53 protein-coding genes (1 of these 53 running past the window's edge) are annotated in these 56,675 nt (G+C 63.2%); 35 read left to right on the plus strand and 18 right to left on the minus strand.

Features of this window, described 5'->3' with window-relative positions:
- Positions 1-100: 100 nt before the first annotated feature.
- The 6 genes from dnaA (at position 101) to USDA257_RS00030 (ending at position 5,588) form a co-directional block, all read left to right on the plus strand.
- Positions 101-1,543 carry a chromosomal replication initiator protein DnaA gene (dnaA, locus tag USDA257_RS00005; protein ID WP_014760807.1) on the plus strand — a complete coding sequence of 481 codons (1,443 nt, stop codon included), beginning with the start codon at positions 101-103 and terminating at the stop codon, positions 1,541-1,543.
- Positions 1,544-1,760: 217 nt separating this feature from the next.
- Positions 1,761-2,135 carry a YciI family protein gene (locus USDA257_RS00010; protein ID WP_014760809.1) on the plus strand — a complete coding sequence of 125 codons (375 nt, stop codon included), beginning with the start codon at positions 1,761-1,763 and terminating at the stop codon, positions 2,133-2,135.
- On the plus strand, positions 2,132-3,409 hold the full coding sequence (locus USDA257_RS00015; protein ID WP_014760810.1) for an RNA polymerase sigma factor: 1,278 nt from the start codon (positions 2,132-2,134) through the stop codon (positions 3,407-3,409). Before USDA257_RS00010 ends, USDA257_RS00015 begins: the two co-directional genes overlap by 4 nt.
- Before the next feature lie 74 nt (positions 3,410-3,483).
- Complete coding sequence (locus USDA257_RS00020; RefSeq protein WP_014760811.1) at positions 3,484-3,966, plus strand: SRPBCC family protein; 483 nt, start codon at positions 3,484-3,486, stop codon at positions 3,964-3,966.
- Positions 3,967-3,980: 14 nt separating this feature from the next.
- On the plus strand, positions 3,981-4,841 hold the full coding sequence (locus USDA257_RS00025; RefSeq protein ID WP_014760812.1) for a nuclear transport factor 2 family protein: 861 nt from the start codon (positions 3,981-3,983) through the stop codon (positions 4,839-4,841).
- Between the two features lie 132 nt (positions 4,842-4,973).
- Positions 4,974-5,588: a glutathione S-transferase family protein gene (locus USDA257_RS00030; protein WP_014760813.1), complete on the plus strand. Its 615-nt coding sequence runs from the start codon at positions 4,974-4,976 to the stop codon at positions 5,586-5,588.
- Between the two features lie 59 nt (positions 5,589-5,647).
- Here the strand turns inward: USDA257_RS00030 and hemW are convergent, their stop codons facing one another.
- The 4 genes from hemW to rph are packed head-to-tail and all read right to left on the minus strand — an operon-like array spanning position 5,648 to position 8,705.
- Positions 5,648-6,832, minus strand: coding sequence for a radical SAM family heme chaperone HemW (hemW, locus tag USDA257_RS00035; RefSeq protein ID WP_014760814.1), 1,185 nt, complete (start codon positions 6,830-6,832; stop codon positions 5,648-5,650).
- Positions 6,833-6,839: 7 nt separating this feature from the next.
- Complete coding sequence (gene rdgB / locus USDA257_RS00040; protein WP_014760815.1) at positions 6,840-7,484, minus strand: RdgB/HAM1 family non-canonical purine NTP pyrophosphatase; 645 nt, start codon at positions 7,482-7,484, stop codon at positions 6,840-6,842.
- A 33-nt stretch (positions 7,485-7,517) separates the two neighbouring features.
- Positions 7,518-7,934, minus strand: coding sequence for a VOC family protein (locus tag USDA257_RS00045; protein WP_014760816.1), 417 nt, complete (start codon positions 7,932-7,934; stop codon positions 7,518-7,520).
- Positions 7,935-7,985: 51 nt separating this feature from the next.
- Entirely contained in the window at positions 7,986-8,705 is a 720-nt protein-coding gene (gene rph, locus USDA257_RS00050; RefSeq protein ID WP_014760817.1) for a ribonuclease PH, read from the minus strand.
- Between the two features lie 157 nt (positions 8,706-8,862).
- On the opposite strand from rph, the gene hrcA reads away from it, so the two are divergent.
- Both hrcA and grpE read left to right on the plus strand, forming a co-directional pair.
- Entirely contained in the window at positions 8,863-9,942 is a 1,080-nt protein-coding gene (hrcA, locus tag USDA257_RS00055; RefSeq protein ID WP_014760818.1) for a heat-inducible transcriptional repressor HrcA, read from the plus strand.
- Positions 9,943-10,100: 158 nt separating this feature from the next.
- A complete protein-coding gene (gene grpE / locus USDA257_RS00060; RefSeq protein WP_014760819.1) occupies positions 10,101-10,724 on the plus strand; it encodes a nucleotide exchange factor GrpE in 624 nt (207 codons plus the stop codon).
- A 262-nt stretch (positions 10,725-10,986) separates the two neighbouring features.
- Here grpE and USDA257_RS00065 read toward each other — a convergent pair whose 3' ends face one another.
- From USDA257_RS00065 to lptC, 8 genes are all read right to left on the minus strand, one after another.
- Positions 10,987-12,222, minus strand: a complete 1,236-nt coding sequence (locus tag USDA257_RS00065; protein WP_014760820.1) for a D-arabinono-1,4-lactone oxidase — start codon at positions 12,220-12,222, stop codon at positions 10,987-10,989.
- Positions 12,223-12,232: 10 nt separating this feature from the next.
- Positions 12,233-13,000, minus strand: coding sequence for an SDR family NAD(P)-dependent oxidoreductase (locus USDA257_RS00070; RefSeq protein ID WP_014760821.1), 768 nt, complete (start codon positions 12,998-13,000; stop codon positions 12,233-12,235).
- Between the two features lie 263 nt (positions 13,001-13,263).
- Positions 13,264-13,728, minus strand: coding sequence for a PTS IIA-like nitrogen regulatory protein PtsN (gene ptsN / locus USDA257_RS00075; RefSeq protein ID WP_014760822.1), 465 nt, complete (start codon positions 13,726-13,728; stop codon positions 13,264-13,266).
- 174 nt (positions 13,729-13,902) lie between these two features.
- Positions 13,903-14,475, minus strand: a complete 573-nt coding sequence (hpf, locus tag USDA257_RS00080; RefSeq protein WP_014760823.1) for a ribosome hibernation-promoting factor, HPF/YfiA family — start codon at positions 14,473-14,475, stop codon at positions 13,903-13,905.
- A 190-nt stretch (positions 14,476-14,665) separates the two neighbouring features.
- Entirely contained in the window at positions 14,666-16,228 is a 1,563-nt protein-coding gene (gene rpoN, locus USDA257_RS00085; RefSeq protein ID WP_014760824.1) for an RNA polymerase factor sigma-54, read from the minus strand.
- A 140-nt stretch (positions 16,229-16,368) separates the two neighbouring features.
- Entirely contained in the window at positions 16,369-17,196 is an 828-nt protein-coding gene (gene lptB / locus USDA257_RS00090) for an LPS export ABC transporter ATP-binding protein (protein WP_014760825.1), read from the minus strand.
- Positions 17,196-17,756 (minus strand): LptA/OstA family protein, encoded by a 561-nt coding sequence (locus USDA257_RS00095; protein ID WP_014760826.1) that lies wholly within the window; start codon positions 17,754-17,756, stop codon positions 17,196-17,198. Before USDA257_RS00095 ends, lptB begins: the two co-directional genes overlap by 1 nt.
- A 14-nt stretch (positions 17,757-17,770) precedes the next feature.
- A complete protein-coding gene (lptC, locus tag USDA257_RS00100; protein WP_041413686.1) occupies positions 17,771-18,439 on the minus strand; it encodes an LPS export ABC transporter periplasmic protein LptC in 669 nt (222 codons plus the stop codon).
- A gap of 259 nt (positions 18,440-18,698) precedes the next feature.
- Between lptC and sppA the strand changes: the two genes are divergently transcribed.
- The 3 genes from sppA (at position 18,699) to USDA257_RS00115 (ending at position 20,545) form a co-directional block, all read left to right on the plus strand.
- Positions 18,699-19,658: a signal peptide peptidase SppA gene (gene sppA, locus USDA257_RS00105; RefSeq protein ID WP_014760828.1), complete on the plus strand. Its 960-nt coding sequence runs from the start codon at positions 18,699-18,701 to the stop codon at positions 19,656-19,658.
- A 121-nt stretch (positions 19,659-19,779) separates the two neighbouring features.
- Positions 19,780-20,082 (plus strand): integration host factor subunit beta, encoded by a 303-nt coding sequence (locus USDA257_RS00110; RefSeq protein ID WP_014760829.1) that lies wholly within the window; start codon positions 19,780-19,782, stop codon positions 20,080-20,082.
- Between the two features lie 121 nt (positions 20,083-20,203).
- On the plus strand, positions 20,204-20,545 hold the full coding sequence (locus tag USDA257_RS00115; RefSeq protein WP_014760830.1) for a hypothetical protein: 342 nt from the start codon (positions 20,204-20,206) through the stop codon (positions 20,543-20,545).
- Between the two features lie 24 nt (positions 20,546-20,569).
- Here USDA257_RS00115 and USDA257_RS00120 read toward each other — a convergent pair whose 3' ends face one another.
- Entirely contained in the window at positions 20,570-21,022 is a 453-nt protein-coding gene (locus USDA257_RS00120; RefSeq protein ID WP_014760831.1) for an SRPBCC family protein, read from the minus strand.
- Positions 21,023-21,215: 193 nt separating this feature from the next.
- Here USDA257_RS00120 and USDA257_RS00125 point away from each other — a divergent pair, with 193 nt between their 5' ends.
- The 5 genes from USDA257_RS00125 to USDA257_RS00145 all read left to right on the plus strand — a co-directional run bounded on the left by USDA257_RS00125 (position 21,216) and on the right by USDA257_RS00145 (position 27,004).
- Positions 21,216-22,340 (plus strand): class I SAM-dependent rRNA methyltransferase, encoded by a 1,125-nt coding sequence (locus tag USDA257_RS00125; protein WP_014760832.1) that lies wholly within the window; start codon positions 21,216-21,218, stop codon positions 22,338-22,340.
- Positions 22,337-23,194 (plus strand): TrmH family RNA methyltransferase, encoded by an 858-nt coding sequence (locus USDA257_RS00130; protein WP_014760833.1) that lies wholly within the window; start codon positions 22,337-22,339, stop codon positions 23,192-23,194. The genes USDA257_RS00125 and USDA257_RS00130 overlap by 4 nt, the downstream gene beginning before the upstream one ends.
- Positions 23,194-23,694 (plus strand): signal peptidase II, encoded by a 501-nt coding sequence (lspA, locus tag USDA257_RS00135; RefSeq protein WP_014760834.1) that lies wholly within the window; start codon positions 23,194-23,196, stop codon positions 23,692-23,694. The genes USDA257_RS00130 and lspA overlap by 1 nt, the downstream gene beginning before the upstream one ends.
- 47 nt (positions 23,695-23,741) lie before the next feature.
- Entirely contained in the window at positions 23,742-25,997 is a 2,256-nt protein-coding gene (locus USDA257_RS00140; RefSeq protein ID WP_014760835.1) for a PAS domain-containing hybrid sensor histidine kinase/response regulator, read from the plus strand.
- Between the two features lie 116 nt (positions 25,998-26,113).
- On the plus strand, positions 26,114-27,004 hold the full coding sequence (locus tag USDA257_RS00145) for a GNAT family N-acetyltransferase (protein ID WP_014760836.1): 891 nt from the start codon (positions 26,114-26,116) through the stop codon (positions 27,002-27,004).
- A 498-nt stretch (positions 27,005-27,502) separates the two neighbouring features.
- On the opposite strand, the gene USDA257_RS00150 is transcribed toward USDA257_RS00145, so the two are convergent.
- Complete coding sequence (locus tag USDA257_RS00150; RefSeq protein WP_014760837.1) at positions 27,503-29,788, minus strand: NADP-dependent malic enzyme; 2,286 nt, start codon at positions 29,786-29,788, stop codon at positions 27,503-27,505.
- Positions 29,789-29,890: 102 nt separating this feature from the next.
- Between USDA257_RS00150 and mutS the strand changes: the two genes are divergently transcribed.
- From mutS to USDA257_RS00220, 14 genes are all read left to right on the plus strand, one after another.
- Entirely contained in the window at positions 29,891-32,638 is a 2,748-nt protein-coding gene (gene mutS / locus USDA257_RS00155) for a DNA mismatch repair protein MutS (RefSeq protein WP_014760838.1), read from the plus strand.
- Positions 32,639-32,961: 323 nt separating this feature from the next.
- Complete coding sequence (locus tag USDA257_RS00160; protein ID WP_086018034.1) at positions 32,962-35,811, plus strand: [protein-PII] uridylyltransferase; 2,850 nt, start codon at positions 32,962-32,964, stop codon at positions 35,809-35,811.
- The gene (gene murJ, locus USDA257_RS00165; RefSeq protein WP_014760840.1) at positions 35,808-37,415 is read left to right on the plus strand and encodes a murein biosynthesis integral membrane protein MurJ; all 1,608 of its coding nucleotides are present in this window, start codon (positions 35,808-35,810) and stop codon (positions 37,413-37,415) included. Before USDA257_RS00160 ends, murJ begins: the two co-directional genes overlap by 4 nt.
- Positions 37,412-37,801: a VOC family protein gene (locus tag USDA257_RS00170; RefSeq protein WP_041413689.1), complete on the plus strand. Its 390-nt coding sequence runs from the start codon at positions 37,412-37,414 to the stop codon at positions 37,799-37,801. Before murJ ends, USDA257_RS00170 begins: the two co-directional genes overlap by 4 nt.
- 91 nt (positions 37,802-37,892) lie before the next feature.
- On the plus strand, positions 37,893-38,957 hold the full coding sequence (gene trpS / locus USDA257_RS00175) for a tryptophan--tRNA ligase (RefSeq protein ID WP_041414873.1): 1,065 nt from the start codon (positions 37,893-37,895) through the stop codon (positions 38,955-38,957).
- Positions 38,958-39,009: 52 nt separating this feature from the next.
- Positions 39,010-39,501 carry a universal stress protein gene (locus tag USDA257_RS00180; RefSeq protein ID WP_014760842.1) on the plus strand — a complete coding sequence of 164 codons (492 nt, stop codon included), beginning with the start codon at positions 39,010-39,012 and terminating at the stop codon, positions 39,499-39,501.
- A 107-nt stretch (positions 39,502-39,608) separates the two neighbouring features.
- The gene (locus USDA257_RS00185; RefSeq protein WP_014760843.1) at positions 39,609-40,175 is read left to right on the plus strand and encodes a NifU family protein; all 567 of its coding nucleotides are present in this window, start codon (positions 39,609-39,611) and stop codon (positions 40,173-40,175) included.
- A 214-nt stretch (positions 40,176-40,389) separates the two neighbouring features.
- The gene (gene tsaB, locus USDA257_RS00190) at positions 40,390-41,058 is read left to right on the plus strand and encodes a tRNA (adenosine(37)-N6)-threonylcarbamoyltransferase complex dimerization subunit type 1 TsaB (protein WP_014760844.1); all 669 of its coding nucleotides are present in this window, start codon (positions 40,390-40,392) and stop codon (positions 41,056-41,058) included.
- A gap of 82 nt (positions 41,059-41,140) precedes the next feature.
- Positions 41,141-41,638, plus strand: a complete 498-nt coding sequence (locus tag USDA257_RS00195; RefSeq protein ID WP_014760845.1) for a GNAT family N-acetyltransferase — start codon at positions 41,141-41,143, stop codon at positions 41,636-41,638.
- Positions 41,639-41,674: 36 nt separating this feature from the next.
- The gene (locus USDA257_RS00200; RefSeq protein WP_014760846.1) at positions 41,675-42,490 is read left to right on the plus strand and encodes a lysophospholipid acyltransferase family protein; all 816 of its coding nucleotides are present in this window, start codon (positions 41,675-41,677) and stop codon (positions 42,488-42,490) included.
- 82 nt (positions 42,491-42,572) lie between these two features.
- Positions 42,573-43,973 carry a tRNA (N6-isopentenyl adenosine(37)-C2)-methylthiotransferase MiaB gene (gene miaB / locus USDA257_RS00205; RefSeq protein WP_014760847.1) on the plus strand — a complete coding sequence of 467 codons (1,401 nt, stop codon included), beginning with the start codon at positions 42,573-42,575 and terminating at the stop codon, positions 43,971-43,973.
- 114 nt (positions 43,974-44,087) lie between these two features.
- The gene (locus USDA257_RS00210; protein ID WP_014760848.1) at positions 44,088-45,143 is read left to right on the plus strand and encodes a PhoH family protein; all 1,056 of its coding nucleotides are present in this window, start codon (positions 44,088-44,090) and stop codon (positions 45,141-45,143) included.
- A gap of 17 nt (positions 45,144-45,160) precedes the next feature.
- Positions 45,161-45,667 (plus strand): rRNA maturation RNase YbeY, encoded by a 507-nt coding sequence (gene ybeY / locus USDA257_RS00215; RefSeq protein ID WP_014760849.1) that lies wholly within the window; start codon positions 45,161-45,163, stop codon positions 45,665-45,667.
- A gap of 12 nt (positions 45,668-45,679) precedes the next feature.
- Entirely contained in the window at positions 45,680-46,828 is a 1,149-nt protein-coding gene (locus USDA257_RS00220; protein ID WP_014760850.1) for a hemolysin family protein, read from the plus strand.
- A gap of 40 nt (positions 46,829-46,868) precedes the next feature.
- Here the strand turns inward: USDA257_RS00220 and USDA257_RS00225 are convergent, their stop codons facing one another.
- The gene (locus USDA257_RS00225; protein WP_014760851.1) at positions 46,869-47,444 is read right to left on the minus strand and encodes a LabA-like NYN domain-containing protein; all 576 of its coding nucleotides are present in this window, start codon (positions 47,442-47,444) and stop codon (positions 46,869-46,871) included.
- Between the two features lie 379 nt (positions 47,445-47,823).
- Between USDA257_RS00225 and lnt the strand changes: the two genes are divergently transcribed.
- The 4 genes from lnt (at position 47,824) to trmB (ending at position 52,419) form a co-directional block, all read left to right on the plus strand.
- Entirely contained in the window at positions 47,824-49,419 is a 1,596-nt protein-coding gene (gene lnt, locus USDA257_RS00230; protein ID WP_041413694.1) for an apolipoprotein N-acyltransferase, read from the plus strand.
- Positions 49,420-49,564: 145 nt separating this feature from the next.
- Positions 49,565-49,981, plus strand: a complete 417-nt coding sequence (locus USDA257_RS00235; protein WP_014760854.1) for a helix-turn-helix domain-containing protein — start codon at positions 49,565-49,567, stop codon at positions 49,979-49,981.
- A gap of 225 nt (positions 49,982-50,206) precedes the next feature.
- Positions 50,207-51,475: a methionine adenosyltransferase gene (metK, locus tag USDA257_RS00240; protein WP_014760855.1), complete on the plus strand. Its 1,269-nt coding sequence runs from the start codon at positions 50,207-50,209 to the stop codon at positions 51,473-51,475.
- 230 nt (positions 51,476-51,705) lie between these two features.
- Positions 51,706-52,419: a tRNA (guanine(46)-N(7))-methyltransferase TrmB gene (gene trmB, locus USDA257_RS00245; protein ID WP_014760856.1), complete on the plus strand. Its 714-nt coding sequence runs from the start codon at positions 51,706-51,708 to the stop codon at positions 52,417-52,419.
- 223 nt (positions 52,420-52,642) lie between these two features.
- Here trmB and USDA257_RS00250 read toward each other — a convergent pair whose 3' ends face one another.
- Together USDA257_RS00250 and USDA257_RS00255 are read right to left on the minus strand one after the other, a co-directional pair.
- Entirely contained in the window at positions 52,643-52,900 is a 258-nt protein-coding gene (locus USDA257_RS00250) for a BQ00720 family protein (RefSeq protein ID WP_014760857.1), read from the minus strand.
- A 49-nt stretch (positions 52,901-52,949) separates the two neighbouring features.
- Positions 52,950-53,381 carry an Hsp20 family protein gene (locus USDA257_RS00255; protein WP_014760858.1) on the minus strand — a complete coding sequence of 144 codons (432 nt, stop codon included), beginning with the start codon at positions 53,379-53,381 and terminating at the stop codon, positions 52,950-52,952.
- Positions 53,382-53,633: 252 nt separating this feature from the next.
- On the opposite strand from USDA257_RS00255, the gene USDA257_RS00260 reads away from it, so the two are divergent.
- Positions 53,634-54,578, plus strand: a complete 945-nt coding sequence (locus tag USDA257_RS00260; RefSeq protein WP_014760859.1) for a nucleoside hydrolase — start codon at positions 53,634-53,636, stop codon at positions 54,576-54,578.
- Positions 54,579-54,630: 52 nt separating this feature from the next.
- Here the strand turns inward: USDA257_RS00260 and USDA257_RS00265 are convergent, their stop codons facing one another.
- Positions 54,631-56,675, minus strand: the 3' portion of a protein-coding gene (locus USDA257_RS00265; RefSeq protein ID WP_014760860.1) for a methyl-accepting chemotaxis protein. The gene runs 316 nt beyond the window's last position; only the last 2,045 of its 2,361 coding nucleotides appear in the window; its start codon lies off the right edge, out of view; the stop codon is at positions 54,631-54,633.

The following is a 56,675-nucleotide window of genomic DNA, read 5'->3' on the forward strand; positions in this document are numbered from 1 at the left end:
GATATTGGAAGGCGGCAAAATGCAGATGAATTTGGCGACGGCGTCTGAAGGAATTCAGGCCGGAAGCAATCAGTCTCAGGCGGCGGGGGAAAAGCACAACATGCGGCATGACGCACTTTTCGAGCGGGTAAGTGCGCGTTTAAAAGCCCAGGTCGGTCCGGATGTCTTCGCCAGCTGGTTCGGGCGTCTCAAGCTCCATTCGGTATCCAAAAGTGTCGTGCGCCTGTCGGTGCCTACGACTTTTTTGAAGTCGTGGATCAACAATCGCTATCTCGATCTGATCACCAACCTTTTCCAGCAGGAAGACGGTGAGATCCTGAAGGTGGAGGTCCTCGTCCGTACCGCGACCCGCGGCCAGCGTCCGGCGGTTCACGAAGAGGCAGTGCTTGCGGCAGCCGAACCGGCGCCGGCTGCCCCTGCCCGCCGTGCGGCCTCGCCACAGCCGGTCGCCGCTGCCGCTGCCACGGTCGCAGCCGCCGCAAGGCCGACGCAGGCGCCGCTTTTCGGTTCGCCGCTCGACCAGCGCTACAATTTCGAGAGCTTCGTCGAGGGCTCGTCCAACCGCGTGGCGCTTGCTGCGGCGCGCACGATCGCGGAGGCCGGCGCCGGCGCCGTGCGCTTCAATCCGCTGTTCATCCATTCCAGCGTCGGCCTCGGCAAGACGCATCTATTGCAGGCGGTCGCGCTTGCTGCGCTGCAAAGCGCACGGGCGCCGCGTGTCGTCTATCTTACGGCGGAATATTTCATGTGGCGTTTCGCCACCGCGATCCGTGACAACGACGCGCTGTCGCTGAAGGAATCGCTGCGTAATATCGATCTTCTCGTCATCGACGACATGCAGTTCCTGCAGGGCAAGTCGATCCAGCATGAATTCTGCCATCTGCTCAACATGCTGCTCGACTCGGCCAAACAGGTGGTCGTGGCGGCGGACCGGGCGCCCTGGGAGCTGGAATCGCTCGACAGCCGCGTTCGTTCGCGCCTGCAGGGCGGCGTGGCGATCGAGATGGAGGGGCCTGACTACGACATGCGCCTCGAAATGCTGAAGCGCCGTCTCGAAGCGGCCCGCCAGGACGATGCATCGCTCGACATTCCGCAAGATATCCTGAGCCATGTAGCGCGCAATGTCACAGCCAGCGGCCGCGAGCTGGAAGGGGCCTTCAACCAGCTCCTCTTCCGCCGCTCCTTCGAGCCGCAGCTGTCGATCGAGCGTGTCGATGAGCTGCTCGGCCATCTCGTCAATGCCGGCGAGCCGCGCCGCGTCCGCATCGAGGATATCCAACGGGTCGTCGCCAAGCACTACAATGTCTCGCGCCAGGAACTGGTCTCGAACCGCCGCACGCGCGTCATCGTCAAGCCGCGCCAGATCGCCATGTACCTGTCGAAGACGCTGACGCCGCGCTCCTTCCCGGAAATAGGCCGCCGTTTCGGCGGCCGCGATCACACGACCGTTTTGCACGCGGTACGCAAGATCGAGGAACTGATCGCCGGCGACACAAAGCTCAGCCACGAAGTCGAGCTCCTGAAACGACTGATCAACGAGTAGGTGCGATCGTTTGTGTAATCTACAGCTTACGAAGGGCCCGGGTTAGCCGGGCTTTTTTGTGCGAAGCTGCCGGCAACTTGTATTCCACAGCATGGCCGGCAACCGAAACGCCGCTTGGCTCGAAGTCAGACGCATTGCCAGATGGCATTTTTTTCGTCCCGTTTGTCGGCTATCTCTTTCGTCATTCGTCCTTTTGATCGAAGCGGGAGAGGTCTCGATGCTTTACGCTGTGCTTTGCTACAACAATGAAGACGTAACGAGCGCCTGGAGCCAGGAGGAGGAGGACAAGGTCATGCGTGATCTTACCGCCGTCCAGCGAAAGTATGTCGAGGCCGGCAAGCTCGGCCCCGTCGCGCGGCTCCTGCCGACGACCGCGGCCACCACATTGCGCCACAGCCGGGGAGAGACCGTTGTCATGGATGGTCCCTTTGCCGAGACCAAGGAGCAGTTGCTCGGCTTTTACCTGATCGATTGCGTATCGCTCGATGAGGCGCTGGATTTCGCCCGCGAATTGAGTGCCGCCAATCCGGCCGCGGGTTCCTACGAGATTCGCCCCCTGTCTCTGTTCAAACCGGGTGAGCTTGCCCCATGACCGACACGGCCTGGATCGACCTTGCCCTGGTATCCGCGCGGCCGCAGGCAATGGGCGCGCTGCTGCGCTATTTCCGCAGTCTCGATCTGGCGGAAGAGGCCTTCCAGGAGGCCTGCATCCGGGCATTGAAGACCTGGCCGAAGAACGGACCGCCGCGCGATCCTGCCGCCTGGCTGATTTTCGTCGGCCGCAACAGCGGTATCGACAAGGTGCGGCGGCAAGCGCGTGAAACGGCGCTGCCGCCGGAAGAGCTGCTCTCCGATCTCGAGGACCGGGAGAGCGAACTGGCCGACCGCCTCGACGGGGCGCACTACCGCGACGATATCCTGCGGCTGCTCTTCGTCTGCAGCAATCCGGCCCTGCCGGCCACCCAGCAGATCGCACTGGCGCTCCGGATCGTTTCCGGCCTGTCCGTCAAGCAGATCGCCCGCGCCTTCCTTGTCGGCGAGGCGGCGATGGAACAGCGCATCACCCGCGCCAAGGCGCGAGTGGCTGCCGCCGGCATCCCGTTCGAAACGCCCGACGCCGCCGACCGCGCCGAGCGGCTCGCGGCGGTCGCCACGATGATCTACCTCGTCTTCAACGAGGGCTATTCGGCCATGAACGGCCCGGACGGGGTCTCCGCCGATCTCTGCGACGAGGCAATCCGCCTGTCCCGGCTGTTGCTCCGGCTGTTTCCGTCGGAGCCGGAGATCATGGGGCTGACGGCGCTTTTGCTCCTCCAGCATTCGCGCGCGCGCGCCCGTTTCGACGCTCATGGCGCCATCATCCTGCTCGAGGACCAGGACCGGCGGCTGTGGAACAGGCCGATGATCACCGAGGCCTTGGCGATGATCGACAAGGCGATACGTCATCGTCGCCCCGGGCCCTACCAGATTCAGGCCGCGATCGCAGCGCTGCATGCACGCGCCGAGCGTCCGGAGCTGACGGATTGGAACGAGATCGAGCTGCTCTACCAAGCGCTCGAGCGGCTGCAGCCATCGCCGGTCGTCACGCTCAACCGGGCGGTCGCCGTGTCGAAACGCGACGGGCCAGAAGCGGCGCTGGCGCTGGTCGAACCGCTCGCCGATAGGCTCTCCAGCTATTTCTATTATCACGGCCTGCGCGGCGGCCTGCTCAAGCAGCTTGACCGCAGCCGCGAGGCGCGCGTCGCCTTCGACCGGGCGATCGCGCTTGCCACCAATGCCGCCGAGGCCGCCTATATCCGCAAGCAGCTCGACCACCTGGAGGCCGACGCGATCGCTTCGATAACGCCGGCAGAAGAAAAACAATAAAACGTCGTCGGCAGCTGTCGGAATCCGAACGTCCCGGTCGTCCTAGGTTCGAACCCACCACGGAGGAATTGGAAATGACTGCAGCTACCGAAATCGACCCCATCAATGACCGCGAACTGGTTCTGATCCGCCTGATCGATGCACCGCGCGAAAAGGTCTATCGCGCCTTCACGGATGCCGAGCTCCTGAAGCAATGGTTCGCTCCCTTGCCGTGGACGATCACCGAAGCGGAGCTCGACGTCAGGCCAGGCGGCACGAACCGCTTCGTCATGCGATCGCCGGAGGGCGAGCTCTATCCCAATCAGGGTGTCTATCTGGAGGTCGTGCCGAACGAGAAGCTGGTCATGACGGACGCATATACGGAAGCCTGGAAGCCCTCCGAAAAGCCGTTCATGACGGCGATCCTGACCTTTGAGGACGAGGGCGGGAAGACCCGCTACACCGCTCGCGCCCGCCACTGGAGCGTCGCGGACCGCGAGACCCACGAGAAGATGGGCTTTCACGAGGGCTGGGGCCAATGCGCCGACCAGCTAGCCGCACTCGTCGCAAGACTCTGAGAGGAGGATAATTCATGTCCATCACCGAGAGCAGCAACGCCGCGGAGATTCGCGCAGTGATCGAAGACTGGGCGGAGGCCATGCGGCAGAAGGATGCGGGCCGCGTCCTTTCCCACGGCACGGAGGATTGCCTGGTCTTTTCTCTGGCGCCGCCGCTCAAGGCCTCGGACGCCGGTGCCGGGGAACTTGAGCAGTGGTTTTCGACATGGAAAGGTCCGCTCGGCTACCGGCTTCAGGACCTCGAGATTTCGTCAAGCGATGACGTCGCGTTCGCCACGGCATTGGCGCATCTCTCCGGCGAAAAGCAAAATGGCGACAAACCGGCGCTCTGGTACCGCCAGACGCTCGGTCTGAAGCGCACCGACAAGGGATGGAAGATCGCTCATCAGCATGAATCCGTCCCCTTCTATATGGACGGAAGCGTCAAGGCGGCGATCGACCTCGATCCTACGTCGCAGGTCGACTGGGACGCGCCCTCGCATCCGCCGATGGCCGGCGTCGTCGCTTATCTCAACGTCGAGAATGCGGACGCAACTGCCAAATTCTACAGCCGTGCCTTTGGCGCCAAGGAGGAGGACCGCAAGTATGCCGAGGACGGCAAGCGCCTTATTCATTGCCACCTGACGATCAATGGCGGCGCGCTGATGCTGAACGATCCCTTCCCGGAATTCGGCATTCCCTGGAAGCCGCCGGAGGGCTTCGTGCTGCACCTCATTGTCGACGACGCCAATTTCTGGTGGAAGCGCGCGGTGGCCGCGGGGGCGGAAGTGACGATGCCGCTGGAGATCGCCTTCTGGGGCGACTATTACGGCCAGTTGCGCGACCCCTTCGGCGTCACATGGGGGATCGTCGCTCCGGTGAAGAAGAGCGACTGACGAGACCGGCGGGGCATAAGCTACCGCCCGGCGTGAACGAACTTGTGCGTCGGGCGGTGAAACAGAGCGCAATTCTTGCGGCTGATTTCTTAATCTTCGCGAAGTGCCGATGGACGGCCCACGCGAGGTAACATGATCCTGCATTATCAGACCCACTCTCCCTTTGCCCGTAAGACGCTCGTCTTTGCCAACGAAGCCGGGATCGCGGACCGGCTGGAGATCCTTCATCATGAGACGAGCCCGACCTTGCGCAACGATCGGGTTTACGCCGAGAATCCGCTCGGCAAGGTGCCCGTGCTGCTGCGCACCGAAGGGGCGCCGATCTTCGATTCCGACGTGATCTGCGCCTATCTCGACACCATCCATGATGGCAGAAAGTTCATTCCAGAGAGCGGTGATTGCCGGTGGCAGGCTTTGACGCTGCAATCGGTCGCGCAAGGTCTGGCGCAGACCGGCATAGCGCTACGCTGGGAAACCGTGCGGCGGCCGGAACCGTTGCGCTACGGTGCGCTTCGGGACGGCTATACCGAAAAGATCGAGGCGACCTATGACTGGTTGGAGACGGTTCCGGACTTCAATGCGCCGCTGCATGTCGGCCATATTGCGCGGGCTACGGCGCTTTCCTGGATGGCGTTCCGCGCGCTGCCGTCCTTTCACAACCGACCGAGGCTGAACCGGTGGTTCGACCAGTTCGAGCGGCGCCCTTCTATGCGGGCGACGCCGCTCTCGGGCGATACACATGACTGAACGACTGAACGTTCCTGCAAGCGAACGGCGCTATGACACGGCCGCCGCGCTCTCAATTTTCAGCAGGCGAGATCGGCTACGACCGCGTCCAAGATGAGCATGCCGGCTGGAGTGCAGCGCAGGCGTGAATTGCCGATGCGTTCGATGAAGCCGTGCTCGATGAGGAACTGTTCGCGGTCGGGATCCGGATCGCGGCCGGAAAGTGTCTGCCAGCGAGCGAGATCGACGCCTTCCCGAAGCCTCAGGCCCATCAGCAGCAATTCGTCGGCCTGCGCCTCGAGGTCGAGCGGCTCCTGCTCGGTGATGCCTTCGCCGCGCTCCTCGACGAGCCGCAGCCATGCCTCGGGATTGCGTTCCGTTGCAGTCGCAATCTTGCTAGGGCCGTCCGTAAGCCGCCCGTGGGCACCGGGGCCGATACCCGCATAGTCGCCGTAGCGCCAATAGGTGAGGTTGTGGCGGCTTTCCGCCCCCCGCAGGGCATGGTTGGAGACCTCATAGGCGGGCATGCCGATCGCCGCTGTGATCTCCTGCGTCGCCTCGTAGAGCACCGCCGATTGTTCGCCGTCCGGCACGGTCAGCTTGCCTGCCTTGTGCAGCCCGAAAAAGGGCGTGCCCTCCTCGATGGTGAGCTGATAGAGCGAGAGATGGTCGACGGCGTAGGATACCGCTTCCTTCAGCTCGCGCTCCCATTCCTCGACGGTCTGGTTCGGACGGGCGTAGATCAGGTCGAAGGACATGCGCGGGAAGATCTCGCGCGCCAGCCGTACCGCCTTCAGCGCATCCTCGACATTGTGCAGCCGGCCGAGGAATTTGAGATCGCGGTCGTTCAGAGCCTGGACGCCCAGCGAGACGCGGTTGACGCCGGCCGCCCGGTAACCGTGGAAGCGCGTCGCCTCGACGCTCGAGGGATTGGCCTCCATGGTGATCTCGATGCCGTCCGGCACATGCCAGTGCCGGGCGATGCCCTCGAGGATCGCACCGACGGTCGCCGGCTCCATCAGCGACGGCGTGCCGCCGCCCATGAAGATGCTGGTCACGGTTCTCGGGCCGGACAGCGCCCGCACCGACGCCATTTCCTGGAGGAAGGCAGCGATGAAGCGCGGCTGGTCCACCGGCTGGTGGCGGACATGGCTGTTGAAGTCGCAATAGGGGCATTTGGCTGCGCAGAACGGCCAGTGCACATAGACCCCGAAGCCGGGGTCCATGCCGTCACCGATTGCCGAAAGCGGGACCGTCTGGATCATTGGTTTCTCAGGCGCCGAGGCAGGTCTCGGCAAAGAGCTTGAAGGCGCGGGCGCGATGCGAAAGCGCTTCGCTGTCGCCCGGCTTCCAGCCGTGCTTTTCTTCCGCGCTCATCTCGCCGAATGTGGTGTCGTAGCCCTGGGGCTGGAACACAGGATCATAGCCGAAGCCGCTCGTCCCGCGCGGCGGCCAGACGACCTTGCCCTCGACCTCGCCGCGAAAGAGTTCGACATGTCCGTCCGGCCAGGCAAGACAGAGCACCGAGACGAACCGGGCCGTCCGATCCTCCGGCTCAGTAGCTCCGTTCTCCTGAAGCGCCTTCTCGACCCTTTCCATCGCCATGGCGAAATCGCGGCTGCCGTCTTCGCGCTCCGCCCAATTGGCGGTGTAGACACCGGGGGCGCCGCCGAGCGCATCGACGGCAAGGCCGGAATCATCCGAAAGCGCTGGCAGGCCGGAGGCTCTGGCCGAGGCCAGTGCCTTGATCGCCGCATTCTCCTCGAAGGTCGTGCCGGTTTCCTCCGGCTCGATGAAATTGAGATCGGCGGCCGATTTTGCCTCGAAGCCGAGCGGTCCGATCAAGTCGCGGATTTCGCGGATCTTGCCGGCATTGTGGCTCGCGACCACGAGCGTCTTGTCACCGAGTTTGCGCATCTATTCTTGTTCCGTCCAAACTTCAAACCCGCATCAATCGATTGCCCAGAGGCCGGGTTCCGCGCACTCCAGACTGTTTCCGGCCGGGTCGCGGAAGTAGAAGGAGCGGGCGCCGTTCGGCCAGCGAATATCCGCCTCGATCGCCACGCCAGCCGTCTCCAGCTTCGCCTTCCAGGTGTCGAGCGCCTCTGCCGCGATGCGGAAGCACATATGCCCCTTGCCCTTAGTGCCATGCGGCGGCACGGGCAGCGCGCCGGTCGCGGGCGGCTTCATCGTTTCCGCCGCGTTGAAGATCAACAGCACGCCGTCGCCGCAGCGGAAGAAGACATGGCGGTCGCCGACGCGGGTGATCCGCTCAAGGCCGAGCACGTTGCCGTAGAACGCTTCGGCGGCGTCGAGATCATCCGCGTAGAGCGCGGTTTCGAGGATGCCTTCAAGAGCGGGAGCCAACGTCGATCCTCTCGAATTTCAGGGAACCCGGGCGTAGGCGCCCGCGCAGCCCTAGCCGGCGATCGCCTGCTTCTGCAACGCGACGAGCTCGGAAATGCCGTCCTTGGCGAGTTGCATCAGGCTTGCGAATTCTTCCTCCGTGAAGGGTTTTCCTTCCGCCGTTCCCTGGATCTCGACCAGTCCACCGCTGCCCGTCATGACGAAATTGGCATCGGTCTCAGCGGCCGAGTCTTCCAGATAGTCGAGGTCCACAACCGCCTGGTTGGCGAAGATGCCGCAGGAAATGGCGGCGACATGGTCCTTGAGCACCCTTTCGAGCTTGATCATGTTGCGCGCTTCCATCCATTTCAGACAGTCGTGCAGCGCGATCCAGGCGCCGGTGATCGAGGCGGTGCGGGTGCCGCCGTCCGCTTGAATCACGTCGCAGTCGATCGATATCTGACGCTCGCCGAGCGCCGGCAGGTCGACGACGGCTCGAAGCGAACGGCCGATCAGCCGCTGGATTTCCTGCGTGCGGCCGCTCTGCTTGCCGGCTGACGCCTCGCGCCTCATCCGCTCGCCGGTCGCCCGCGGCAGCATGCCGTATTCGGCCGTGATCCAGCCCTTGCCGCCGTTGCGCAGCCAGGCGGGAACCTTTTCCTCGAGGCTCGCCGTGCACAGGACATGCGTGTCGCCGAAGCGCACGAGGCAGGACCCTTCCGCATGCTTGGAGAAATTGCGCTCGAAGGAAACCTTGCGCATTTGGTCGGTTTTTCTGCCCGATGGCCGCATCGTCGACTCCTATTTATCTGCTGAGCCTTCTAGATCATGGCGGGGGTAAAGGGAACCGGTTCGTATCGGGACAGGGCGGTGATTTTTCCCTTTTGCCATTGTCCCCGCTGGCCACTATATTCTGCGGGGACACGAACGGCTGTTTGCATGGAGTGACATGGTACTGCGCAACCCTGAAACGAAGGGGGTCGCATCGACGCTGGATGAGCGCTCCGGCGAGATCTTCCGCCGCATCGTGGAGACCTATCTGGAAAGCGGCGAGCCGCTCGGGTCCCGCAATCTCTCGCGGCTCCTGCCGATGTCGCTGTCGCCGGCCTCGGTGCGCAATGTCATGAGCGATCTCGAGGGTCTGGGGCTCATCTATTCCCCTCATGTCAGCGCAGGACGGTTGCCGACCCAGACGGGATTGCGCTTCTTTGTCGATGCTTTCATGCAGGTCGGCAGTCTTTCCCCCGAAGAGCGGACCTCGATCGAGCGGCAGGTGCGGCGCGCAGAACGTGATCAGCCGATCGACAGCCTTCTTGCCGAGGCAAGCCAGATGCTTTCCGGCATGTCCCGCGGCGCCGGCCTCGTCATCACGACGAAAAGCGATCCGGTGCTGAAGCATGTCGAATTCATCCGCCTCGCCCCGACCAAGGCGCTTGCCGTTCTCGTCGGCGAGCACGACCAGGTGGAGAACCGCATCATCGAGCTGCCGGCGGGCGTCACCAGCGCACAGCTCACCGAAGCGGCGAACTTCGTCAATGCCCATCTTGCCGGGCAGACCATCCCCGAACTGCGGTCCCAACTCGAGAAGGTCAAGCAGACCGTGCGCGGCGAACTCGACGCGCTGTCGCAGGATCTGGTCGAGCGGGGGCTTGCGATCTGGTCGGGCAGCGAGGGCGACGAGAAGCCGGCACGACTCATCGTTCGCGGCCGTGCCAATCTGCTCGAGGGCCTGGAAGGAACCGAGGACATCGAACGGCTGCGCATGCTGTTCGACGATCTCGAAAAGAAGGACAGCCTGATCGAACTCCTCAATCTTGCAGAAAGCGGCCCCGGAGTGCGCATCTTCATCGGCTCGGAAAACAAGCTGTTTTCGCTCTCCGGATCGTCGCTGATCGTCGCCCCTTATCGCGACAGCGACGACCGGATCATCGGCGCCGTCGGGGTCATCGGACCGACGCGGCTCAACTATTCGCGGATCGTCCCTATGGTGGATTACACTGCCCAGCTGATGTCGCGCCTATCGCGCTGAGCGAATCCTTTTGGGCGATAGACCGATTGGACCCTTGATTTTTCGGGCCCAAACCTCGATATCGGCTTCAAATCCAGGCAACAGAGCGTTCAAGCAAAGCGACTTCCGCTGGTTTGATGATGCCGAACACATCAATGAGAAGACATTCGGAGAACGTCATGACCGACGAAACGAACAAGAACGGACCTGAGGCTGCAGCGCCGGAAGAGACTGTAACGACGGCCGCGCCGGAAGCGGAAGCGCCGGAAGCCGATGCTTCCGCCGCTGCGCCCGATGCGCTGGAGCTCGCCAAGGCGGAAAGTGCGGAGCTGCGTGACAAATATCTTCGCCTCGCCGCCGAGATGGACAATCTGCGCCGCCGCACCGAGCGCGAGGTGAAGGACGCAAAGTCCTATTCCGTTGCCGGTTTCGCGCGCGACATGCTGGCCGTGTCCGACAATCTGCGCCGCGCGCTGGAGGCCATTCCGGCCGAGGCGAGGGAATCCGGCGATGCCGGCCTCATGGCGCTCATCGAAGGCGTCGAAATGACCGAACGCTCCATGTTGGCGGCGCTCGAGCGCCACGGCGTGAAGCAGTTGGACCCGACCGGCCAGAGGTTCGATCCGAACTTCCATCAGGCCATGTTCGAAGTTCCGAACGCCGAGGTCCCGAACAACACGGTCGTTCAGGTCGTCCAGGCCGGCTACACGATCGGCGAACGAGTCCTGCGCCCGGCCATGGTCGGTGTCGCCAAGGGCGGCCCGAAGGTCGCCGCAGCGGAAAGCGAAACGCCCGCCGCCTGACGGCGGACGCGGATTAAGACTATGAAAAGAGCGCCGCGCCTTCCCCGGATGCGCGGCGTTTGCCTATTTGGAGCTAAGGCGGAAATCCGATCCGATTGCTGCCGCTGAAGTCGGAAAAGGGGTCGATACCCCCTCTGCCTGCCGGGCAATCTCCCCCACGAGGAGGGAGATTGGCCAGAAGCAAAGGCCCGCCCGACAGCGAGTTTGCAAACCGCCGAACCGCTGAATTCAACGGCATGCTCGCCAGCCAGATTGGGTTGCCCTAGGCAAAGAGCTGCCGTAGGTGGTCGTTTAGAAACCGACATTCCGGGTCGACCTTCGCCCTTAGCGCCCGAAAATCGCCGGAGCGCGGATAGAGCGCCGTCACGTCTTCGGCGCCGAGGAAGTGCAGCTTGCCCCAATGCGGCCGCGAGCCGTATTGGCGCAGGATCGTGTCGACGTCCTTCAGGTAGTCCCAATAGTCGGTGCCGGGCTCGCCGGAAACGGAGAGCGTGATCGAGTCCTGCTCGTAGAACGGGCTGATCCAGCCGGAATCGCCGGCGGTGAAGCGGTATTCGATCGGATAGATGCAGGTCGGGTGCTTTTCGAGCATCAGCTTGCGCACGGCCTTGACGGCCTCCTTGCCGTGCGCGACCGGCACCGCATATTCGAGCTCGTGGAAGTTGGGGACATATTCGATCGGGTAGATTTCCGAGGAATAGGCGATCCGTTCGAAGGCGTCATCCATCGGCGGCCGATCGGTGATGTCGATCACCTTCATTTCGCAGACGTCGGCGGTCTTCTCCGTCGTCGAGACGGACGACGTATCTGGAAGGCAGTAGCAATGACGGCTTTCGGGAACCGGGCACCAGAAGAAGCCGAAATGACGGTGCTTGGCGGCGAGTTCGTCATGCTGCTCCATGCACTCGTCGAAGTCGCAGCGCCAGAGCTTTTCGTGCAGGTTGTAGCTGTCCATCACCTGCAGCGTGATTTCTGAGATGACCCCCAGCATGCCGACGGAGACGCGGGACGCCTCCAAGAGATCCGGGGTCGTCTCGTCGACGACGAGGATCGAGCCGTCCGGCTGGACGAGGCGCATGCCGACGATCTGCGACGCCATGTTGCCGAGCGCCGCGCCGGTGCCGTGCGTGCCGGTGGTCAGCGCGCCGGCCAGCGCCTGGCTGTCGATATCGCCCTGGTTGATGAGCGACAGGCCGTTCGATTTCAGCGCCTTGCCGAGTTGGTTGATCGTCGTCCCGGCACTCACCGACACGCGTTTGCGCGTCTGGTCGATATTGGCTACGCCCTGCATGCCGGAAAGCGTCAGGTGCAAGCCGCTGGTCAAGGCGACGGGCGTGAAGGAGTGGCCGGAGCCGGCGCAGCGCACGTTGAGACCGGCCGACGTCGCTTGCCGCACCATCTCGGCAAGTTCCGCTTCGCTCCCCGGCACGCCCCGGTGACGGACGATACACGACTGATTGCCGACCCAGTTGCGCCAATGACCACCCGCTTGCAGCATCCTTATCTCCTCAGACAGCCGTGAAGCAATTGTCGACGAACAGGTGCGTGCCGTTGACGAAGCTCGACTCGTCGCACGCCAGGAATAGGGCGGCGTTGGCGACCTCCATCGGATCGCACATCCGCCCCTGCTGGGCGGCGATCGCCGCTTCGGACACGTCGACCCCGTATTTGCTCAAGCCGGCGACCTCGCGCTTGCCATGATCGGTGGCGATGAAGCCGGGGCAGACGGCATTGCAGCGAATGCCCCGGTCGCGAAACTCGACGGCGATTGCCCGGGCGAACATGTGGCAGGCGCCCTTGGTCGTATCGTAAAGCACTTCCATCGGCGTCGCCGCGACCGCGGAAATCGACGAGGTGCAAACGATGCTGCCGCCACCGGCGCCGATCATCCCGGGAAGCACCGCCTTGGTCATCAGGAACATGCTGCGCACGTTCACCGCCATCAGCCGGTCCCACTCTTCCTCTTCCGTTTCGAGGAAGGGACCGACGGCAAGAATGCCGGCATGGTTGAAGAGGACGGTTATCGGACCGAAAGCATCTTCGACGGTACGCACCGCGGCGCTGACCTCGGCCGAGACCGAGACATCGGCGGCCGCGAACACGGCTTGCCCGCCCTCGGCGCGAATGGCCTCGGCAACCTCCTCGCCCTTGCTTTTCGGCAGGTCGACAATGCCGACCTTGGCGCCCTCGCGCGCGAAGAGCTGGGACGCCGCCAGCCCGCAGCCACCGGCGCCGCCGCTGATCAGCGCGACCTTGCCCGCAAGCCTGCCCGTCATGATGTCCTCCTCCCGCATCCCCGGTCGTGGATCGGATGCTGTGGTGGATTATTGTTGACGGCGGGGAAACTGTCGATAGCCCCTCGGAATATGCGGCAGCAGTCTTTCGGAGATTAGCGAGGAGCAGCGTAACGCTTGAATTACTTGGTCAATCCGGCCTCACGCAGCCCGGGTTGCGTCGACAAGCCGACGGAAACACGATCGCCGCTCGTCGGCGTAGGCCGAGCTTTCAGATGAGCCTTGCCGCTCCTGGCGGCCGCTTCTCACGCGGCGTGCGAGGTCGTGTCTTCGTTGAGAAGCATGTAGATGGCGCTTGCGGAGTCGGTCCCGCGGATTCGCGTCACCATGTCGTGGTCGCGCAGCACCCGCGCAATGCGCGACAGTGCTTTCAGATGATCGGCTCCGGCGCCCTCCGGCGCGAGCAGAAGGAAGACGAGGTCCACCGGCTGGTCGTCGAGCGCCTCGAAGTCCACCGGCGTATCGAGCCTGGCGAAGATGCCGATGAGCGAAGAAAGGTTGCCGAGCTTTCCGTGCGGGATGGCGATGCCGTTGCCGACGCCGGTCGAACCGAGTCGTTCGCGCTGCAGGATGACGTCGAAAATCTCCCGCTCCGGCAGACCGGTGAGTTTCGATGCTCTTGCCGCCAATTCCAGAAGGAGTTGTTTTTTCGAGTTGGCCCTCATGGCCGGGATGATCGCATTTTGATGCAGCAAGCCTGCCAATGCCATTCTTTTATCCTCGTTCGCCGGTTAGGGCCCGACAACTTGATCACAAATATGCCGCAATGGCTCTAACCATCTTTAGCCTGGCGGATCCCATGCACAGGAAAATCGAGCTTTCCCGGCGGCCCGCCGATCGGAGCGGCGGGGAAGGCCGACCGTGCCGGCGTTCCCCAATCCCACTCATCTTTTGATATTGGCGGCGTCGATCCAGCCAATATTTCCATCGTTGCGCCGATAGACGATGTTCAGATCTTCCTTGCCGGGGGTACGAAACATCAGCACCGGTTCGTCCGTCATGTCGAGCGCCATGACGGCGTTGGCGACGGACATCGTCCTCAGTTGTTTCGTGGTTTCGGCAACGATGGTCGGTGCATAATCATCGGGAACTTCCTCGTCCTCGAAAGGCACCGAGTCCATTACCATGTAGGCCACCTCGGCGGCATTCTGACCATTGCCGTTGTGATGGTCCTTGAGCTTGCGCTTGTAGCGCCGGAGCCGCTTCTCAATGCGGTCCGAGGCCGCGTCAAAAGCCGCCTGTGGCTCATTCGCCTGACCATTCGCCTGCAAGACCACGCCCGTATCGAGATGAAGCTTGCAGTCGGCGCTGAAGCGTGAGCCGGATTTTTCCACAGTGACCTGGCTTGAATATCCTCCGTCGAAATATTTGGTTACGGCCTCGCGGACCTGCTCGCCTATGCGCGAGCGAAACGATTCGCCGATTTCCATATGTTTACCGGATACACGCACACTCATGGAGTTTCCTCTCTCGTTCGTGACTTGCGTATCCAGTCTATTCCAAGCGCTTCCGTCATCCAAGCGTTTCAGCAAGGGCCAGGACGGGCCGCCTGGAGCCGCCGAAGTGGAGTGGTGGCCTCGGCAATTCGCGGCGGCCTCATATCGTCTGCGCCGCGGGGAGTCAATTGCCGCCGCGAAAAAACCGCAATCAGAACCCGGCCGCCTTGGCAAGAGCGCGCTTCTCGCGACGCCGCTGGACCGAGGAGGGGATGTTCATCGCCTCGCGATATTTGGCGACGGTGCGTCGCGCGATGTCGACGCCGGCTTGCTTGAGGATATCGACGATATCGTCGTCGGACAGTACCGCATCGGCACTTTCCTGATTGATCATCGTGCGGATGCGGTGCCGGACGGATTCGGCCGAATGGGCGTCTCCGTTCTCCGCCGAACCGATCGACACGGTGAAGAAATACTTCAGTTCGAAAAGGCCGCGGGGGGTCAGCATATACTTGTTCGAGGTGACGCGACTTACCGTCGATTCATGCATCTTGATCGCGTCGGCGACGATCCTGAGGTTCAGCGGCCGCAGTTGATCGACGCCATGGACCAGGAAGGCATCCTGCTGCCGGACGATCTCGCTCGCGACCTTCATGATCGTCCTGGCGCGCTGGTCGAGGCTGCGCGTCAGCCAGTTGGCGTTTTGCATGCATTCGCTGAGGAAGGTCTGATCGGTACTGTTCTTCCGGCTGTGGCGCGAGATCTCGGCAAAATACGCGTGATTGACGAGAACCCGTGGCAGCGCGTCGGGATTGAGCTCGACCAGCCAGCCGCCGTCTGGCGCTGAACGGACGATAACGTCGGGTATGATCGCCTCGGTGACGCTGGTCTCGAAGCTTGTCCCCGGCTTCGGATCGAGCTTGCGGATTTCGGCGAGCATGTCGACGAGATCCTCCTCGTCGACCCCGCAGATCTTCTTGAGCGTCGCGAAGTCGCGGCGCGCCAGAAGCTCGAGATTGGCGACAAGCGCCTCCATGGCCGGATCGAGGCGATTGCGCAAGCGCAATTGAATGGCGAGGCATTCGCTGAGCGTGCGCGCGAAGACGCCGGGTGGATCGAACTGCTGGAGCACGAGAAGGACGCGCGTCACATCTGCCGCGCTCGCACCGAGCCTGGCCGCCGTTTCCCCGATTTCCGCATGCAGATAACCGGCCTCATCGAGCTGGTCGATGAGATGCTGCGCGATCAGCCGATCGGAGGGGGCGCCAAGGGCAAAGGGGATTTGCTCGAGCAGGGTCTCGCGCAGGGTTTTCCGGCCGGCGACGAAATCGTCGAGATCGTATCCCTCGCCGTCGTCGCTGCCGCCGGCGCCCGGCATCGATTTCCATTGGCCGAGCAGTTCCGGCGCATCGGCGCGCTGCGGCGCCGTGTCGTCCTGGAAGACATTGGCAAAGTCTGCGTCGAGTTCTTCGCTGAGCCGCTCGCTGGAGCTTGAAGTAGCGCTGTCGTAGAGGTCGCCCTGGCCGATCGGCTCCTCCGCCCCGCCGCCGGCCTCGGGGGCCAGGCCTGCCTCGTCGCGTTCGGCACGATCCGAGCCGAAGCCCGTCTCCTCGCCTGATTGAAATTCAAGCAGCGGGTTCTTTTCGACTTCCTGGGCAATGAACTGGGCGAGCTCGAGATGCGTCATCTGAAGCAGCTGGATCGACTGCATCAGTTGCGGCGTCATGACCAGCGACTGTGACTGTCGCAAGTGAAGGCTGGCGGACAAAGCCATGCAGGCGCGAAACTCCCGTCAAATCTCGGCCTGTCTTGCGTGGACGGGCCATTTTTCTAATTGGCCCAAAAATTGCTTATAAGTTAGATTTGGTCAAGCGCCGAGGCGTTGTATGCCGGCCAATTCGCCTGCACGCGTCGCTACAAGCTGAAATTATCGCCGAGATAGAGCCTGCGCACATCCGGATTGGTAACGATGTCGTTGGCACGCCCATGGGTCAGCACTTCGCCGGCATGGATGATGTAGGCCCGATCGATCAGTCCGAGCGTTTCGCGCACGTTGTGATCGGTGATCAGGACGCCGATGCCGCGCGAGGTCAGATGCCGGACCAGCGCCTGAATGTCGGCGACCGAGATCGGATCGACGCCCGCGAAAGGTTCGTCGAGCAACATGAAGGTCGGATCGGTCGCAAGTGCGCGGGCGATTTCAAGGCGCCGGCGTTCGCCGCCCGAAAGGGCGATGGCCGGCGCTTTGCGCAGATGCGTGATCGAAAATTCGCCAAGCAGGTCGTTGAGTTTGCTCTCGCGCCGATCGACGTTCTTGTCGTGGATTTCGAGCACCGCGCGGATGTTTTCCTCAACCGTCAGCCCACGGAAGATCGAGGCTTCCTGCGGCAGGTAGCCGACCCCGAGCCGCGCCCGGCGGTACATGGGCATGGTCGTGACGTCGTTGCCGTTGATCTCGATCGAACCCTCGTCGACCGGGACCAGCCCGGTGATCATGTAGAAACAGGTGGTCTTGCCGGCGCCGTTCGGGCCCAGCAGACCGACCGCCTCGCCGCGCCGCACGACGAGCGAGACGCCGTTGACGACCCGCCGCGAGCGGTAGGATTTTGTCAGACCGCGGGCGATCAGCGTGCCATCATAGCGCGCCTTGTCGACCGGCCGCGCAGCAACGGCTGCCGCCGACGGCTTCTTGACCCGTTTGCGTTTGGGAAAAAATGGAATCTGCACGTCCGAATCTTGCATCAATTCTGCTTGCGGGACTGCGGATCGAGCTGAATCTGCACGCGGCCGCCGCAGGCCTCGAGCTGGGCTTCGCCCGTATCCATTTGCACATTCAACTGGCAGCCGACGAAGACGTTCTTGCCCTCGGACAGGACGACCTTGTCGCCCTTGAGAACCAGAGTCTGTCGGGTCAGGTCGAAGGAGCCGGTGTCGGCGGTCGCCTGCTGCACACCGGAATTCAGGAAAACCTGTTTGCTGACCTCGATCCGGTCGATATCGGCATTACCGCCGGAGATCGTGCCGCCGCCGGTCTTGTAAAAAACGGTCATGCTGCCGGCCTGCAGCGTCGTCGTGCCCTGCACGACCTTCACGTTGCCGGTGAAGATCGCCTTGCTTTCCGGATCCTTGATCTCGAGCTTGTCGCTCTCGATCTGGATCGGCTTGTCGTTGGAAAGCTGCATGCCCTTCATGCGGCTTGATGTGGCCTGCGCCAAGGCGCCGGATGCAATCATCAAAGCGCCGATCCCGGCGGCAGCCAGGGTGGCAGATACCTTAAAAGAAACGGTAGAAGTGACCGACATGGGTGCACCAGGTCCTATTTGGCGTTCTTGCGGATGGCGCTGGGTTCGACATTGACCCGGACCATGCCTTCGAATGTTACAACACGTCCCTTATCTGTCATTCGCAGCGACTGCGCAATGATCGATCCGCCCTTCATGCTGATGGCAATCGGGCGTTTCGTTTCCATTTCGCCGGCGTCGATATCCAGATAAGCCGACTGGAAATCGGCATTGACGCCATTATTCATCGAAATAGTGAACGGGGCGTTCATGTCGAGTGTATTTCCGCCGCGATCGTAAATGCCGCTTGTTGCGTCCACCGTAGCGACCATCGTGTCGTTGACCGGCATTTCGGCATGGATCTGCTCGAGCGTGATGATATCCGGATTGGCGATGTCCTGCAGCGCACGCTGGGCCTTCATGGAATAGCTGATGTCCTGCCGGTTACGGCCGGAAATCGCCGGATTCTGCATGACGATCTTGCCGTTTTCGATCGTCGCGGTTTCGAGCTGCAAGTCTTCCGGCAGAAATGCGCGCACGAAGGAAACGACTGCAAAGATGAGAGCAATCACGCCGGCCGCGAGCGGCAAGACGACTTTCAGGCGCTTCACCCGCGCGGAGTGCCGCGCCGCCGATGCATAGGCATCCGCGGAGCTCGTGCCCGAATCGGAGAAGATATCGGGGAAGTGCGCTTGGTTCAGCATCAAGGGTCCGTCAGTTCCGTTGGGATCCTGCGATATCCGCAAGATCCGCATTTACATGCAATGGCGTAAGTAACGGCGAATATGGTTATTCTGCTATCGTCGGGCAATGGAGCGGCAAAAACTTTGAAAGGGCTGCGAAAAACGCGGATTTCGGCTTTCCTCGGCCGCCAGCCGCGCCTATCTAGCCTGCCACCGCGGGCGCAGATAGCATGTTCCTGAGGAAACTGACAGGACCCGCGCCAAAATTTGGGAGATGCCCATGGACGAACTCGCCATTGCCGATCGCCGCAGCCTGCGCAGGAAGCTGAGCTTCTGGCGCTGGACGGCAGCTGCCATTCTCGTCCTGGGCGGCTTCGCGCTCATCGCCTTCTCCGGCTGGACCGAGGTCAGCGAACGGGCCCGCGAGCACGTCGCGCGCGTTACCGTGTCCGGGCTTATCCAGGACGACCGCGAACTGGTCGAGAGACTGGAGAGGATCGCCGACAATAATTCCGCCAAGGCTCTGATCGTCACCATATCGTCGCCGGGCGGCACCACCTATGGTGGCGAAGTGCTCTACAAGGCGATCCGCAAGGTCGCAGCCAAAAAGCCGGTGGTCGCCGACGTCAGGACGCTCGCCGCCTCTGCCGGCTACCTGATCGCGCTCGCCGGCGATCGCATCGTCGCCGGCGAAACCTCCATCACCGGCTCCATCGGCGTCATCTTCCAGTATCCGCAGGTCAAGCAATTGATGGACAAGGTTGGTGTGTCGCTCGAGTCGATAAAGTCGCGGCCGCTGAAGGCCGAGCCATCGCCGTTCCACCCGCCGAGCCCGGAGGCGAGGGCGATGATCCAGACGATGATCGACGACAGCTACAACTGGTTCGTCGATCTCGTGGCCGAGCGGCGCAAGCTGCCGCGGCCGGAGGCGCTGGCGCTGGCCGATGGTCGCATCTTCACCGGGCGGCAGGCCCTCAAGGGCAAACTCGTCGACACGATCGGCGGAGACGACGAGATCAGGGCCTTCCTCGCCGAGCGCAAGGTGTCGAAGGACCTACCGGTGGTGGATTGGGAAGAACCGGGCGGCTCCTTTCCGTTCGGGCTTTCGACTGTCGTCTCCCATTGGCTCAAGCTGTTGGGATATGATGCTTTTCCGGCGATGAACGGGCTCGAAAAGATCGGCGGCGACAAGTTGTTTCTTGACGGTCTTGTTTCGGTTTGGCAGGTTGATGCTCAATAAGGAAGGCGCCATTAGGCTGCCCCTGAGGCGCGATGAGGCCCGCTCCGAGTTCGGTGTGTCCGGAGAGACCTTCCAAGCGTCACAAAGCAGACAGAAAAGCAAAAAATCCAAGGGGGCGAAAGTGATCAAATCAGAACTGGTGCAGATTGTGGCCGCGCGCAATCCGCACCTCTATCACCGTGATGTCGAAAATATCGTCAATGCGGTTCTCGATGAGATCACTGATGCACTCGCGGGCGGCAACCGGGTCGAACTGCGCGGCTTCGGTGCCTTCTCGGTGAAGAACCGGCCGTCGCGCTCGGGCCGCAACCCGCGCACCGGCGATTCCGTCTTCGTCGAGGAAAAATGGGTTCCCTTCTTCAAGACCGGCAAGGAGCTGCGCGAGCGGCTCAATCCCGGCATGAACGATAAGGATGAAGACTGAACGAGAGGCGCAGCGACCAGGGCGGCCCGCTTTCCGAAAACGGCACCGTCCCTTTCATTCCAATCTGCGCGCCGTGCCCGCCTGAGAGCATTCCGAGCCGGTGCCATAGCCGGAGCCGTGCATGTTCAAGAAAATCGTCAACATCGTCGTGCTCGTACCGCTGGCGGTGATCCTCATCGCCTTGAGCGTCGCCAACCGCCAGACTGTCACGCTGGCGCTCAATCCGTTCGATACGGCCGACAGCGTGCTTTCCGTATCGGCGCCCTTTTTTCTCTTCCTGTTTCTCGCGGTTACCGTCGGTCTGATCCTCGGAGCGGCCGCGGTCTGGCTCAGCCAGGGAAAATACCGCCGCCGCGCGCGCAACGAGGCCCACGAGGCGCTGAAATGGCATCGCGAGGCTGAAAAGCACCGCAGCGAGGCCGAAAGGCTGGCGCAGACGAACCTGCCGGCACCGCAGAACTGACGGGTGTCGGCGCAGGCTTCTGTTTCAATCCGCCGCTTCGCCGCTGACAGCGAGGTTCAAATTGGCGAAGAACTGCTGCGCGAGCTTCTTGGCCGTCGAATCGATCAGGCGAGAGCCAAGCTGAGCGAGCTTGCCGCCGACTTCGGCCTTGACATCGTAGCGCAGCACCGTTTCATCGCTTGCTTCGGTAAGCGTGACATCCGCACCACCCTTGGCGAAGCCGGCGATGCCGCCCTTTCCTTCACCCGATATCCTGTAGCTCTCGGGCGGGTTCAGGTTGGAGAGCATGACCGTGCCGTTGAATGTCGCCGAAACCGGGCCGATCTTGACCTTCACGACGGCAGTGAGTTCCGTCGGCGAGACCGCTTCGATCGCCTGGCATCCGGGGATGCATCGCTTCAGGATGTCGGGGTCGTTCAGGCATTGCCAAACCGCTTCGCGGCGTGCCGCGATCCGCTCCTCTCCAGTGATGTCCATAGAGCTTCCTCCCGTCTGGTGACGCCGCCGATCTTCGCAGACCGGAAACGGCTTTGCCAATAGCATCCACGATGCTATTGCACGCACTGAGCATGCCGCGCATCCATCCGGGCGCGCGGGCGCGGCGCATTCCGTCTGATTGTAGGCGAGAGCGGATGTGCCGGTGGTCGAGCGAAAATCCAAGGGTCAGCGCGTGAAGGAAAAAGATCGGCGATCGAAGAACGCCTCGGTCACGGCGGCAAGGGGACGCGGTGCGGAAGCGCGTGGCGGTCGTCACGAGCACGGGCATCTCCCGGCAAAGAGCGGCCCTCCGAAGGGCAAGGGCGGGCCGCCGCCGCAGAAATTGCAGCGGCCAGCTGCACAGGAGAGCGCGCCGGCGCGCGCCATAGAGCCGCGGACCGGCGAGAAGCCGGCCGAGACGGTGCCGCTCATCCTCGAAACGGTGCCGACCGCGGGCTATCATCTGATCGATAGCGGCGACGGCGAGAAGCTGGAACAATACGGCCCCTATCGCATCGTCCGGCCCGAGGCCCAGGCCCTGTGGCCGAAAGCATTGCCGACCGCCGTCTGGGAGAGGGCGGACGCGATCTTCACCGGCGATACCGACGAGGACGGCCTGGGCCGCTGGCGCTTTTCGAACGAGGCGCTGGGGGAAACCTGGCCGATGCAGCTTCTCGACACGGATTTTCTCGGCCGCTTCACGTCTTTCCGCCATGTCGGCGTCTTCCCGGAACAGCTTGCCCATTGGTCGTGGATGAAGGACCAGGTGGCGTCGGCCGGCCGGCCGCTGAAGGTGCTCAATCTTTTCGGCTATACCGGCGTCGCCTCGCTGATCGCCGCAAAGGCGGGCGCGGAGGTGACCCATGTCGACGCCTCGAAGAAGGCGATCGGCTGGGCGCGCGAGAACCAGACGATGGCGCGCGCCGAGAAGCTGCCGATCCGCTGGATCTGCGATGACGCTATGAAGTTCATCCAGCGCGAGGAACGACGCGGCAGCCGCTACGATATCATTCTGACCGACCCTCCCAAGTTCGGCCGCGGGCCGAACGGCGAGGTCTGGCAGCTCTTCGATCATCTGGCTGCGATGCTCGACATTTGCCGCGAAATCCTCTCGCCAGACGCCCGCGGCCTGGTGCTGACCGCCTATTCCATCCGCGCGAGCTTCTATTCGATCCACGAGCTCATGCGCGAAACGATGCGCGGCTGCGGCGGCCGGGTGGAATCGGGCGAGCTCATCATCCGCGAGGGCGGTCTCGACGGCAAGGCGCCGGGGCGGGCGCTTTCCACTTCCCTCTTCAGCCGCTGGGTACCCAAATGAACTCTGACAGAAGCGATCACGGCACGCCGCGCGTCGGCCAGGTGAAGGAGGTCACCAGCCTCACCAATCCAATCATCAAGGATATCCGCGCGCTCGCCCAGAAGAAGCATCGCGACGAGACGCGTTCCTTCATGGCCGAAGGGCTGAAGCTGGTCATCGATGCGCTCGATCTCGGCTGGAAGATCAAGACGCTCGTCTATGCCAAGGGGGCCAAGGGCAAGCCGCAGGTGGAGCAGGTCGCGGCGAAGACTGTGGCAAAGGGCGGGCTCGTCCTCGAGGTTAACGAGAAGGTGATCTCGACGATCACCCGCCGCGACAACCCGCAGATGGTGGTCGGCATCTTCGAGCAGCGCTACCAGCCGCTGAAGGATATCCGTCCCGGGGAGGACCAGACCTATGTGGCGCTCGACCGGGTGCGCGATCCGGGCAATCTCGGCACTATCATCCGCACGGCAGACGCCGCGGGGGCGTCGGGCATCATCCTGATTGGCGAGACCACCGATCCTTTCTCGCTCGAAACCGTGCGGGCGACGATGGGCTCCGTCTTCGCCATGCCGATCGTCCGGACCAGCGTCGAGGATTTCATCCGCTGGCAGAGTTCGGCGGGGGTCCAGGTGGTGGCGACGCATCTGGCGGGCTCCGTCGACTACCGCACCATTGACTACCGGTCGAAGCCGGTCGTCCTGCTGATGGGCAACGAGCAGGCCGGCCTGCCGGTCGAACTCGCCCGCGAAGCCGCCGCGCTGGCACGGATTCCCCAGGCTGGACGCGCCGACTCGCTCAATCTGGCGATTGCCACCGGCATCATGCTGTTCGAAGCGCGCCGCCACCTTCTGTCGACGGATGCCCGCTGATGAGCGAACGCAACACCCTGTTTTCCCGGCCGCTGCCGATCGCGCTCTTCATCCTCGTCGCGATCGTTGCCGACCAGGCCGTCAAATATCTGGTGGAAGCGTTCCTGCCCTTCCAGGAGGCGGTGCCGGTCGTCCCGATGCTGGCCCTCTACCGGACTTATAATTTCGGTGTCGCCTTCTCGATGCTCTCGGGAATGGAAGGCTGGTTCATCGTCGGCATCCGTCTGGCCGTGGTCGCCTTCGTGCTCTGGCTGTGGCGCCGCACGCCGAAGGACCGGTTTTTCGCCCATCTAGGCTATGCGATGATTATTGCCGGCGCGCTCGGCAACCTCGTCGACCGGCTGCTTTTCGGCTATGTCATCGACTACATCCTGTTTCACACCACCAGCTGGTCCTTTGCGGTCTTCAATCTTGCCGATAGCTTCATCACCGTCGGCGCCGGGGCGATCGTTCTCGACGAGCTTCTGCAGGCGAAAAGAACGCGGTCGCTAAAACTTTAGAAGTCCGTTGAAGCCATTCGGAAGGCTTGCGATGTCAGATTGAAGACATGAGCGAGCCTTCATCAGTCATGCCGCGGAAACAAGCCAGCTCGGGCGCAAGATCCGCAGCCGTCGACCTCGTGCCATCGGCGGTGGGCGCGGCGACTGTGCGCCGGTCGGCGATTGATCGCGAAACGTCCCTTGGCCGCATTCTCTTCGCTCTCGCCGGTCTCGTTGCGGCGGCGCTTCTCCTCGTCGTGGGCGCGCGCGCCGGTCTTCATCTGCTGCCGGCCCTTGCTGCCGTCGGCGCTCTCGCCGGCGCATTCCTGTTGCTCGCCGATGATAGTGCGGCGTCCGTCCGCGCCTCGGCGACGGGCGAGATTACAGGCAAAGCGGAGCGGCAATGTTCCGCAACGGCGAAGCTGCTTTCGACGATCCATGACGCGCTGGGGGACATCGCTCTCATCCGGGGGATGGACGGCCGGATCGTCCAGGCGAACGCCGTGTTCAGCCGACTCTGCGGTCATGCCGACGTGCGGGGTCTCACCTGCGCTTCGCTCGGCCTGAGTTTTGAGCCGCGGCCGGGTCCCGACCGTTTCATCGTCCGTTTCGCGACGCCGGCCGGCTTGCGCCTCTACGATTGGCACGAAGTCGTCATTCGCGAGCCGGCAACCGGTCGGCTGATGCGCCACAGCATCGCCCGGGACGTAACGGAAGAGGCGCAGTCGGCGCGCCGGGGGGAGGAGGCACGACTGCGCGCCGAAGAGGCGAGCCAGGCGAAATCGCGGCTGCTTGCGACGGTCACGCACGAGATCCGCACGCCGCTTTCCGGCATTCTCGGGATGAGCCATCTGCTCGCCCAGACGAAACTGTCGGCCGAGCAGCGGAACTATCTTGCCGATATGCAGCAGTCGGGCCACGCTTTGGTTCAACTTGTCGAAGACCTGATCGATTTCTCCTCGCTCTCGGCCGGCCGCTTCCAATTGCATCCGTCTGAGCAGGACCTGCGCCTCGTGATCGAGAACGTGGTGGAGATGCTTTCCCATCGCGCCCACGAGAAAGGCATCGAAATCGGCGCCGCGATCGATACGAATGTGCCGTCTCGCGTGGCGTTTGATGCCGCGCGTCTGCGGCAGGTGCTGTTCAACGTCATCGGCAATGCCGTGAAATTCACCGAAGCCGGCGGCGTGCTCGTCACGGCCGACTTCGGCGAAGGACGGGTCCGCATCCGCGTCGATGACAGCGGCCCCGGCATGGCGGCCGACGAACTGGCGCGCGTCTTTGAGGAGTTCGAGCAGGCCGGTGACGACGCCCAGCGCTCCAAGGGAACGGGTCTTGGACTGGCGATATCCCGTCGGATCGTGGAGGCTTTCGGCGGCTGCCTGACCGCGTCAAGCGTTACGGGAGAGGGAAGCCGCTTCGAAGTCCGCTTTCCTGTCGAAGCGGTTGATGCAGCGGCACAGCTCCGCCGGGGCGTTCTCGCCGAGGCGCATGTGCTCCTGCTCGCTCCCGACGGCCCCGCTTCGGCGGCGCTTGCTGCGACCGTAGAGACGCTCGGCGGCCGATGCCGTCGCGCGCCGACTCTGGCGGCGGCGCGCGGCGTCGTGGCCCAGGTGCTCGCCGGTCACTTGCCGCTGACGGATATCATCGTCGATCACCGCCATGCGGCACAATTCCGCGAACTCCTGTCCCGGGAGCCGGGACTCGAACGACTCCGATTGCGCAAGACCTGCCTGATCAGTCCCGAAGAGCGCACCAGCCATCCGGTAAACCGGATGGGCGGGTACGAAGCCTGGCTGATCCGCCCCTTGCGGGAGAAATCGCTGGTGGAAGTGCTGCTCGGCCGGCTGACGGGCATCGAAAAACGTGACGGGATCAACGACAACAGACCGATCCTCAGGGCAGAGCCGCGGAAGGCCGCGGCGGTCTCGCAGGATGGCCGCCGGGTGCTGCTCGCCGAGGACGACCCGGTGAACGCCCTGGTCCTGCGGAAGATGCTGGAGAGAGCCGGGCACACCGTAGACCACATCGGCGACTTCGCCGCGCTCGAAACCGCCCTGCAAGGCAAGGAGGCGCCGGGACTGATCGTAACGGACTTCAATATGCCGGGCGGTGACGGGCTCGCCCTGCTTCGGCGCCTCCGCGGGAGGGAAGCGCCCGGGAGCTGGAGCCGGGTGCCGGTGGTCGTTCTGACGTCGGACATGCGCAGCGATCTTCATCATCTGCTGCTTGCAGCCGGTGCGGACGCCGTACACACAAAGCCGGCCGAACCGGCGCGGTTCCTCGCCGAAGTCGCTCGGCTGCTCGAAACCGGGCAACCGTAGCCTCGGTTCTCCGACATTGTCGCGGATCGGGGTTGCCTCGCGTCCGCGTGTCACTATGTTGTTGCAGAAACGTGGTTTAAGCCCGGGCAGACAGTGACGACTCGGGATGACACGGCATGACGATCGACCTTCTGGATTCGACGAGCGTGGTTGACACCTCACGGGCTTGCGTCCGCAAGACGATTGCCGCACCGGCAACCGATGTTCTCGGCCGCATCGCCAATCTCGAAACCCGGCTTGCCCGTTCCGCGGCCGAGATCGACGCGGCGCAGGCCGTGCGTTACCGGGTCTTCGTCGAGGAGATGAAGGCGCAGGTGGCGCCGGAAGCCGAACGGCGCAAGCGCGACGTCGATGGCTGGGACGCGATTTGCGACCATCTGCTGGTCCTAGACACGTCCATCGAAGGCGATCCGGAGGAGCAGATCGTCGGCACCTATCGCCTGCTGCGCCAGGAGGTTGCCGCGCGGGCGGGTGGCTTCTACTCGGCTTCCGAGTTTGCGATTGGCAATCTTCTCGCCCGCCACCCGGGCAAGCGCTTCATGGAACTCGGCCGCTCCTGCGTGCTGCCGGAATACCGGACCAAGCGCACGGTGGAACTGCTCTGGCAGGGCAACTGGGCCTATGCGCTGAAACATGGCATCGATGCCATGTTCGGCTGCGGCTCCTTTCCGGGGGTCGTTCCCGAGGAGCACGCGCTGGCGCTTTCCTTCCTGCACCACAATGTCCTGGCCAGAGACGAATGGACGGTCGCCGCCCGGCCGGAACTCTTTCGCACGATGGACCTGATGCCATCCGAAGCGATCAATCCGAAGAAGGCGCTTGCGGCCCTGCCGCCCCTCATCAAGGGCTATATGCGTCTCGGTGCCATGGTCGGAGAAGGTGCCGTGGTCGATCATGCCTTCCGCACGACGGACGTGCTGATCGTTCTGCCGATCAGCAATATATCCGGCCGCTATCTCAACTACTACGGTGCCGACGCCGGACGCTTTTCTTCGTCAGTTTCCTGATCCCTCTTCCACAGCGCCGTGCCATCAGATGCACAAAGGTCGCTGTAGCACTTTGAATTGCTGCACGTTTTTATCCTTAAATCGGCTAGGATTTGAGGAAACATGCAGCAGGCCGACCAGCAGTGCCGATCCGGCCCGGCGAAGCCATGCCTTTTTTAGGCACGGTTCAAGTATTAACCAATTATTAAGTATATGTTTGACTTCTAAGTTAGAAGCATTGAATTTTATCGTCGTGGTTGGATCTCAGTTTCATCACGAAGCAGTGTAGAAAACAAAGGGGATGATCGTCGATGCGGCTGGAGGGAGCCTCGATCGCGGTAAGTTCCTGCCATTTTGTATGACGTAAGGTGTAGGTCGGCCGCATTATATTGAGCCCACTTCCTTTCCCAAGAAGTGGGCTCTTGTTTTATTTGGAGACTTTGTACCGTTACCGGACAGATTTGCTAATGCGTTCTGTCGCGATGAGGCGGGCCGCGCCAGAATGGCACGTGCAGCGGCTTATGTCCCGGCATTATAGGCGGCGATCGCGGCCAAGTTGACGATGTCGGAGTCCTTGGCCGACATCGAGGCGATCTGCACCGATTTGTCGAGGCCGACGAGCAGCGGGCCGATGACCGTCGAGCCGCCCAGCTCCTGGAGCATTTTGGTAGAGATGGAGGCCGAGTGGAAGGCAGGCATCACCAGCACGTTGGCGGTGCCCGAAAGCCGGCAGAACGGATATTGCTCCATCACCCGGTGATTGAGCGCCACGTCGGCGGCCATCTCGCCGTCATATTCGAAATCGACGCGGCGCCGGTCGAGGATCTTCACGGCCTCGCGCACCCGCTCGGAACGCTCGCCCGACGGATGGCCGAAAGTCGAGTAAGCAAGCATGGCGACGCGCGGCACGTAGCCGAGCCGCTTGGCAAGGCCGGCTGCCTCCTCGGCGATGTCGGCGAGTTCCTCGGCCGAGGGCATGTCGTGCACCGCGGTGTCGGCGACGAGCACGGTGCGGCCCCGGCACAGGGCTATCGATACGCCAATCACCCGGTGGCCGGGCTTCGCGTCGATGCAGCGGCGGACGTCCTCGAGCGCCGTCGAGTAATTGCGCGTGAGGCCGGTCACCATGCCGTCGGCATCGCCGAGCGCGACCATCGAGGCGGCGAAGTGATTACGGTCGTTGTTGATCAGCCGCTGTACGTCGCGGAAGAGATAACCCTTGCGCTGCAGCCGGGCATAAAGGAAGTCGGTATAGGCGCCGACGCGTTTCGACAGGCGCGCGTTGACGATCTGGATGCCGGGCCGATCGAGGTCGATGCCTTCCCGCTCGGCGGTTTCGCGCATCTGTTCCTCGCGCCCGAGCAGGATGGCCGTGCCGAGCTGCTGGTTCGCATAGGCAATGGCCGAGCGCATCATCTGCACTTCCTCGCCCTCGGCAAAGACGATGCGCTTCGGCTGGCGGCGGACGCGCTCGTAGATGCGCTGCAGCGTCGACGCGATCGGATCGCGCCGGGCGGAAAGCTGCTGCCCATAGGCATTGAGATCCGTGATCGGCTTGCGCGCAACGTCGGTTTCCATGGCCGCCTTGGCGACCGCCATCGGGATCGCCGAGATCAGGCGCGGATCGAAGGGCACCGGAATGATGTATTGCGGTCCGAAGCGCGGCCGGTTGCCCTGATAGGCGGCGGCGACGTCGTCCGGAACGTCTTCCTTGGCGAGGCTGGCAAGCGCTTCCGCCGCTGCGATCTTCATCGCGTCGTTGATCGTCGAGGCGCGCACATCGAGGGCGCCGCGGAAGATATAGGGGAAGCCGAGAACATTGTTGACCTGGTTCGGATAGTCGGAGCGGCCAGTCGCGACGATCGCATCGTCGCGGATCTGGGCGACTTCCTCGGGGGTGATTTCCGGGTCCGGGTTGGCCATGGCGAAGATGATCGGCCTCGGCGCCAGGGAGCGCACCATGTCGGGCGACAACGCGCCCTTTGCCGAGAGACCGAAGAACACGTCGGCGCCCTCGACCGCCTCGGCCAGTGTTCGGCGGTCGGTCTTGACCGCATGCGCCGACTTCCACTGGTTCATGCCCTCGGTGCGGCCCTGGTAGATCACCCCCTTGGTGTCGCAGAGGATGATGTTCTCCGGGTTGAAGCCCATCGCCTTGATGAGCTCGATGCAGGCGATGGCGGCAGCACCCGCGCCGTTGCAGACGAGCTTGGTGGTCTTGAAGTCGCGGCCGGTCAGCGCCAGCGCATTGATGAGCCCGGCAGCGGCGATGATCGCCGTACCGTGCTGGTCGTCATGGAACACCGGGATGTCCATGACCTCGCGCAGCCGCTGCTCGATGATGAAGCAGTCCGGTGCCCTGATGTCCTCGAGATTGATGCCGCCGAAGGTGGGGCCGAGGAAGCGGACGCAGTTGATGAATTCGTCGACATTCTCGGTGTCGACTTCGAGGTCGATCGAATCGACGTCGGCAAAGCGCTTGAAGAGCACGGATTTGCCCTCCATCACCGGCTTCGAGGCAAGCGCCCCGAGATTGCCGAGGCCAAGGATCGCCGTTCCGTTCGAAATCACCGCCACCATGTTGCCGCGTGCCGTGTAGTCGTAGGCCGTCGCCGGATCCTCGGCGATTGCCTTGACGGGCACGGCGACGCCTGGCGAGTAGGCGAGCGACAGGTCGCGTTGCGTCGCCATCGGCTTGGTGGGCGAGATCTCCAGCTTTCCGGGACGACCTTGGGAGTGGAAGTCGAGCGCCTCCTGGGCGGTGACGCTCGTCATCGTGCGGTCGGACTTGTCGGTAGCCGGCATGTTTCCTCAACCTCCTGTGGGCGACCGTTCCGGTCTGCCGCTTTGTTGTTGTCGTCTATAAATGCTTGCGGATAGTGTGACATCTCTTTTTTTGGAACAATCATGAATTTCATGAGTGACGCATCGAGCCGCACGGGCGACGTCCTTTCCGTGTCCGAACTCGCGAGCGAGGAGAGCCGCTCCACTGCCACGCCGATGATGGAGCAGTTCATCGAGATCAAGGCGAACAATCCGGATTCGCTGCTGTTTTACCGCATGGGCGATTTCTACGAGCTGTTCTTCAAGGATGCGGTGGAGGCCTCCCGCGCGCTCGGCATCACCCTCACCAAGCGCGGCCAGCATCTCGGCCAGGATATCCCGATGTGCGGCGTGCCGGTCCATGCCGCCGACGACTATCTGCAGAAGCTGATCGCGCTCGGCTTCCGGGTCGCCGTCTGCGAGCAGGTGGAGGATCCCGCCGAGGCCAAGAAGCGTGGCAGCAAATCCGTCGTGCGCCGAGACGTCGTGCGGCTGGTGACACCCGGAACGATCACCGAGGACAAGCTGCTGTCGCCCTCGGAATCCAACTATCTGATGGCGCTTGCCCGCATCCGGAGCGGCTCGGAGCCCGCCTATGCGCTTGCCTGGATCGACATCTCGACCGGCATCTTCCGTCTCGCCGAGACGGGCGAGAGCCGCCTGCTGGCCGACATCCTGCGCGTCGAGCCGCGCGAGCTGATCCTGCCGGATACCGTCTTCCACGATCCGGAACTGCGCCCGGTGTTCGACGTGCTCGGCCGCGTGGCGGTACCGCAGCCCGCCGTCCTCTTCGACAGCGCGACCGCCGAGGGCCGGATCGCCCGTTACTACGGCGTCAAGACCCTCGATGGCTTCGGTACTTTCTCGCGCGCCGAACTTGCGGCCGCCTCGGCGGCGATCTCCTATGTCGAGAAGACGCAACTCGCCGAGCGTCCGCCGCTTGGTATTCCCGAGCGGGAGAGCGCCGCCTCGACCCTCTTCATCGACCCGGCAACCCGCGCCAATCTCGAACTCGTCAAGACGCTGTCCGGCGCCCGTGACGGCAGCCTGCTCAGAGCCCTCGACCGGACCGTCACCAGCGGCGGCGCGCGTCTCGTCGCCGAGCGGCTGATGTCGCCGCTGACCGACCCGGAGCGGATCAACCGGCGGCTCGATTCGATCGAGGTCCTGCTCGACCAGCCAAGCTTCGCCATGGATGTCCGCGACACCTTGCGGCGCGCGCCGGACATGCCGCGCGCCCTGTCCAGGCTCGCACTCGGCCGCGGCGGGCCGCGGGACCTCGGCGCCATCCAGGCCGGGCTCCGGGCGGCGGCGGCGACCTCGACGCTGCTTTCGGGCGCTCGGTTATCGGCGGAGCTTGCCGAGGCGCAGGCCGCGATCGCCGCGCTGCCGGCATCCCTGTTGGCACGTCTCGATTCGACGCTTGCCGAAGACCTGCCGCTCCTGAAGCGCGACGGCGGCTTCCTTCGCGAAGCGGCGAGCGGCGAGCTCGACGAGGTTCGGGCGCTGCGCGACCAGTCGCGCCGCGTCATCGCCGGACTGCAGCTTCAATATTGCGAAGAGACCGGCATCAAGTCGCTGAAGATCAAGCACAACAATGTGCTCGGCTATTTTATCGAAGTCACCGCCGGCAATGCCGGGGCGATGACCGACACGGATGCCGGGCGCGCCCGCTTCATCCATCGCCAGACCATGGCGAGCGCCATGCGCTTCACCACAACGGAACTCGCCGAGCTCGAAACGAAGATCGCCAATGCCGCCGACCGTGCGCTGGCGATCGAGCTCGAGGCGTTCGAGGCGATGACGCGCGAGGTCGTCGCCCATGCCGAGGCGATCAAGGCGGCGGCGCTGGCGCTCGCGACTCTCGACGTCTCGGCGGGACTTGCCGTCCTGGCGGAAGAGCAGAACTATGCGCGGCCCGTCGTCGATCACTCGCGGAAGTTCTTGATCGACGGCGGACGCCACCCGGTCGTCGAGCAGGCGCTGAGGCGCCAGGCGGGCAATCCTTTCGTCGCCAATGGCTGCGACCTGTCGCCAACGGACGGTCCTGAGGCCGGCGCCATATGGCTGCTCACCGGCCCGAACATGGGCGGCAAGTCGACCTTCCTGCGCCAGAACGCGCTGATCGCCATCATGGCGCAGATGGGTTCCTTCGTGCCCGCCAACGCCGCCCATATCGGTATCGTCGACCGGCTCTTCTCGCGCGTCGGCGCCTCGGACGACCTCGCCCGCGGCCGTTCTACCTTCATGGTCGAAATGGTCGAGACGGCGGCGATCCTCAATCAGGCAAGCGACCGATCGCTGGTGATCCTCGACGAGATCGGCCGCGGCACCGCGACCTTCGACGGTCTGTCGATCGCCTGGGCGGCGGTCGAGCATCTGCACGAGGTCAATCGCTGCCGAGGTCTCTTCGCCACCCATTTTCACGAATTGACCGTGCTTTCCGAGAAGCTCGGACGCCTGTCGAACGCCACCATGCGGGTCAAGGAGTGGGACGGCGACGTGATCTTCCTGCACGAGGTCGGCCCTGGCGCTGCCGACCGTTCCTATGGCATCCAGGTCGCCCGGCTTGCCGGCTTGCCCGCGTCGGTCGTCGCGCGGGCGAGGGACGTGCTTGCCAAGCTCGAAGATGCCGACCGCAAGAACCCGGCAAGCCAGCTCATCGACGACCTGCCGCTCTTCCAGGTCGCGGTTCGGCGTGAGGAAGCGGCAAGGGTTTCCGGCCCCTCCAAGGTCGAAGAGGCGCTGAGGGCGATCAATCCCGACGACATGACGCCGCGCGAGGCGCTCGATGCGCTCTACACCTTAAAAAAGGACCTCGCCGGCCGCTGACTTGGCGCGCGCCTCGTGTCTTGTAATGCACCGTTTTTCCCTGTCAATCGACAGGCAAAAAGGCTATACAGCGCCGCGTGCCTTTTCATGGGGGCACGCGGTAGTGCTTGAAATGCTGCATGATTCCGGCCCTACAGCGCCGCACGTCTGTCTGACGCGCAAAGATCGCTGTAGCACTTCGAATGTTGCATGTTTTCATCCTTAAATCGGCTACGATTTAAGGAAACATGCGGTAGACAGAAGCCGATCCGAATGACATGCAGGATCGCTTGCACCTGCAGCGAACCATACGATCAGTCGGACAGGACGCCTCCCGGCACTATATGGCCAGACACGAAACTTCCTTTCTCGAAATTCTCGACGTCGCCGCACTGCGGGCGAAGTGCGGCTTCATTGCTTCGGCCCATGCCGAGCAACGCGAACCGATGCGCCGTGCCTTGCTTGCCGCCTTCAAGGAGGCGAACAATGCAGGCCGAGCCAAGGCCCGCGAACTGCTGGCCGCCGACGGCGCGGGGATCAAATGCGCCGAGCGCATTTCCTGGCTGCAGGACCAGCTCATCACCGTGCTGCACGATTTCGTGTTGAACGAGGTGTTCGACGCCGCCCATGCGCCGCCGGCAACCCGGCTTGCCGTGACGGCTGTCGGCGGCTACGGCCGCGGCACGCTAGCGCCGGGCTCGGATATCGACCTGCTCTTCCTGCTGCCCTCCAAGAAGGCGGTCTGGGCGGAACCCGCCATCGAGTTCATGCTCTATGTCCTATGGGACCTTGGCTTCAAGGTCGGCCATGCGACGCGGACCATCGACGAATGCATCCGCCTATCGCGCGCCGACATGACGATCCGCACGGCGATCCTCGAATGCCGCTACATTTGTGGCTCCGAGGCCCTGGCGGGTGAACTCGAACAGCGCTTCGACCATGAGATCGTCCGCAACACCGGCCCCGAATTCATCGCCGCGAAGCTTGCCGAACGGGACGGGCGCCACCGTAAGGCGGGCGACACCCGCTACCTCGTCGAGCCGAACGTCAAGGAAGGCAAGGGTGGCCTGCGCGACCTGCACACGCTGTTCTGGATCGCCAAGTATTTCTACCGGGTCAAGGATCCGGCCGACCTCGTCAAGCTCGGCGTCCTGTCGCGGCAGGAATACAAGCTTTTCCAGAAATCGGATGATTTCCTCTGGGCGGTACGCTGCCACATGCATTTTCTGACCGGAAAGGCAGAGGAGCGGCTGTCCTTCGACATCCAGCGCGAGATTGCCGAAGCGCTCGGCTATCACGACCATCCGGGCCTCTCGGCGGTCGAACGCTTCATGAAGCACTACTTCCTCGTCGCGAAGGACGTCGGCGATCTCACCCGCATCTTCTGCGCGGCGCTTGAAGACCAGCAGGCGAAGGATACGCCGGGGATTTCGGGCGTCTTCAGCCGCTTCAGGCACCGCACGCGCAAGATTGCCGGCACGCTCGACTTCGTCGACGATGGCGGCCGCATCGCGCTCGCGAGCCCGGAGGTCTTCAAGCGCGATCCGGTCAACCTGCTGCGCCTGTTCCATATCGCCGATATTCACGGCCTGGAATTCCACCCGGCCGCGCTCAAGCAGGTGACGCGCTCGCTCAGCCTGATCACTCCGCATTTGCGCGAAAACGACGAGGCCAACCGGCTCTTTCTGTCGATCCTGACCTCTCGGCGCAATCCGGAACTGATCCTGAGGCGCATGAACGAGTCGGGCGTGCTCGGCCGCTTTATTCCGGATTTCGGCAAGATCGTCTCGATGATGCAGTTCAACATGTATCACCACTACACGGTGGACGAGCATCTCCTGCGCACCGTCGACGTTCTCTCGCGGATCGATCGCGGCCTCGAGGAGGAGGCGCACCCGCTGACGGCGATGCTCATGCCCAGTATCGAAGACCGCGAAGCACTCTACGTTGCCGTGCTGCTGCACGACATCGCCAAGGGTCGCCCAGAGGATCATTCGGTGGCCGGCGCCAAGGTGGCCCGCAAGCTCTGCCCGCGCCTCGGCCTGTCACCGAAGCAGACGGAAACAGTGGTCTGGTTGGTCGAGGAACACCTGACCATGTCCATGGTCGCCCAGACCCGCGACCTCAACGACCGAAAGACTATCCTCGACTTCGCCGAACGGGTGCAATCGCTCGATCGCCTGAAGATGCTGCTCATCATGACCGTTTGCGACATCCGGGCCGTCGGCCCCGGTGTCTGGAATGGCTGGAAAGGGCAGTTGCTGCGCACGCTATACTATGAGACGGAACTGCTTCTTTCCGGCGGCTTCTCGGAACTGTCGCGCAAGGAACGGGCAAAGCACGCCGCGCTCATACTCGGCGACGCACTCAAGGATTGGCCGAAGAAGGAGCGCGACGCCTATGTCCGGCTCCATTATCAGCCCTATCTCCTCACCGTGGCAGTCGAGGATCAGGTGCGGCACGCCGAGTTCATCCGCGAGGCGGATCGCGCCGGCAAGACTCTGGCGACGATGGTGCGCACCCATCACTTCCACGCCATCACTGAAATCACCGTGCTTTCGCCGGACCATCCGCGCCTGCTGACGGTCATCGCCGGCGCCTGCGCAGCCGCGGGCGCCAACATCGTCGATGCGCAGATTCATACGACCGCGGACGGGCGGGCGCTCGATACGATCCTCGTCAACCGCGAGTTTTCGGTCGACGAGGACGAGACGCGGCGGGCGGCGAGCATCGGCAAACTGATCGAGGACGTGCTCTCCGGCCGCAAGCGCCTGCCGGAGGTGATCGCCAGCCGCACCCGGGCGAGGAAGCGCAGCAAGGCCTTCACCGTGACGCCGGAGGTGACGATCAGCAACACGCTGTCGAACAAGTTCACCGTCATCGAGGTCGAGGGCCTCGACCGGACCGGCTTGCTTTCGGAGGTGACGGCGGTGCTCTCCGACCTTTCGCTCGATATCGCCTCGGCCCATATCACCACGTTCGGCGAGAAGGTCATCGACACCTTTTATGTGACCGACCTGGTGGGCGCGAAGATCACCAACGAGAACCGGCAGGCCAATATTGCCGCGCGCCTGAAGGCGGTGCTCGCCGGCGAGGTCGACGAGGCGCGCGAGCGCATGCCATCCGGCATCATCGCGCCGGCCCATCCGCCGCGGATCTCGAACGCGTCCAAAACGACAAAAGCCGAAACATGAGCCTAGTCAAGAAATTCGCAACCGTCGGGGGCGCGACGCTCGGAAGTCGCGTTTTCGGCTTCGTGCGCGAGACCTTCATGGCGGCCGCACTCGGCACCGGACCGGTCGCCGACGCTTTCAACACCGCCTTCCGGCTGCCGAATACCTTCCGCCGGCTTTTCGCCGAAGGAGCGTTCAACGCGGCCTTCGTGCCGCTCTTTGCCAAGGAGATCGAAGCGCGCGGCATGGAGGGCGCCCGCCGCTTTTCCGAAGAAGTCTTTGGTGTGCTTTTCACCGTTCTTCTTCTCCTGACGATCGCGATGGAACTCGCGATGCCGTTTATCGTGCGCGAGCTGATCGCCCCCGGTTTCGCCGACGACCCGGCGAAATTCGCGAGCACTGTCACCTTCGCGACGATTATGTTCCCTTATCTCGCCTGCATGTCGCTGGCGGCGATGATGGCGGGCATGCTCAATTCGCTGCATCGCTATTTCGCCGCCGCCATCGCCCCGGTGTTCCTGAACTTCATCCTGATCGGCGTACTTGTTTATGCATGGTACATCGGCCAGGACACGGTTGCCGTCGGCTACGGCCTTTCCTGGGGTGTCATGGCCGCCGGTCTCGTTCAACTGGCGATCGTCTGGATCGCCGTCCGCAACGCCGGGATACGGATCGGCTTTCGCCGCCCGCGGTTGACCGCCAATGTCACGCGCCTGCTCGTCCTGGCGCTGCCGGCGGCGATCACCGGCGGCATTACCCAGATCAACCTGTTGATCAACACCAACATCGCCTCGGCCAAGGAGGGGGCGGTCTCCTCGCTCGTCTATGCGGACCGTATCTACCAGCTTCCGCTCGGCGTCGTCGGCATCGCAGTCGCGACGGTACTCTTGCCGGAGTTGGCGCGCGCGCTTCGTGCCGGCAATCTCAGCGAGGCGTCGAACCTCCAGAACCGTTCCGTCGAATTCACCCTGTTCCTGACCCTGCCGGCCGCAGCCGCGCTGCTCGTCATGTCCGAGCCGATCGTCAGGCTCCTCTTCGAACGCGGCAAGTTCTCGCCCGAAGCGACCGTCGTCGTCGGGCATATCCTGGCGATCTACGGTCTCGGCCTGCCGGCCTTCGTGCTGATCAAGGCCTTCATTCCAGGCTTCTTCGCGCGCGAGGATACCCGCACGCCGATGATCTTCGCGGCGATCTCCGTGGCGGTGAACGTCTCGCTGGCACTGACGCTGTTTCCGTCGCTGGCCGCAAGCGGCATCGCCACAGCCGAGGTCGTTGCCGGCTGGGTGAATGCGCTCCTCCTCTTCGCGACGCTCGCCTGGCGCGGGCACTGGGGCCGCGACATTCCGCTGCTGACCCGCATTCCGCGTCTCGTGGTCGCCGCCGGGATCATGGCGGCCGCGCTCCACTATGCCATCCAGTGGCTGGCCTTCCCGCTTTCTTCCGCCGCGCCGGTTCTGACTCAAGCCGCGACCGTCTGCGGCCTGATGGCAGCTGCGATGATGATCTATTTCGCCGCTGCCTTCGGGCTCGGCGGCGCCAGTCTGGGGATGATCCGCCGCAGTTTGAAACGCAAGGCGGTAAGCGCGCCTGAATCGCCTGCCGGCGAAGGGGCAGATACGCCATGAGGCAGTTTATTGCCCGTGTCGCCATTCTCGTCCCGGACTATGACGAGGGTATCGCCTTCTATTGCGGCCGATTGGGCTTCGACCTGATCGAGGACACCGATCTCGGCAGCGGCAAGCGCTGGGTGCTGGTGCGGCCGCCGGGCGCGACCGAAACGGCGCTGATCATCGCCAAGGCCGAGGGTGAACGCCAGCGGGCGGCCATCGGCAACCAGACCGGCGGGCGCGTCGGCTTCTTTCTCTTCACCGATGATTTCGCCCGCGACCACGCCGCCATGCTCGCGGTCGGCGTCGAAGTCGTCGAGACGCCGCGCCATGAAGCCTACGGAACCGTGGCCGTCTTCGCCGATCCGTTCGGCAATCGCTGGGACCTCCTGCAACCCGCCTGACCGCTGCGTGCCTCTTGATTGCATTTGGCCCGCCGTGCATAAGCGCGGCGATATCAATTGGTGGGCCCTCCACAAGCCCGATGGGGACGACATGAACGAATTCAAGCCGCTCGTATTTTCCGGCGTTCAACCGACCGGCAATCTGCATCTCGGCAACTATCTCGGCGCGATCCGCAAGTTCGTCGCCCTGCAGGAGAACAACGACTGCATCTATTGCGTCGTCGATCTCCACTCGATCACCGCCCAGCTCGTGCACGAGGACCTGCCGGGCCAGATACGCTCGATCGCCGCGGCCTTCGTCGCCTCCGGCATCGATCCGGAGAAGCACATCGTCTTCAACCAGTCGGCCGTGCCGCAGCATGCGGAGCTGGCCTGGATCTTCAATTGCGTCGCCCGCATCGGCTGGATGAACCGGATGACGCAGTTCAAGGACAAGGCCGGCAAGGACCGCGAAAACGCCTCCCTCGGCCTGCTTGCCTATCCGAGCCTGATGGCGGCCGACATCCTCGTCTACCGCGCCACCCATGTCCCGGTCGGCGATGACCAGAAGCAGCATCTCGAACTCACCCGCGACATCGCTCAGAAATTCAATATCGACTTCATGGAGCACATCCGGCGCGGCGGCTACGGCGTCGATATCGTCGTCGGCGAAGAACCGATCCATGCCTATTTCCCGCCGGTGGAGCCGTTGATCGGCGGACCGGCGCCGCGCGTCATGTCGCTGCGTGACGGCACGAAGAAGATGTCGAAGTCCGATCCGTCCGACCTGTCGCGCATCAATCTGATGGACGATCAGGAGATGATCGCCAGGAAGATCCGCAAGGCCAAGACCGATCCTGATGCGCTGCCGAGCGAAGTTGAGGGGCTGAAGGGCCGCCCGGAGGCGGAAAACCTCGTCGGCATCTATGCAGCCCTTTCCGACCGGTCGAAGGACGAAATCCTCGCCGAGTTCGGCGGCCAGCAATTCTCGGTCTTCAAGCCGGCCCTCATCGATCTCGCCGTCGACGTTCTGTCGCCGATCACCGGCGAGATGCGCCGCCTGATGGACGATACGGCGCATATCGACGCGATCCTGCGCGATGGCGGGGAGCGTGCGCGGGCGAGGGCGGAAAAGACCATGCGCGAGGTTCGCGAGATCATCGGCTTTTTGCAGTAATCCGCCGAAATGAGACCTTGCGGGACGCGTGCGGCGATGTAATGTTCGCCGCATGGTTTCCACCCGACTCTCACGACTGGAAGGTCATCGCCGCAAGTTCATGGCGGTGATCGATGACACGCCCGAATGCGGTCGTGCCGTGCATTATGCAGGCCTGCGCGCGAAGAACTCCAATGGCGGTCTCGTGCTGCTCTACGTGATCGCCGACGGCGACTTCCAGCAGTGGCTGGGGGTGGAGGAGATTATGCGGGCGGAGGCGCGCGAAGAGGCCGAGGCGACCCTCGCCAAGATCGCCCAGACGGTTCGCGAAAGGATCGGCATCGAGCCTGAGATCGTCATTCGCGAAGGCATCGCCACGGAACAGATCTACGCCCTGATCGAGGAAGACCGGGATATCGCCATCCTCGTGCTTGCGGCTGGATCGGCGAAGGAAGGTCCCGGCCCGCTGGTGTCGTCGATCGCGGGGAAGGCAGCGGCCTTTCCCATCCCCGTCACGGTCATCCCCGATCTTCTGACGGACGAGGAGATCGACGCGCTGACCTGACCCTGTGGCAGAACGCGCCCTTGCGGGGTCGAAACGTTGCCCCTATATTCTTTTGAACTATTCTAAAGAGCCGGTTGGGAAGCGCTCCCGGCGCAACGGAGAGAATCATGTTCATCCAGACCGAAGCCACGCCGAATCCGGCCACTTTGAAATTCCTGCCGGGCAAGGTGGTCATGGAGAGCGGTACGGCCGAATTCCGAAGTGAAGACGAGGCGCGCGCCGGTTCGCCGCTCGCGGTACGGCTCTTTTCGATTCCCGGCGTCAGCGGCGTCTATTTCGGCTACGATTTCATCACGGTCAGCAAGGAAGGCCAGGAATGGCAGCACCTGAAGCCCGCGATCCTTGGCTCGATCATGGAACACTTCATGTCCGGCCAGCCGATCATGTCGGGCGCGAGCCGCGCCGAAGAGACCGACCAGGAAGGCGAATTCTTTGACGAGGGCGACGAGGCGATCGTCGCGACGATCAAGGAGCTGCTCGACACGCGGGTACGGCCGGCCGTCGCCCAGGATGGCGGCGACATCACCTTCCGGGGTTTCAAGGACGGCACCGTGTTCCTGAACATGAAGGGGGCGTGCTCCGGTTGCCCGTCCTCGACCGCGACGCTTCGGCACGGCGTGCAGAATTTGCTGCGCCATTTCGTGCCCGAGGTCCAGTCGGTCGAATCGGTCTGATCGAAACCGGCCGGGTAAGTTGTGTGTAGCGGTGCCGCTTGCGGGCCGCTCCCGCGGACTCGGAGTTGTAGCGATTTCAGGCTGATTGAGGCCCTCAAGATTTCGGAATACCGTCGGAAGGCGAAGCTGCCGGCTCAGGTGAGTCGCGGCTCGCAGACGGAAGAGCGTCTTCGCAGGCCGGAGAAGCAGCGCAGGGAGGTCATGGCGGCTCACAATGCTGGTTCTTGCCATCGATACATCGGGCAGCGGTTGCGCCGCAGCAGTCTATGACGGTGCGGCGGGCGAGGTCCTCGCGCGCGCCGGTGCCGATATAGGTCGCGGGCATGCCGAGCGACTGATGGAGTTTGTCGATGAGGCGTTGCTCGCCTCCGACAGGCAGCTTGCGGAGATCGACCGCATCGCCGTGACCATCGGACCGGGGTCGTTTACCGGCATTCGCGTCGGCGTCGCGGCGGCGCGCGGCCTGGCGCTTGCCCTCGGGAAGCCGGCCGTCGGGGTTACCACGCTTCAGGTTGTTGCCGAGAACGCCAGGGAGAAGCAGCCGGGGCGGCCGGTGCTCGCGGCCATCGACGCGAAACGCGGCGAGGTCTATGTCCAATCCTTTACAGCGCTCGGCGAGGCGGAAGGCGAAGCTGAAATTCTCCCGCTCGCCGAAGCGCGCGATCGGGTTTCCGGGTTCACCGGCGTCATTTGCGGCTCCGGCGCACCGCTTGTCGCCTCGGCCGAGCGGGCCGGCGGGCCGGACGAGATCGACGTCGCTTTCGTCGGCCGGCTGGGTGCTGCGGCCGATCCAGCCTCGGCCAAGCCGAAACCGCTCTATTTGCGCGGCCCCGATGCAAAGCCTCAAGCAGGTTTCGCAGTCACGAGGGCGACAGCGGGATAGACCCGTTCAGTCAATCGAAACAGCGGGCCGGCGACTACGATGAGGAGGCGCGGCACCATCGAGCCGGATGCGTAGGACCGAAATGAGCTTCACAGACTATTTCACGCGTCGCACTGAATTCGACATCTTCCCGCTTGAGGAGGCGGACCTCATGGCGGCGGCAACTCTGCACGGCCAGCGTTTCGCTGCGCCGTGGAGCGACGGCGAAATCCACGCACTCCTGCTGCAAGACACGGTTTTCGGCTTCGCCGCCCGCCAGACGAATGGGACGTTTCGCCCGGCCTTCGGAGGCTTCGTGCTGTCGCGTGCCACCGCGGGCGAGGCCGAAATCCTCACGATCGGCGTCGATTCGCGCTTCGCCCGCTCCGGTCTCGGCTGGCGGCTGATGCAGGCGGTGATGCGCGAGGCGTTCGTCAAGGGCGCCGAGACGCTGTTCCTCGAAGTCGACGAGACGAACCTGGCCGCGATCGGTCTCTACGGCAAGCTTGGCTTCGCGAAGGTCGGCGAGCGCAAGGCCTACTATCAGGGGACGGCCGGGGCGCGCACCGCCGCGCTTGTCATGCGGCTCGATCTCCGCTAGTCCCATCCGAGTGGTGGGATCAGAAAGTCTTTCCGGATGATCAACTGGATACGCGTCGCGCTCTACGCCATCCTGCTCGCCATTGTTTCTCTCCTGTTGATGCCGGTCCAACTCGCCTGCCTTTGGTTGGATCTGAAGCCACGCAGGTTCCTGCCGCGATTTTGGCATCGCACCGCCTGCCGCCTGCTCGGCATGCGGGTTCGGGTCCACGGAGAGTTGGATCGGCGGCGGCCGCTGCTCATCAGCGCCAATCACGTCTCCTGGAAGGACATACTGGTCCTGTCGTCGATTGCCGATGTCGTGTTCGTCGCCAAGTCGGACGTCAAGGATTGGCCCGTCTTCGGTCTCCTCGCCCGGCTGCAGGCTTCCGTCTTCATCGAGCGCCAACAGAAGCGCACGACCGGCGATCAGGTGAGCGAGATCGGCCGGCGGCTCGCCGACCGCGAGGTCGTCGTTCTCTTTCCGGAGGGTACGACCTCGGATGGTAATCGCCTGCTCGAGATCAAGACGTCACTGTTCGGCGCCGCCGCCTCGGCCGTGCCGCAGTCGCCGACGGGTGTCGTGCACGTCCAGCCGGTGGCGATTTCCTATACGGGCATCCACGGCATGCCCATGGGCCGCTACTACCGGCCGATCGCGGCATGGCCGGGCGACATCGGGCTGCTGCCGCATCTCGTCGGCGTGCTCAGGGAAGGGGCGCTCGATGTGGAGGTCGATTTCGGCGAAGCGGTGGACTACGACCACCGTTCCAACCGCAAGGAAGTCAGTCGGACTATCGAACAGCGGATTCGCAGCATGTTGTCGGACCGGCTGCGCGGGCGGGCTCCGGCGCGCGAGAAGACCGCTGCCTAGTTGAAGCGCGAGGCGCCTGCCGCCTTCGGCGCCGCGTCCAAAAATGCTTCAATTTTGGGCCGCTTTGCACTAAAGAACCCGCATGACCCAGGAAACCGCTCTTCTGCCGAAATCGCCTGTCGCGGGCGACGAACACGTTCCGGCGCGCAAGGTCTTCGTCAAGACCTATGGATGCCAGATGAACGTCTATGATTCCGATCGAATGTCCGACGCCCTGTCGCGGGACGGCTATGTTGCGACGGACGTGCTGGAAGATGCCGACTTTGTCCTGCTCAACACCTGTCATATCCGCGAGAAGGCAGCCGAAAAGGTTTATTCCGAATTGGGCCGCCTGCGCGAATTGAAGAAGACGAAGGCGAGCGAGGGCCGCGAAATGGTGATCGGCGTCGCCGGCTGCGTCGCCCAGGCCGAGGGCAACGAAATCTTGCGCCGCGCGCCGGCGGTCGATCTCGTCATCGGCCCGCAAACCTATCACCGGCTGCCCGAGGCGTTGAAGCGGGCAAGGAGCGGCGAGCGCGTCGTCGAGACGGACTACGCCATAGAGGACAAATTCGAGCACCTGCCGGCGCCGGACAAGGCCAAGACCCGTGCCCGTGGCGTCACCGCCTTCCTCACCGTGCAGGAGGGATGCGACAAGTTCTGCACCTTCTGCGTGGTGCCCTACACCCGTGGCGCCGAGGTCTCGCGGCCGGTGGCGCAGATCATCGCCGAAGCGGAAAAGCTGGTCGACGGCGGCGTGCGCGAGATCACGCTGCTCGGCCAGAACGTCAATGCCTGGCACGGAACCGGGCCGGACGGCCGCGATTGGGGCCTCGGGGATCTGTTGTGGCGTCTCGGCGAGATCGACGGCCTGGCGCGGCTACGCTACACCACCAGCCATCCGCGCGATATGGATGCGAGCCTGGTCGAGGCACACCGATCGATGGCCAAGCTGATGCCCTATCTGCATCTGCCGGTCCAATCCGGGTCCGACCGCATCCTGAAGGCGATGAACCGGCGCCATACGGCGGCCGAGTATCTCGCCCTTGTCGAGCGGATCCGGGCCATCCAACCCGATCTGGCGCTCTCCGGCGATTTCATCGTCGGCTTCCCCGGCGAGACCGAGGAGGATTTCGAGGACACGATGCGCCTCGTCGAGGCGGTGGGTTATGCACAGGCATTCTCTTTCAAATACTCGAGCCGTCCCGGCACGCCGGGGGCCGATCTCACGGACCAGGTTGCCGAAGAGGTGAAGGCCAAGCGTCTGGAAAGATTGCAAAGTTTGCTCGTCAACCAGCAGCGCGACTTCGCCGCCGCCTGTGTCGGGAGGGAGATCGACCTGCTTCTGGAAAAGCACGGCCGCATGCCGGGCCAGCTGGTCGGCCGCTCGCCCTGGCTGCAGCCGGTGAATGTTGATGCAAAACGATCGCAAATCGGTGACATTATCAAGGTACGAATCACCAAGGCCGGCCCGAACAGCCTGTTCGCCGAGGTGATCGAATAGGCAGGGGCACGAGACACCTTCTCGGGAGCTTTTGCTCAGTTAAGATGTTAGAACGTTCTCTGCGCGTCATTTTACGCGCGGCGCTGTAGATCAAAAGTGAGGAGCCTGAACCGCTTGAACGGACACGAAATGATTTCATCCTCATCGCGCCATTCGAACACAACCGCGACAGACGCCAATCACTTCGTGCTCACATTTGAGAACAACCGGTTCGCCAGCGAGCTCTTCGGCCAGTTCGACCAGAATTTGAAGCTGCTCGAGGAACGGCTGCGCGTCGATGCCAGGCCGCGCGGCAATTCCGTTGCCATCTCCGGCGATCTCGTGGCGACCAACCAGGCGCGGCGCGCGCTCGACTATCTCTACGGAAGGCTGCAAAGTGGGGCCTCGATCGATACGTCCGACGTCGAAGGCGCGATCCGCATGGCGGTCGCGGCCGACGACCAGCTGCAGTTGCCGACCATGGAGCGCAAGGCCAAGTTGACGATGGCGCAGATTTCAACGCGCAAGAAGACGATCGCTGCGCGCACGCCGATGCAGGACTCCTATATCCGTGCGCTGGAGCGGGCCGAACTCGTCTTCGGCGTCGGCCCGGCCGGCACCGGCAAGACCTATCTCGCCGTCGCCCATGCGGCCCAGCTTCTGGAGCGCGGCGCGGTCGATCGTATCATCCTGTCGCGGCCGGCGGTCGAGGCGGGCGAGCGGCTCGGCTTCCTGCCCGGCGACATGAAGGAAAAGGTCGATCCCTATCTGCGGCCGCTCTACGACGCGCTCTACGACATGATGCCGGGCGACAAGGTCGAACGGGCGATTACGGCGGGCGTCATCGAGATTGCGCCGCTGGCCTTCATGCGCGGCCGCACGCTCGCCAATGCCGCCGTCATTCTCGACGAGGCGCAGAACACGACCTCGATGCAGATGAAGATGTTCCTGACCCGCCTCGGAGAAAACGGCCGGATGATCGTCACCGGCGACCCGAGCCAGGTCGACCTGCCGCGCGGCGTGAAATCCGGTCTCGTCGAGGCGCTGCAAATCCTCAAGGGGGTGGAAGGTGTGTCGGTTATCCGCTTCAAGGATGCCGATGTGGTGCGCCATCCCATGGTGGCGCGGATCGTCAGGGCCTATGAAAGCCATACGGCCGTTCACGATGAAAGCGAACAGAGCGACCGCTGAGGCGATCGCCAGCGGTCATGATGGCTTTGGATATTCAGATCAGCGTCGAGCAGGGAAACTGGCCGTCGGAGGACGAGCTGCACGTCCTTTCCACGCGCATTCTCGGTGCGGCTGCGGATTTTCTCGCCGCGGAAGAGAAGCAGCCGTTTCCGGACGAGCCGCCGGAACTGTCGCTGGTCTTTACCGACGACACGTCGATGAGGACGATCAACGCCGAATGGCGCAACCAGGACAAGCCGACCAATGTGCTGTCCTTTCCGGCCTTCCCGGTGACGCCCGGAAAGATGCCGGGGCCGATGCTCGGCGACATCATCGTCGCCTATGAGACGCTGAAGCGTGAAGCGGATGAACTGGAGAAGCCGTTCGAGGAGCATCTGATGCATCTTCTCGTGCATGGATTCCTCCATCTTTTCGGCTATGATCATATCGAAGACGACGAAGCGGAAAGAATGGAGGGGTTGGAGACTCGCATTTTGGCGCGTCTTGGCCTATCTGATCCCTACGGGGACCGAGCCCCGGATTGACAGTTTGGAACAATGAGCGACTTCAAGACACAGCCGGCAACGGTTGCCAGCGAGGAGGCCGACGCCTCCGGCGATGCCGACGCGGGCAGTAGTAGTACCACCGCCCGAGCAGAGGGCAACAAACCCATCTCATCCTTCTGGAGCCGTGCGGCCCGCCTGTGGCGCGGTGCGGGTGCGTCGAGTCTGCGCGAGGATCTCGCCGACGCGCTGATGACGGATGCTGACAGCAACACCGCGTTTTCGCCCGAGGAGCGGGCGATGCTCAACAACATCCTCCGCTTCCGCGAGGTTCGCGTCGAGGATGTGATGGTGCCGCGTGCCGACATCGAGGCGGTGGATCAGAGCATTACGCTCGGCGAACTCATGGTTCTCTTCGAAGAATCCGGGCGCTCGCGCATGCCGGTCTACAGCGAAGGCCTGGACGACCCGCGCGGCATGGTCCATATCCGTGACCTTCTGGCCTACGTGACCCGGCAGGCCCGCAACCGCCGCCGCAACGGCAAGGCACCAAACCCGGCCGCCGTCGCGGAGAAGACGCCGCGTCAGCCGAAGCCGGGTTTCGATCTCTCGCGCGTCGACTTGAACAAGACGGTCGAGGAAGCGGGCATCATTCGTCAGGTCCTCTTCGTGCCCCCTTCGATGTTGGCCTCAGACCTCATGCAGCGCATGCAGGCCGCCCGCATTCAGATGGCGCTCGTCATCGACGAGTACGGCGGCACCGACGGCCTCGTCTCGTTCGAGGACATCGTCGAGATGGTGGTCGGCGACATCGAGGACGAGCATGACGACGACGAGGTGATGTTCGCCCGCTCGTCGGATGACGTTTTCGTGGCGGACGCGCGCGTCGAGCTCGAGGAGATCGCAGAGGCGATCGGTCCGGATTTCGACGTGCGTGAGCAGCTCGAGGACGTCGACACGCTCGGCGGCCTGGTTTTCGCATCCCTCGGCCGCATTCCGGTTCGCGGTGAGGTTGTGCAGGCCATTCCCGGTTTCGAGTTCCAGATTCTCGACGCCGATCCGCGTCGCGTCAAGCGCGTGCGCATCATGCGCAAGCGGCCGCCGGCGCGCCGGCGGATGGTCAAGCCCGAAACTTTGCCCGATGCGCTGCCGGCAAATGGTGGGGCTCAGGCAAACGTCCCGCCGCCGACCTCGGCGGAGTGATCGCGGCGTCGCCGGGCGCCTCCGTCCATCTGCTGCAGCCTCAGGGATTGACGCTTTCGTTGGTCGGCCTGACCGTCTCCGGCGCTTCCTGTGGATGCCGGTCGATCTCGCTGCGCAGCGAAGTCAGGTCGATGAAGTAGTCGGCCTTGCGGCGCAGCTCGTCGGCGATCATCGGCGGCTGGGTTGAAAGCGTCGACACGACGGTGACCTTCCGCCCGTTGCGCTGCAGCGCTGCCACAAGCGTGGTGAAATTGCCGTCTCCGGAGAAGAGGACGTAATGGTCGACGACATGACGCTGCTCCAGCGCATCGATCGCGAGTTCGACATCCATGCTGCCCTTGATCTTGCGCCGGCCCAGGGCATCCGTGAACTCCTTGGCGGGTTTGGTCACGACCGTGTAGCCGTTGTAGTCCAGCCAGTCGATCAGAGGCCGGATTGAGGAAAATTCGAGATCTTCGATAAGCGCCGTGTAGTAGTAGGCGCGCAGGAGATAGCCGCGTTTCTGGAATGCACTCAATAACTTACGGTAATCGATGTCGAAGCCCAGGCTCTTCGATGTCGCGTAGAGATTGGCGCCGTCGATGAAAAGCGCGATCTTCTCGCGGGAATCGAACATGGTGACCCCTTTTTTTGTCCGAGATGCTGTTTTGGATCGCCTGCACTAAACGCGTCGCCGGGTGTGGTGCCGAAACCAGACTAACGGCATCGCACCAGCGAGGGAACAACCTGTAGTGGCCGAGACCGGAATTTCGGCAACTGTGGTTAATCCAACTCGATCATATCGCAACCGGTCGGCGAGGTCATCTGGCTGATTGCGCCCCCTTCATGTCGCCATGATCGCAGGCAATCGATACTGACTTCGCTATCGGGAAACAGCACAAGCTACTGACTGCCGCGGCCACGGGACAAGCAGGCGGTTTTCTGGGAAGCTGCCGGCAATGATTCGACCGATCTTACGCGTCCGGCCCGCCCAGCCCGCGCGACTTGGAGGCTGCATGGAAAGACTGGCAGGCAAGATCATATTGCTCTCGGGAGCGTCTCGCGCATTCGTCGGCTTTCTCGCCGGACTTCTGGCGATGTTCGCCCAGCCGCCTTTCGGCATTTTTGCCGCGGCCTTCATTTCCTTCCCGATGCTTGTCTGGCTGATCGACGGGGTCGCCACCCATCCGGACGACGGTGTCGTTCGGCGGCTCCTGCCGGCCGCTTCGATCGGCTGGAGTTTCGGCTTCGGCTATTTCCTCGGCGGTCTCTGGTGGCTCGGCAACGCCTTCCTGGTCGAAGCGGAACTGTTTGCCTGGGCGATTCCGCTGGCAGTCGTCGGTCTTCCCGCCGTCCTAGCCTTGTTCTATGCGCTTGCAGTGCTCATTGCCCGTTGCCTGTGGTCCGATGGTGTCGGTCGCATTGCTGCTCTTGCCGTCGGCTTCGGTGTCGCCGAATGGCTGCGCAGCTTTCTGTTCACCGGTTTTCCCTGGAACGCGGTGGGCTATGCCGCGATGCCGATGCCGCTGATGATGCAGTCGGCGAGCGTTGTGAACGTGGCGACGATCAACATGCTGGCGGTTTTCGTTTTTGCCGCCCCGGCCCTCGTCGGTACCGGCAAGGGCGCCCGGATCGGCCTAGCCGTCGCTGCCGCGCTCTTCGCCGCGCATATCGGCTACGGCTATTACAGGCTTTCCCTGCCGGCGCCTGAGCCGCTGACGCCGGAGCGCACCGTTCGCCTCGTCCAGCCGGTGATCGACCAGGCGAAGAAGATGGATGATCGCGAGCGCGCGGCGATCTTCAAGACGCATCTGGCCCTCACGGCCGCGCCTCCACAGGAGGGCGGCAAGCGGCCGGATATCATCGTCTGGCCGGAAACCTCGATTCCTTTCATCCTGACGGACAATCCCGACGCGCTGACCGAGATCGCGGAGGTTCTCCAGGAAGGGCAGGTTCTCTTGGCCGGCGCCGTGCGCGCCGAGGATGCGGGGGCGGGCCTGCCGCGGCGCTACTATAATTCGATCTACGTCATCGACGACCGCGGCCAGATCGTCGGCGCAGCGGACAAGGTCCATCTCGTTCCCTTCGGCGAGTATGTGCCCTTCGAGGACGTTCTCAATTCGTGGGGGTTGAATTCGCTCGCCGTTGCGATGCCCGGCGGCTTTTCGGCGGCGTCGAACCGTTCGGTCCTGACCCTGCCCGGCGGTAGGACATTGTATCCGCTGATCTGTTATGAAGCGATTTTCGCCGACGAGATCGACGGCAATGCGCCCGTGTCCGACGCGCTCCTGAACGTCACCAATGACGCCTGGTTCGGCGACACGCCCGGGCCGCGCCAGCATATTCATCAGGCGCGACTGCGCGCCGTCGAGACCGGCACGCCGATGATTCGCGCCGCCAACACCGGTATATCAGCAATTGTTGATGCACGTGGTGTTTTAGTGGTAGGATTGGGATACAATTACAAGGGAGTGACGGACGCAATTCTGCCGGGCAAGATGCCCACCCCGACCGACAGTATGACGCGTGGCAGGATCTTCTGGTTCACGGCAGCGTTTCTATTGTTGGTTGCGGCGATATCGCGTAGAAGTTTAAATTTTCGGACGAATTGACCTAAAACCCCTAAAATTGCATAGTGATTTTTACCATCAACCTCTGCCTGCCACTGGAGCCCTGCTTTCGCTGGCAGGCTGTCGTCAATCGCTACGGCAATGACTGGTTGTGGCTTATCGAAACAGCGTGTTCAGGAACGCGACTATGATTGAAAACAAGAAGAAGCCGAACCCGATCGACATTCATGTCGGTAGCAGGATTCGCCTTCGCCGAACGATGCTTGGCATGAGCCAGGAGAAGCTCGGCGAGAGTCTGGGGATCACATTCCAGCAGATCCAGAAATACGAGAAGGGGACGAACCGGGTTGGGGCGAGCCGGTTGCAGAACATATCCTCCATCCTCAACGTCCCAGTCTCTTTCTTTTTCGAGGATGCTCCGGGCGCTGACGGCGCCGGGTCCGGAATGGCGGAACCATCAAGCTCGAATTATGTGGTGGACTTCCTGTCCTCTTCCGAAGGCCTGCAGCTCAACCGGGCATTCGTGAAGATTTCCGACCCGAAGGTCCGGCGCAAGCTGGTGGATCTTGTGAAGGCGCTGGCGGCGGAGGCCGAAAGCGAATAGCGGAGATTTCCGACCCATACGAAAAAAGCGGCGCAGTGCCGCTTTTTTCGTATGGGGTGGCCGCTCCTGAAATAACTTTTGCTCCTCTGCGCGGGTTCGAGCAATGCCGTTCCATCCGGTGCGGCGATGCTGATATAAAGATATATTTATGTCCTTGTGCGCTTGTTTTTCGGTGGCAAAACCACTAAACACTGGGCCACTTCTTTCATTGAGGGGACTTCCCGCATGCGCGCAAATTACCTGTTCACAAGCGAATCCGTTGCCGAAGGTCATCCGGACAAAGTGTGTGACCGCATTTCCGATGAGATCGTCGATCTGGTCTACCGCGAAGCGGCCAAATCCGGCGTCGACCCATGGACCGTGCGCATTGCCTGTGAAACGCTGGCGACGACCAACCGCGTCGTCATCGCCGGTGAAGTCCGCCTGCCGCCGAGCCTTCTGAAGAAGGACAAGAACGGCAACGACGTCATCAATCCCTCGAAGTTCAAGGCCGCCGCCCGCAAGGCGATCCGCGACATCGGCTACGAACAGGACGGCTTCCACTGGAAGACGGCGAAGATCGACGTGCTCCTGCACTTCCAATCCGCGCATATTGCGCAGGGCGTGGACAACGCCGCTGACAAGCAGGGCGAGGAAGGGGCCGGCGACCAGGGCATCATGTTCGGCTATGCCTGCCGCGAGACCGCCGAGCTCATGCCGGCGCCGCTCTACTATTCGCATCGTATCCTGCATCTGCTCGCCGCGGCCCGCAAGAAGGGCGAGGGCGATGTCGCTAGGCTCGGCCCGGACGCCAAGAGCCAGGTGACGGTACGCTATGTCGACGGCAAGCCGAGCGAGGTCGTCTCCCTCGTCCTTTCGACCCAGCATCTCGACGAGAGCTGGGATTCCGCCAAGGTCCGCAAGGTCGTGGAGCCCTATATCCTGGAGGCCCTGGGCGACCTGAAGATCGCCGACGACTGCACCTGGTACATCAACCCGACCGGCAAGTTCGTCATCGGCGGACCGGACGGCGACGCGGGCCTGACCGGCCGCAAGATCATCGTCGACACCTATGGCGGCGCCGCACCGCACGGCGGCGGTGCCTTCTCCGGCAAGGACACCACCAAGGTCGACCGCTCGGCCGCCTATGCCGCCCGCTACCTGGCGAAGAACGTCGTTGCGGCCGGCCTTGCCGAACGCTGCACGATCCAGCTCTCCTATGCGATCGGCGTCGCCCAGCCGCTGTCGATCTATGTCGATCTGCACGGCACCGGCAAGGTCTCTGAGGACCAGGTCGAGAAGGCCATCCGCAAGACGATGGATCTCTCGCCGACCGGCATTCGCCGCCACCTCGACCTCAACAAGCCGATCTATGCCAAGACTTCCGCCTATGGTCATTTCGGCCGCAAGGCTGGCCGCGACGGTTCCTTCTCCTGGGAGAAGCTCGATCTCGTCAAGCCGCTGAAGGAGGCGATCTCGCTCGACTCGACGGCAATCAACAGCCGCGCCGCTTAAGTCTTTTCGCGGGGTGGCGATAGCCTCCCGCGCCGACAACAGCGCCACGGCGTTGGTCGGGCTCATGTACACACACGCAGATTTGGGGGCGGATGCTCGGAAGGAGCCTCCGCCCCTTTTGTTCGTGCGGGAAGGTGTGAACGTTGCGAGCCCGTGTCTGGACATACTGAAGTCGATCATGTTTGTGATCTTCGATCGAATGAGACCATCCCGATCCAAGGAAGAACGATATGACCGAACCGCGCCGCGCCAGAGCAACGGAGGCCTTTTTCGGCCGCCGCAAGGGTAAGCCGTTGCGGGAACGCCAGGCCGCGCAGATCGAGAACCTGCTGCCGGCCCTGAGGCTCGATCTCAAGGAGCCGGCGCCGGATGAACTGCCGGCGCTTTTCCCTGCTGCCGTGACGCGAATCCGTCTGGAAATCGGCTTCGGCGGTGGCGAACATCTCATTCATCGGGCGGCGGAGGACCCGTCCACCGGCTTCATCGGCGTGGAGCCCTTCGTCAATTCCATGGCAAAGCTGCTTGGGCAGATCGAAGCCAGAGAGATCGACAATGTCCGGCTTTATGACGACGATGCGACGCAGGTGCTCGATTGGCTACCCCTGGCCTCCGTCGATCAGATCGATCTGCTCTATCCCGATCCCTGGCCGAAACGGAAGCATTGGAAACGGCGTTTCGTCTCGAAGGTCAATCTCGACCGCTTCGCGCGCGTCCTGAAGCCCGGCGGCCGCTTCTGTTTCGCCTCCGATATCGACAGCTATGTCAATTGGACGCTCTTCCATTGCCGCGACCATGCGGCCTTCGAGTGGACAGCCGAAACATCGGCCGACTGGCTGACCCCCTTCGCCGGCTGGCCGAGCACGCGCTACGAAGCCAAGGCCCGCCGGGAAGGGCGCAGTTCCGCCTATCTGACGTTCCGTCGCGCTTACTGCATGTATCCTTAAATCGCATTCGATTTAAGGAAGAACATGCAGCAATTCAAAGTGCTACAGCGTCCTTTGTGCGTCTGAATAGACGCACGGCGCTGTAGGGGTAAACCCTCTCCTCGCGACGCGGAGAGGGGATTGGAGGCTCTGAGCCTTGCCGCGGGTCACCTTCGTCCAGCCGGCGGGGCGAAGTGGCCGGCAGGCGGGTGAGGGCGGACCGGGTGAGAACCCCGCGCGGGAATCAATGCAGACTGACGGTGCGAAGGTCGTCCTCGGCGGCCTTGAAGAAGGTGCTCGAGCGGTTGTCGGTCAAGAGAATCGGCGTGCCGTCCGCCGCGAACAGGGCCCAGAGATCGATTCCCGGTCCCATCTCGGGCGCTTCCGGAAAGCAGCGGGAGACCTCCTCCGATCGCATCTTGCGGATATAGCCGACTTCGCCCGCGCCGAGATGCGCAAGATCGTGCTTCGACAGCGATGAGGTGATGGCTTTCAGTCCCATGGTGATGCTCCGTGGTCGCCGGCGCGGGAGGAAAATCCCGCCGGTTATCCTATTCTGGGACCGAAATGTTAATTTTCTTTACCATACGGACCGGTTCGGGGCGCACCAGATCGACCGAAAGGAGGCCGTTTCGAAGCTCGGCGCCGAGCACCCGCATACCGTCGGCAAGCACGAAAGTCCGTTGAAATTGTCTGGCGGCGATGCCGCGATGGAGATAATCCTTTTCACCGGTTTCGACCTGACGACCGCGAATGACGAGCTGGTTCTCTTCCGTCGTCACTTCCAGATCCTCATCGGAAAACCCTGCGACGGCGAGCGTGATCCGCAGCCGTTCCGGCGTGCCGGCGGCGCTGTCGCCGCGAATGCGCTCGATGTTGTAGGGTGGGTATCCGTCGTTCGCCTTGGCGATCCGCTCGAGGGTCTTTTCCATGCTGTCGAAGCCCACCAGCAGCGGGCTCGTAAAAGGCGTAATCCTGCTCATTCCCAAGTCCTTGTGAGCTCAAGCGACCATCTTTCGGACCTGCCAGGCAGCATCCTTGGAAAGCAATATGGTAGCTGTGCGCAACGAGTGCAAGCGGCTTGCCTCGGCCGCGCACGCAAATCATAGTTCGCTGCGAAGGCGCAAATCCGGCGCAGGTGCAGGCTGCTGCATGGTAGTCTCCCTTTGCCGGATCGTTGGCCCACTAGGTCATGGCCTGGCATCCGAGACCATCCGGCTCGCAGGAGGAAGAAAGTGACAAACGCGAGAAAGATCATCATCGACACGGATCCGGGACAGGACGATGCAGCCGCGATCATGCTTGCTTTCGGCAGTCCGGAGGAAATCGACGTGCTCGGCATCACCGCCGTCGCCGGCAACGTGCCGCTGACGTTGACGACGCGCAACGCGCGGATCGTCTGCGAGCTCTGCAACAGAACCGACGTCAAGATCTTTGCCGGCGCCGAGCGGCCCGTCGCGCGCCCGCTGGTGACTGCCGAGCACGTGCACGGCAAGACCGGGCTCGACGGTCCCGAACTCAGCGAGCCGGCGATGCCGCTTCAAGAGCAGCACGCCGTCGATTTCATCATCGAGACGCTGCTTGCCGAAGCGCCGGGCGCGGTGACGCTCTGCACGCTGGGCCCGCTTACCAATATCGCCCTGGCGCTCACCAAGGCGCCGGAGATCGCGCCCCGGGTGCGGGAACTCGTGATGATGGGCGGCGGCTTCTTCGAAGGCGGCAACATCACGCCGGCGGCTGAATTCAACGTCTATGTCGATCCGGAAGCGGCCGAAATCGTCTTCCGTTCCGGCATCCCGATCGTGATGATGCCGCTCGACGTGACGCACCGGGTCCTCACCCACAAGGTCCGGGTCGAAAAGATACGCGCCATCGGCAGCCCGGCAGCGGTCGCACTGGCTGAAATGCTGGAGTTCTTCGAACGCTTCGACATCGAGAAATACGGCACCGACGGCGGCCCCCTACACGACCCGACGGTGATCGCCTATCTGTTGCGGCCGGAGCTCTTCACCGGCCGCGACTGCAATGTCGAAATCGAGACGGCCTCGGCACTGACCACCGGCATGACGGTGGTCGACTGGTGGCAGGTCACCGGCCGCAAGCACAATGCCAAGGTGATGCGCCACATCGACGACGAGGGCTTCTTCGACCTCCTGACCGACCGCCTGGCGCGCCTCTGAAAATGAAAACGGCGCCCCCGCTTGGGCGCCGTTTTCATCTTGTTTGGTTCGATCAGAACTCTTCCCAACTGCCTTGGGCGAGGGCGTTTGCGCCGGAGGTCTGGACGAGAACCCGCTGCGTCGAGCTCGAATAGCCGCGTGCCGCCGGCGTTTCCGCTGCCGGGCGGGGGGCCTCTGCGGTTCGCATCTTGGCGGCGGTGCCGCGCAGCATGTCGGCGGAAGACTGTGTCTGCTCCCGCTGGGCCACGCGGAACCGCGAGACCAGTTCGGTCAGCGACCGGGCCTCTTCGTTCAGCGTCATGCCGGCGGCCGTCGTCTCTTCGACCATCGCCGCATTCTGCTGCGTCACCTGATCCATCTGGTTGACGGCCGAGTTGATCTCCTTGAGGCCGACGGCCTGCTCCGAGGCGGAGCTGGAGATCTGGCGGATAAGGCCGTTGATCTGCACCACCTGATCGGCGATCTTCCTGAGCGCGCCGCCCGTCTTGCCGACGAGATCGACGCCCTCGCGCACCTGTCCCGCCGAGGTGTTGATCAAGGTCTTGATCTCCTTGGCGGCATTGGCAGAGCGTTGGGCAAGCTCGCGGACCTCCTGCGCGACGACCGCGAAACCCTTGCCGGCCTCGCCGGCGCGAGCGGCCTCGACACCCGCATTGAGGGCGAGCAGGTTCGTCTGGAAGGCGATCTCGTCGATGACGCCGATGATGCGACTGACCTCGTGCGAGGACTGCTCGATGCCCTGCATCGCGGCGATCGCCTTCTGGACGACCGCACCGGACTGCTCGGCATCGCTGCTCGCGAGCTCGACCGACTTTGCCGCGATCTTGGCGTTTTCGGCGCTGGCATCGACTTGCGACGTCAGCTGGTCGAGGGCGGCGGCGGTTTCCTCGAGGCTTGCGGCCTGCTGCTCGGTCCGGTGCGAGAGGTCGTTGGCGGCGCTTGAAATCTCGCCGGTGCCGCTGCCGATGTTGACGACCGAATGATTGACGGTGCGGATCGTCTCTTCGAGGCTCTCGATCGTCGCATTGAAGTCGCGCTTCAGCTGGGCGTACTCGCCCGGGAAATCGTCGGCGATCCGGTAGGCCAGGTCGCCGGAAGCGAGATGCGAGAGGCCCTTGCCGAGGCGCGCGACGATATCGCGTTGCAGCGCGCCGGTCTCGGCCCGCTCGGTTTCCGAGCGGCTGCGCTCCAGTTCGGCCTGTTCGCGCTCGCGACGGGCTTCACCTTCGAGGCGCTTTGCGTCGGCAAGCTGGTGACGGAAGCCTTCGAGCGCCTTGGCGACCGAGCCGGTCTCGTCGGAGCGGTCCTGGCCGGAGATCGGCTTTGCATAGTCGCCATTGCTGAGCGTTTCGACGTCGCGGACGAGCCCGGCGAGCGGCTTCTGGACATAGCGGCGGACGGCGAGATAGAGGCCGGCGAGCACGGCTGCGAGGACGACGATACCGCCGATGATCATCATATAGGTCTGATCGTTGACTGGCGCATTGATGGCGGTGCGCGGCACGTCGACAAGGATAACCCAGTTGGCATTCACATCTGGCAGTTTGAAGGGATAGACGACGCGGTCGAAGGGCGCGTTTCCGTCATAGGTCAGGTTCCTGATCATGCCTGACGCTTTGGACGACAGCGCGTTCTTTATGACGTCTTCACCCTCGCCTTCATAGTCCTTCATCAGGAGATCGGGAATCGGCGCGGCGAGCCACTTGCCATCCTGCGATAGCAGGTAGACGCGACCCGAACCGAACGGCTTGAGCGTTGCGAGCCGGTCGGCAAGCGAGGCGAGCGAGATGTCGACGCCGGAAACGCCGATCATCTTGCCGTCGGACATCACCGGATAGGCCAGCGATGTCATCGTCGTCGGAACGTCGGTGCCTTCAGCCATGTAAGGCTGGGTGATGGCGCCTTTGCCGCTCTTGGCGGCAAGGCTGTACCATTCGGCCGCATAGTCCGCACGGAAGGTCGAGAGCTGTGCCTTGCCGTTACGATCCTTCGACCAATAAGGCGTGAACGCGCCTTCCGCATTGCCGCCGAGTTCGATGCTATTGACGACGTCCTTGCCGTCAAAGGCTTTCGGCGCTTCGGCGAACCAGCTGCCGA

The sequence above is a fragment of the Sinorhizobium fredii USDA 257 genome (assembly GCF_000265205.3).
Classification (GTDB): Bacteria; Pseudomonadota; Alphaproteobacteria; order Rhizobiales; family Rhizobiaceae; genus Sinorhizobium; species Sinorhizobium fredii_B.

Coding starts and splice junctions, on each gene's coding strand:
- dnaA (WP_014760807.1), top strand. CDS start 101: ATGCGGCATGACGCACTTTTCGAGCGGGTAAGTGCGCGTTTAAAAGCC.
- USDA257_RS00010 (WP_014760809.1), top strand. CDS start 1,761: ATGCTTTACGCTGTGCTTTGCTACAACAATGAAGACGTAACGAGCGCC.
- USDA257_RS00015 (WP_014760810.1), top strand. CDS start 2,132: ATGACCGACACGGCCTGGATCGACCTTGCCCTGGTATCCGCGCGGCCG.
- USDA257_RS00020 (WP_014760811.1), top strand. CDS start 3,484: ATGACTGCAGCTACCGAAATCGACCCCATCAATGACCGCGAACTGGTT.
- USDA257_RS00025 (WP_014760812.1), top strand. CDS start 3,981: ATGTCCATCACCGAGAGCAGCAACGCCGCGGAGATTCGCGCAGTGATC.
- USDA257_RS00030 (WP_014760813.1), top strand. CDS start 4,974: ATGATCCTGCATTATCAGACCCACTCTCCCTTTGCCCGTAAGACGCTC.
- hemW (WP_014760814.1), bottom strand. CDS start 6,832: ATGATCCAGACGGTCCCGCTTTCGGCAATCGGTGACGGCATGGACCCC.
- rdgB (WP_014760815.1), bottom strand. CDS start 7,484: ATGCGCAAACTCGGTGACAAGACGCTCGTGGTCGCGAGCCACAATGCC.
- rph (WP_014760817.1), bottom strand. CDS start 8,705: ATGCGGCCATCGGGCAGAAAAACCGACCAAATGCGCAAGGTTTCCTTC.
- hrcA (WP_014760818.1), top strand. CDS start 8,863: ATGGTACTGCGCAACCCTGAAACGAAGGGGGTCGCATCGACGCTGGAT.
- grpE (WP_014760819.1), top strand. CDS start 10,101: ATGACCGACGAAACGAACAAGAACGGACCTGAGGCTGCAGCGCCGGAA.
- USDA257_RS00065 (WP_014760820.1), bottom strand. CDS start 12,222: ATGCTGCAAGCGGGTGGTCATTGGCGCAACTGGGTCGGCAATCAGTCG.
- USDA257_RS00070 (WP_014760821.1), bottom strand. CDS start 13,000: ATGACGGGCAGGCTTGCGGGCAAGGTCGCGCTGATCAGCGGCGGCGCC.
- ptsN (WP_014760822.1), bottom strand. CDS start 13,728: ATGGCATTGGCAGGCTTGCTGCATCAAAATGCGATCATCCCGGCCATG.
- hpf (WP_014760823.1), bottom strand. CDS start 14,475: ATGAGTGTGCGTGTATCCGGTAAACATATGGAAATCGGCGAATCGTTT.
- rpoN (WP_014760824.1), bottom strand. CDS start 16,228: ATGGCTTTGTCCGCCAGCCTTCACTTGCGACAGTCACAGTCGCTGGTC.
- lptB (WP_014760825.1), bottom strand. CDS start 17,196: ATGCAAGATTCGGACGTGCAGATTCCATTTTTTCCCAAACGCAAACGG.
- USDA257_RS00095 (WP_014760826.1), bottom strand. CDS start 17,756: ATGTCGGTCACTTCTACCGTTTCTTTTAAGGTATCTGCCACCCTGGCT.
- lptC (WP_041413686.1), bottom strand. CDS start 18,439: ATGCTGAACCAAGCGCACTTCCCCGATATCTTCTCCGATTCGGGCACG.
- sppA (WP_014760828.1), top strand. CDS start 18,699: ATGGACGAACTCGCCATTGCCGATCGCCGCAGCCTGCGCAGGAAGCTG.
- USDA257_RS00115 (WP_014760830.1), top strand. CDS start 20,204: ATGTTCAAGAAAATCGTCAACATCGTCGTGCTCGTACCGCTGGCGGTG.
- USDA257_RS00120 (WP_014760831.1), bottom strand. CDS start 21,022: ATGGACATCACTGGAGAGGAGCGGATCGCGGCACGCCGCGAAGCGGTT.
- USDA257_RS00130 (WP_014760833.1), top strand. CDS start 22,337: ATGAACTCTGACAGAAGCGATCACGGCACGCCGCGCGTCGGCCAGGTG.
- lspA (WP_014760834.1), top strand. CDS start 23,194: ATGAGCGAACGCAACACCCTGTTTTCCCGGCCGCTGCCGATCGCGCTC.
- USDA257_RS00140 (WP_014760835.1), top strand. CDS start 23,742: ATGAGCGAGCCTTCATCAGTCATGCCGCGGAAACAAGCCAGCTCGGGC.
- USDA257_RS00145 (WP_014760836.1), top strand. CDS start 26,114: ATGACGATCGACCTTCTGGATTCGACGAGCGTGGTTGACACCTCACGG.
- USDA257_RS00150 (WP_014760837.1), bottom strand. CDS start 29,788: ATGCCGGCTACCGACAAGTCCGACCGCACGATGACGAGCGTCACCGCC.
- mutS (WP_014760838.1), top strand. CDS start 29,891: ATGAATTTCATGAGTGACGCATCGAGCCGCACGGGCGACGTCCTTTCC.
- USDA257_RS00160 (WP_086018034.1), top strand. CDS start 32,962: ATGGCCAGACACGAAACTTCCTTTCTCGAAATTCTCGACGTCGCCGCA.
- murJ (WP_014760840.1), top strand. CDS start 35,808: ATGAGCCTAGTCAAGAAATTCGCAACCGTCGGGGGCGCGACGCTCGGA.
- USDA257_RS00170 (WP_041413689.1), top strand. CDS start 37,412: ATGAGGCAGTTTATTGCCCGTGTCGCCATTCTCGTCCCGGACTATGAC.
- trpS (WP_041414873.1), top strand. CDS start 37,893: ATGAACGAATTCAAGCCGCTCGTATTTTCCGGCGTTCAACCGACCGGC.
- USDA257_RS00180 (WP_014760842.1), top strand. CDS start 39,010: ATGGTTTCCACCCGACTCTCACGACTGGAAGGTCATCGCCGCAAGTTC.
- USDA257_RS00185 (WP_014760843.1), top strand. CDS start 39,609: ATGTTCATCCAGACCGAAGCCACGCCGAATCCGGCCACTTTGAAATTC.
- tsaB (WP_014760844.1), top strand. CDS start 40,390: ATGCTGGTTCTTGCCATCGATACATCGGGCAGCGGTTGCGCCGCAGCA.
- USDA257_RS00195 (WP_014760845.1), top strand. CDS start 41,141: ATGAGCTTCACAGACTATTTCACGCGTCGCACTGAATTCGACATCTTC.
- USDA257_RS00200 (WP_014760846.1), top strand. CDS start 41,675: ATGATCAACTGGATACGCGTCGCGCTCTACGCCATCCTGCTCGCCATT.
- miaB (WP_014760847.1), top strand. CDS start 42,573: ATGACCCAGGAAACCGCTCTTCTGCCGAAATCGCCTGTCGCGGGCGAC.
- ybeY (WP_014760849.1), top strand. CDS start 45,161: ATGATGGCTTTGGATATTCAGATCAGCGTCGAGCAGGGAAACTGGCCG.
- USDA257_RS00220 (WP_014760850.1), top strand. CDS start 45,680: ATGAGCGACTTCAAGACACAGCCGGCAACGGTTGCCAGCGAGGAGGCC.
- USDA257_RS00225 (WP_014760851.1), bottom strand. CDS start 47,444: ATGTTCGATTCCCGCGAGAAGATCGCGCTTTTCATCGACGGCGCCAAT.
- lnt (WP_041413694.1), top strand. CDS start 47,824: ATGGAAAGACTGGCAGGCAAGATCATATTGCTCTCGGGAGCGTCTCGC.
- USDA257_RS00235 (WP_014760854.1), top strand. CDS start 49,565: ATGATTGAAAACAAGAAGAAGCCGAACCCGATCGACATTCATGTCGGT.
- metK (WP_014760855.1), top strand. CDS start 50,207: ATGCGCGCAAATTACCTGTTCACAAGCGAATCCGTTGCCGAAGGTCAT.
- trmB (WP_014760856.1), top strand. CDS start 51,706: ATGACCGAACCGCGCCGCGCCAGAGCAACGGAGGCCTTTTTCGGCCGC.
- USDA257_RS00250 (WP_014760857.1), bottom strand. CDS start 52,900: ATGGGACTGAAAGCCATCACCTCATCGCTGTCGAAGCACGATCTTGCG.
- USDA257_RS00255 (WP_014760858.1), bottom strand. CDS start 53,381: ATGAGCAGGATTACGCCTTTTACGAGCCCGCTGCTGGTGGGCTTCGAC.